At 46.4% G+C, this 57671-nt stretch carries 19 protein-coding genes and 1 pseudogene (1 of these 20 running past the window's edge); 16 read left to right on the top strand and 4 right to left on the bottom strand.

Going from position 1 to position 57671, the window contains the following annotated elements:
- The 3 genes in view from MKY16_RS25260 to MKY16_RS25250 are tightly spaced (at most 23 nt apart) and all read left to right on the top strand, a layout consistent with a single transcriptional unit that may run on beyond the window.
- Nucleotides 1-5450, top strand: partial view of an amino acid adenylation domain-containing protein gene (locus MKY16_RS25260; protein WP_445744875.1) — the 3' portion only. 3421 nt of this gene lie to the left of the window's left edge; the window shows 5450 of its 8871 coding nt (coding positions 3422-8871); its start codon lies beyond the left edge, outside the window; the stop codon is at nucleotides 5448-5450.
- Between the two features lie 23 nt (nucleotides 5451-5473).
- Nucleotides 5474-10099, top strand: a complete 4626-nt coding sequence (locus MKY16_RS25255) for an amino acid adenylation domain-containing protein (RefSeq protein ID WP_340957681.1) — start codon at nucleotides 5474-5476, stop codon at nucleotides 10097-10099.
- Nucleotides 10100-10113: 14 nt separating this feature from the next.
- Nucleotides 10114-31395, top strand: coding sequence for a non-ribosomal peptide synthase/polyketide synthase (locus MKY16_RS25250; protein ID WP_340957678.1), 21282 nt, complete (start codon nucleotides 10114-10116; stop codon nucleotides 31393-31395).
- 165 nt (nucleotides 31396-31560) lie between these two features.
- On the opposite strand, the gene MKY16_RS25245 is transcribed toward MKY16_RS25250, so the two are convergent.
- A complete protein-coding gene (locus tag MKY16_RS25245; RefSeq protein WP_029518470.1) occupies nucleotides 31561-32946 on the bottom strand; it encodes an MFS transporter in 1386 nt (461 codons plus the stop codon).
- Nucleotides 32947-33056: 110 nt separating this feature from the next.
- Here MKY16_RS25245 and MKY16_RS25240 point away from each other — a divergent pair, with 110 nt between their 5' ends.
- Entirely contained in the window at nucleotides 33057-33944 is an 888-nt protein-coding gene (locus MKY16_RS25240) for a LysR family transcriptional regulator (protein WP_029518469.1), read from the top strand.
- Between the two features lie 170 nt (nucleotides 33945-34114).
- On the opposite strand, the gene MKY16_RS25235 is transcribed toward MKY16_RS25240, so the two are convergent.
- On the bottom strand, nucleotides 34115-34957 hold the full coding sequence (locus tag MKY16_RS25235; RefSeq protein WP_209950340.1) for a helix-turn-helix transcriptional regulator: 843 nt from the start codon (nucleotides 34955-34957) through the stop codon (nucleotides 34115-34117).
- A 149-nt stretch (nucleotides 34958-35106) separates the two neighbouring features.
- Here MKY16_RS25235 and MKY16_RS25230 point away from each other — a divergent pair, with 149 nt between their 5' ends.
- Both MKY16_RS25230 and MKY16_RS25225 read left to right on the top strand, forming a co-directional pair.
- A complete protein-coding gene (locus MKY16_RS25230; protein ID WP_340957674.1) occupies nucleotides 35107-37167 on the top strand; it encodes a beta-galactosidase in 2061 nt (686 codons plus the stop codon).
- 217 nt (nucleotides 37168-37384) lie between these two features.
- A pseudogene (locus MKY16_RS25225) lies at nucleotides 37385-37965 on the top strand (glycoside hydrolase family 2 TIM barrel-domain containing protein); the annotation flags it as partial.
- A gap of 122 nt (nucleotides 37966-38087) precedes the next feature.
- On the opposite strand, the gene MKY16_RS25220 reads toward MKY16_RS25225, so the two are convergent.
- Complete coding sequence (locus MKY16_RS25220; protein WP_029518466.1) at nucleotides 38088-38429, bottom strand: winged helix-turn-helix transcriptional regulator; 342 nt, start codon at nucleotides 38427-38429, stop codon at nucleotides 38088-38090.
- 106 nt (nucleotides 38430-38535) lie between these two features.
- Between MKY16_RS25220 and MKY16_RS25215 the strand changes: the two genes are divergently transcribed.
- From MKY16_RS25215 to MKY16_RS25205, 3 genes are all read left to right on the top strand, one after another.
- The gene (locus tag MKY16_RS25215; RefSeq protein ID WP_069011336.1) at nucleotides 38536-39450 is read left to right on the top strand and encodes an arginase family protein; all 915 of its coding nucleotides are present in this window, start codon (nucleotides 38536-38538) and stop codon (nucleotides 39448-39450) included.
- Nucleotides 39451-40187: 737 nt separating this feature from the next.
- The gene (locus MKY16_RS25210) at nucleotides 40188-42578 is read left to right on the top strand and encodes a cellulase family glycosylhydrolase (RefSeq protein WP_340957672.1); all 2391 of its coding nucleotides are present in this window, start codon (nucleotides 40188-40190) and stop codon (nucleotides 42576-42578) included.
- Nucleotides 42579-42823: 245 nt separating this feature from the next.
- Entirely contained in the window at nucleotides 42824-42928 is a 105-nt protein-coding gene (locus MKY16_RS25205; RefSeq protein ID WP_023988604.1) for a DUF6254 family protein, read from the top strand.
- A gap of 459 nt (nucleotides 42929-43387) precedes the next feature.
- Here the strand turns inward: MKY16_RS25205 and dapA are convergent, their stop codons facing one another.
- Nucleotides 43388-44269, bottom strand: a complete 882-nt coding sequence (gene dapA, locus MKY16_RS25200; RefSeq protein WP_340957800.1) for a 4-hydroxy-tetrahydrodipicolinate synthase — start codon at nucleotides 44267-44269, stop codon at nucleotides 43388-43390.
- 111 nt (nucleotides 44270-44380) lie between these two features.
- Between dapA and MKY16_RS25195 the strand changes: the two genes are divergently transcribed.
- The 7 genes from MKY16_RS25195 to MKY16_RS25165 all read left to right on the top strand — a co-directional run.
- Nucleotides 44381-45253: a LysR family transcriptional regulator gene (locus tag MKY16_RS25195; protein ID WP_029518462.1), complete on the top strand. Its 873-nt coding sequence runs from the start codon at nucleotides 44381-44383 to the stop codon at nucleotides 45251-45253.
- A 379-nt stretch (nucleotides 45254-45632) separates the two neighbouring features.
- Nucleotides 45633-46655, top strand: a complete 1023-nt coding sequence (locus MKY16_RS25190; protein ID WP_340957670.1) for an NADH:flavin oxidoreductase/NADH oxidase — start codon at nucleotides 45633-45635, stop codon at nucleotides 46653-46655.
- Between the two features lie 574 nt (nucleotides 46656-47229).
- On the top strand, nucleotides 47230-47640 hold the full coding sequence (locus MKY16_RS25185; RefSeq protein ID WP_069011340.1) for a MarR family winged helix-turn-helix transcriptional regulator: 411 nt from the start codon (nucleotides 47230-47232) through the stop codon (nucleotides 47638-47640).
- 73 nt (nucleotides 47641-47713) lie between these two features.
- On the top strand, nucleotides 47714-49477 hold the full coding sequence (locus tag MKY16_RS25180; protein WP_340957667.1) for an ABC transporter ATP-binding protein: 1764 nt from the start codon (nucleotides 47714-47716) through the stop codon (nucleotides 49475-49477).
- Nucleotides 49470-51320 carry an ABC transporter ATP-binding protein gene (locus MKY16_RS25175; protein ID WP_340957665.1) on the top strand — a complete coding sequence of 617 codons (1851 nt, stop codon included), beginning with the start codon at nucleotides 49470-49472 and terminating at the stop codon, nucleotides 51318-51320. Before MKY16_RS25180 ends, MKY16_RS25175 begins: the two co-directional genes overlap by 8 nt.
- 121 nt (nucleotides 51321-51441) lie before the next feature.
- The gene (locus tag MKY16_RS25170) at nucleotides 51442-51750 is read left to right on the top strand and encodes a hypothetical protein (RefSeq protein ID WP_039275163.1); all 309 of its coding nucleotides are present in this window, start codon (nucleotides 51442-51444) and stop codon (nucleotides 51748-51750) included.
- A gap of 2015 nt (nucleotides 51751-53765) precedes the next feature.
- Nucleotides 53766-57671: non-ribosomal peptide synthetase (locus tag MKY16_RS25165; protein ID WP_340957663.1), on the top strand; the 3906-nt coding region annotated here is incomplete at its 3' end.

The following is a 57671-nucleotide window of genomic DNA, read 5'->3' as shown; positions in this document are numbered from 1 at the left end:
CTTTGCTTCGAAGTACGGAAAGGGAGCGGCTTTTGGAAGTGTGGGGGACATACGCGGATTCTAAAGGGAATTATCCTTGTGTCCTTGACAAATATAAACATCCGTCTCCTACGGGTACCATCGGACAAGTATATTTGGCCACATCCGCTGGTTTACTGGGAACGACGCTGGAATGGGCTTATATCGAGGTTGGAGGGAGAATTCGACATCTCGGTGCAGCCAACCGAGATGTTCTTATTCGCGGTCATCAAGTGAATCTTGAGCAGATAGAGAAACATCTTTTGCGAGCACTGGATTTGGATGCCTGTGTTTTGACGGCACGGAAAGACGGTGAGAGCAGTAACTCTTCGTATCTAGTGGCTTATATAGTGGACAATAATTCTAATTCGTGGGATATAGCGAAGCTGAAAGAGAGTGTTAGCTCAATACTTCCTGATTATGGGCAACCTCGCTTTTGGGTTCTGATGGATAGTATCCCTCTTTTGGCTGATGGGAAGCCGGATTTTCAATTATTGCCGAAACCAGAAGATATCAGGATAGAGGACTCGCAGAAGCAGGTTTCTGACAGCAATATGACTGAGGACAAACTGATATCCATATGTAAGGAAGTTTTGAATGTATCTGATATCAGATACAATGATAATTTTTTTCAAATGGGTGGAGACTCCTTAAAAGCGACTGTTCTTCTAAGCAGAATTAACAAGGAATTCGAAGTATATATTCCGCTGGTACAAATTTTACATTTGCAAACGATTGCACAACTGGCGGCACATGTAAAAGGAGGACAAAAGCGAAAGTTTGAGCCGCTTGTTCCGGCAGATTTACAGCCCTTTTATCCGGTATCTCCCGCTCAAAAAAGAATGTATGTGCTGGATCAACTGGGTGGAGGTGCAGCGTATCATGTATCGGGTCAACTGCATATAGAGGGAGAGTTACACGTTTCCAGGTTCATTGATGCAGTGAAGGAGGTTTTTTCACGGCATGAATCCTTTCGGACGTATTTTGAGATAGTAGACGGGGAAACCGTGCAGAAGGTACAGGATGTGCTTTTACTGGACATTCCTGTTACTCCAATTTCCGAAGAGGATGCTAATCACGCCCGTGAACTGTTTATTCAGCCATTTGACCTCAGTAAGGCTCCTTTAATTCGTGCTGAGCTGTTCGCAATCCATCGTGACCAATTTATGTTGCTGATCGATATGCACCATATCATTTCAGACGGCTTCTCAATGGCAGTATTAATGGATGAGATCAGTACGCGGTATCAGGGTATGCCACTTGCCCCCATTGACGTTCACTACAAAGACTATGTCGTTTGGCAAAAACAACATTATGCCGGAGACAGCCAAGCAAAGGATGAAGCATTTTGGTTAGACACGTTGGACGGCGAGCTCCCTGTATTAGACCTGCCAACTGACTTTGCTCGTCCGTCAAGTCAGAGCTTCGCAGGGGACAGCCTTACCTTCATTGTGCAATCCAAGCTGACGGATAGACTTAATCAATTGGCAAGAGACACGGGAGCAACGCTCTTTATGGTGCTTTTGGCAGCTTATAATGTGCTGTTAAGCAAATACTCCGGGCAAGAGGACTTCCTCGTAGGTACACCGGCAGCGGGTAGAGGGCATGCGGATACGGAAGCGATGATCGGCATGTTTGTGAATACTTTAGTTCTCCGTAATCGACCGCTGGCGTCTCAGCCATTCAGTGCTTTTCTGGAGGACGTAAAACATAACACTCTGCTTGCGTTGGAGCACCAGGAATATCCATTTGACCAACTGGTCGACAAACTGGATCGAGTACGCGATGTAAGCCGCAATCCCATCTTTGATACGATGTTCAGTCTGCAAAATAAGGGAACAGAGGTCATTGAACTCAGCGGACTTCGTTTGCAACCGAATGAGTTTAATGCAGGTGTATCGAAGTTCGATCTTTCATTACATGTAACGGAAACTCAAGACCAGTTAACTTTCACCTGGGAGTATGCTACCAGCCTGTTTAAGCTGGAGACAATTGAGCGATTTGCCCTCCATTATATAAAAGTGTTGGAAATCGTAACTCAAGATGTCGGAATTCGCTTGGCTGACATGGATATGCTGACAGAAGAAGATAAGCACTTATTACTATATGAGTTCAACAACACCTCCGCCTATTTTCCGCGGGATGCAACGATTCACGGAAGGTTTGAGCAGCAGGTTAGCAGGACTCCAAATGACATGGCAATCATATTTGGAGATAAGTGTATGACTTACCAAGAGTTGAATGAGCTGGCGAATCGTTTAGCGCGAACGTTGCGGGCGGAAGGAGTGGGACCGGATCAGCCGGTAGGGATTATCGCTCAGCGTTCACCTGAGATGATGATTGGCATCTATGCAATTCTAAAAGCAGGTGGAGCTTATGTACCCATTGACCCGGGATATCCACAGGAAAGAATTCAATATATGCTTGAAGATTCGAAAACACAACTGGTGCTGACACAACCACAGTTTGCAGAAGAGCTGGAGCAATATGCGGACTGCAAGGTAATGGTGTTGGATTATGCTTCCACGATCATGGCTTTGCAAGCATCCAGGTCGACGGAGCCTACGACCGACTGCATGAGTAGCTGGCATGAAGATGCCTCCAACCTTGAACCTATAGCAGAACCCAACCATGCGGCCTATATCATTTATACATCCGGTTCTACAGGGAAACCGAAAGGGGTTATTGTTGAACACCGCTCAGTCGTGAATCGGCTCTGCTGGATGCACAATAGATACGGCCTAAGCGCAGAAGATACGATTTTGCAAAAAACTGCCTTTACTTTTGACGTATCCGTATGGGAGTTGTTCTGGTGGTCGATGGTAGGCTCTAAAGTAAGCTTATTGCCAATCGGCGGAGAAAAGTCTCCCGAACAGATCTTGAACACGATTAATGAAGACAAGGTAAGCACCCTTCATTTTGTACCCGCGATGCTGCATATTTTTCTGGAATATCTGGAGCAGCAGCCAAGGGAAACAGTGCAAGCAAAATTGAAAACGTTAAAACATATATTTGCCAGCGGTGAAGCATTGCCTCCTCAGCAGGTGGCGCGTTTCTATCGAATTATGTCAGGGATTGGAAGCGCAAAACTAATTAACTTATATGGTCCAACAGAAGCTACTGTAGACGTTTCATTCTTTGAATGCGAGCCTGTGGAAGAGCACTCGGTGATCCCGATCGGTAAACCGATTGATAATATTCATTTGTATGTTGTACAGGAAGGTACAGTGCGATTGCAGCCGATTGGAGCGGTGGGAGAACTTTGTATCAGTGGTATAGGAGTAGCCCGTGGCTACCTTAATCGACCGGAATTGACAAAGGAGAAGTTCGCTACTAATCCGTTTAACAGCGCGGAGGGTTATGAGCGGATGTACCGCACAGGAGATTTGGTGCGTTGGATGCCTGACGGCAACATTGAATATCTAGGGCGGATCGATCAACAGGTTAAAGTAAGAGGATATCGCATTGAACTGGGTGAGATTGAAGCGCAGTTGCTGTCCGTAGACGGAATCCAGTCAGCAGTGGTCGTAGCGCGGGAAAACAAAGACGGCTACAAGGATTTGTGTGCATACTTTGTGGCTTCTGAGCCATTAAGTCCGCTGGACGTGCAGAATGCGCTCAAGCAGAAGCTACCGTTTTATATGATTCCAGCATATGTGGTGCCTCTACAGCAGCTTCCTCTTACGGCCAATGGAAAAACGGACCGAAAAGCTTTGCCTGAGCCGGACCGTCATGACTCTTTTCAAACGGATTATGTTGCTCCGAGAACTGATGTCGAAAGGGCGCTGGTCGTGGTATGGCAAGACGTTTTGGGATGTGATCATATAGGCGTTCGAGATCATTTTTTTCTGCTTGGCGGCGATTCTATTAAGGCCGTTCAGGTGGCCTCACGTCTGCGTCAGCATGGTTATTCCCTTGACATTTCTCTTTTGATGGAGCACCCGTTCATTGAGGATCTCAGCAAGCTTGTGACAACTTTGTTCCGCTACACAGATCAGAATTCGATAGATGGAGAGATTCCAATAACATCGATTCAGAGGCAGTTGAATGAACTGGGTACATTTTACACCTTGCGTACGACAACATCCATGCTATTTGCGGGTAACCCGGACTTCGATGAGGATCTGTTACGGTTTGTGCTGCAAACATTAACTACTCATCACGAGGGATTACGGCTTGGTCAGGCGTCGATCGACGAACCGTCAACCCTTGTATACCGAGATGAAAATGAAGAATGGTTCACACTTGATGTGTTCTCACTTGCAGATGATGACCATCAAGCTAGCAAGCAATTACAGAGCGAATGCTTCCGGATTCAAAACAGTTATGGAATGTTTGAGGGACCCAGAGTACGCGCAGGCTTGTTCCGGATGTCGGGCTCCGACCAGTTCTTTCTTTCTGTAGATCCGCTAGTGGCTGATCCCACATCTTGGCGTATCCTGCTTGAGGATTTCACAACTGCCTATGAACAAGCTCTTAACGGGGAACCGATAGTGCTTCCTGACAAAACAGATTCTTACCGCTCCTGGATGCGGTGGCTAGAAGACTATGCAGACAGCAAAAAGCTGGCCAAAGAGAAACTCTACTGGCTGGATAAGGTTAATTTCAATGGCGAATTTATACCGAAGGATCATAAGACACCTGTACATTCAGAAGCACTTCGTCCAGTAGAGCATTGCATCATACAGCTTTCGGACGAGAAAACAAGCCAGCTGTTAACACGGGCTAACCAAACCTATAATACGGTGACCGCTGAGTTACTGCTTGCTGCATTGGGACTGACTATAGTGGAATGGTCTGGACAGTCTAAGATTGCCATTGGATTTGAGCATTATGATCGGGATCAACAAACTGTGACTTCGGACAAACCGGGCCTTTCAAGAACCGTAGGTCAATTCGGTTCCATATATCCGCTTGTTCTGGATATGGAGCCTGGAGAAGACAGTTCTCTTTTGCTCAGAAACGTAAAGGAGACGGTCCGGCAAGTACCCAACCAGGGTTTAGGATATGGATTACTAAAATATGGAGCTGCATCCTCTGGCAGATCAGAATTTAATGCTCAGTATTACCCGGAAATTGGCTTCCGCTTGATTCATTCTGAACCGGTCAGTTCCTCTCACTTTCATACTTCGCCTATGGATGCTGAATTATGGTCCGGCAAGAATTGTAGCGTTTCTGATTTAGCCTATTCCCTCTATCTGGATGGGCGGATGAAATACGGTAAGCTTTCCATCTGCATGCTTTATAACCGTCACGCGTATGAAGAAGATACTATCCGAATGCTTCTGTTGCGTTTTGAGCATCATTTGTCGGGCATTATTCAGCATTGTCTGGACCAATCCGGACGGCAACTAACACCATCGGATGTGGGAGCACGTGGTTTGGATCTAGATGAGTTTGAAGAGATGAAGCAGTTTTATGAGAATCTATAACGATTCGTCCGAGGAGGATATCCATGATCGAAGGACTTGAAATTGAAAAAGTGGTCAACTTGACTCCCTTACAGGAAGGAATGCTCGTTCATGCGCTGATGGAACCAGAATCACAGGCTTATTACGAGCAATTACGTATTTCTATTCGGGGAGATCTGGATTGGAATGCCCTGCAAGAAAGCTTTCAGCTGTTGGTTCAGCGTCATGAAACACTGCGCTCGAACATTTATCATAAATCCGCTTCTCGTTCGCGGCTGATTGTCTTTAAGAAGCGAAACACGGCGATTACTTACGAAAATATGACAGAGCTGACCGGAAAGGAGCAAGCCGATGCTATTCGTAGATTTATGGATGTGGACCGTAACACCCATTACGATTTGAGCAGGGATATGCTCATCCGGATGGCTGTACTTCAAACGGATAAAGATGCTTATACGTTACTTGTAAGTTTTCACCATATTATTATGGACGGCTGGTGTCTTGGCATCATAATGGACGAGTTGTTAACGGCCTATGAGGCTTATCGTACAGGCCGTCCCGTTCAATTGCCTGAACCACGACCTTACACCGGGTATGCCGACTGGCTTGAAGAACAGGATCAGGAGGCGGCCAAGGGCTACTGGAGTTCTGAATTACAAGGTTACGAACAAACGGCTGGACTTCCGATGCTAAAAACTCCAGCTACAACTCCTGAAAAAGGCGGCTATCTGCTGCAGGAATATAGAACGACGCTGACGGAAACAGAGACCAGCACTTTGCGGGCGATTGCTGAATGCAATGGGACCACGCTCAGCAGTCTTTTTCTGGCCGCCTGGGGAATTGTACTTGGTCGTTACAACGGAAGCAAAGACGTAGTTTTTGGCACGGTGGTATCTGGCCGCCCGTCGGAATTGGATGAAGTAGAGCGAATTGTCGGATTGTTCATTAATACCATTCCATTACGAATTAGATTAAATGAAGAAAAGAGTTTTGTTGAATTATTGCGCGATGTCCAGAGAGCCTCTGTCCAAGGAAGGAGGAACGGATACTGTTCACTTGCTGAAATCCAGTCGCAATCTGCACTCAAGCAACGCTTGCTTGATCATATCGTTGTATTCGAGAACTATCCGCTGGAAAACATGATCGGGAGACGGGACTGGCAAGACAAACTCGGATTCATTATTGAGGACGCTCGGTTATTCGAAGAAATACCGTATGACTTTAATATTGAGGTTGAAGATAAGAAGGCAATGAGTTTCATATTGTCCTATAACGGCAAGGTCTATAGCAGTGAAGCGATGAAGCATCTGGCCCATCATTTGAAGCATGTCTTCCTGCAAATTGCCAGTAATGCAGATGTTTGCCTCCGTGACGTTCGGCTGTTAACAACCGAAGAAGAGGCTAATATGACGAAATTATGGAGCGGACCCGTTGTCCAGTTTCCTGCACTTACTTTTCACGGGATATTCGAAGCGCAGACGGAGCGTACACCAGAACAAGCGGCCGTCATATATGAAGATACGATGCTCACTTACAGACAACTTAATGATAGAGCAGACGCTCTTGCCCATCTTTTGCAGAAGCGTGGAATTACACGGGAGAGTCTGGTCGCTGTCATGGTTGACAGGTCTGTTGAAATGATAGTGGCGGTGCTGGGCATTATGAAAGCCGGAGCTGCCTATGTGCCAGTAGATCCCGTGTATCCAGAAGAACGTATTGAATATATGCTGCGTGACTGCGGAACGACGATTGTGCTTACGCAATCTCACCTGAAGGGCTGGCTGAAAACAATGGATTTTATGGGCGAGGTAGTCGATCTCGCTACCTTGCCACTCCAGTCCGAGATGGATTCGAACAAGCAGTATATCTCCACATATGAGCCCAGCTCTTTGGCGTATGTCATTTATACATCGGGTACCACAGGTAAGCCCAAAGGCGTTATGGTTGAACATCAACAATATGTCAACACCGCACTCGGTTACAGACACAGCCAAGGATTTAAAGATTTCCCTATTAAGCTACTGCAAATTGCCAGCATGTCGTTTGATGTGTTTGCATGCGATTTGGCCAAGGTATTTGTCAATGGAGGTACCTTGGTCATTTGTCCTGAAAACGTGAGAAATGATCCAGCTGCCTTGGCTACACTGTTGGAGCAGCAGGAGATTACTACGTTTGAGACGCCGCCTGTGCTTTTAGCTCTGCTATTGAATTACATCTATGAGCATGGTACAAATATCAGTTCTCTAAAGCTGCTTACTACTGGAGCAGATAGCTTGGCTGTTGCTGATTACCGTAAGATGTTGACCCGCTTTGGCAGCAAAATGCGGATTATTAATACGTATGGAGTTACCGAAGCCGCAATCGAATCTAGTTTTTATGAGGACGAGCTGGAAAAATTGCCTCTGTCCGGTATTGTCCCTATCGGCAGAGCTCTACCGAATCATAAGTTATATATTGTTGATGACAGGATGCGTCCGGTCCCTGTCGGTGTAACGGGCGAGCTGTGTATTGGTGGAGCTTCTGTAGCGCGGGGATATCTTAATAGACCGGAGCTTTCGGCTGAGAAATTCGTGTCTGATCCGTTCTCAACGGGTGGACGCTTGTATTGTACTGGGGATCTGGCACGCTGGCAGCCAGATGGGAATATTGATTTTATCGGGCGAGCTGACTACCAATATAAAATTCGCGGATACCGGATTGAGCCTGGAGAAATCGAATCTATTTTGCTCGAAACGGAAGGAGTACGCCAGGCAGTTGTTGTTGATCGACTGGATAAAGCGGGACAAAAGTACTTATGTGCCTATGTTGCAGGTGCAGCTGAGAAAGACATACTGCGAGATAAACTGGCTCAGCAGTTACCAGTCTACATGGTTCCAGCCCAGATCATTGTATTGGAACAGTTGCCATTGACCCATAACGGGAAAATAGACCGATCCAATCTGCCCGAACCGGATGAAATAGCACCGGTCGATAGCATATATGAGGCACCACAGGATGAATTGGAAAAAACAATCGCTTTGATCTGGGAAGAAGTGATTGGCGTTAAACCAATTGGATTACACAACAACTTTTTCGAGCTTGGCGGGGACTCGATTAAAGCATTGCAAATTGCAATCCGCTTAAATGCCAAAGGCCTGAAAATGGAAGTAAAGGACTTATTCCGTTACCCTGAAATTCACCTGATAGCGCCGTTTATAAAAAAAATCACCCGTATCATTCCCCAAGGGATTGTAGAGGGTGAGGTAGAATTGACACCCATTCAACTCGATTTTTTTCAGCATCATCGGAGAGATCGTCACCATTATAATCAGGCGGTCATGCTGCAAAATGATGAAGGATGGAGTGAATTATGGCTGAAAAACGCCATGGACAAGCTGGTAGCCCATCACGATGCATTACGGCTCATTTTTGTGGAAGAGGAAAAGGGAGCCTCCGCCTATAACAGGGGAGTGAACGAAGGTGAGTTCTTTACATTAACGAGCTATGATTTGACACAATCAAGCCAGCCTGAAGAAGAAATCCGACACATTGGTGATGAGCTGCAGAGCAGTTTGGATCTGCAACGAGGTCCTCTCATACGTTTAGCTTTATTCCATTTATCCGGTGAAGATCATCTGATGCTCGTTATCCACCATCTTATTGTAGACGGTGTGTCTTGGAGAATTTTGCTGGAAGATTTGGGCACCGCCTATGATCAGGTAGCTCGGGGTGAGATGCCGAATTTGCCTGCCAAGACTGATGCTTACAAAGAGTGGGCTTCAGGACTGACCACTTACGCCGAAAGTGTACAGGTACGCCAAGAAATCAGCTACTGGAACAATGTAGACTCACGCAGGATACGTCGATTGCCAAGGGATCATGAAATCGCGGTTAGCCTGATACAGGATCGACGCCTAGCGGAGGTGGTACTCAGCAGGGATGAGACGGAAAAGCTGTTGAAGCATGTACATCATGCCTATCATACGGAAATGAATGATCTGTTACTTACAGCCTTGGGTCTGGCTTTTTATGATTGGAGCGGTTATAACGAAATCCCGATTTTGCTGGAGGGGCACGGTAGGGAGGAGATCATTAAAGATTTGGACATCTCTCGTACAGTCGGCTGGTTTACCTCCCTGTATCCTTTTGTAATCGAGGTCAACAGACCCGAAAATTTGGCCTATCAGATCAAAATGGTTAAAGATAAGCTGCGGCGGGTGCCTAATAAGGGCATCGGTTATGGTATTTTACGTTATTTGACCAAAGACCAGACTAAATCCGCTTCTCTAGTCGCAGCACCATTCCCGGAAATTAGCTTCAATTATTTGGGGCAATTCGACGAAGAAAACAGCGCAGACATGCTTTGGCGTATTTCCAGATTAGCAGACTTAGCCAATGGTGAGAGAAGCCCGCGTGCGGAAAAGACGAATACATTTGACATTAACGGCATGATAACGAACGGAATCCTTCGGTTTGGATTTGAATATAACGGGCTTGAATATGGTGCAGCGACGGTAGAGCGATTAACGATCGGCTTTAAAAAACATCTATTAAATCTTATCCATCATTGTTGCACTAAGGATCAGGCGGAGCGGAGCCCTACGGATTTTACATATAATCAATTGTCTATGGGGCAATTTGAACACATATCGAGCCAATTATCAGATAAGCTGGGAAATCTGTTGAAATAAAGGATATCCGCAAGTTGAAATTCAAATTCTGCATGGATAAAGGAAAGGTGAATGATTTGGCACAGGTAAATATTAAAGATATCTATCCGCTGTCCCCGATGCAGGAGGGAATGTTGTTTCATTCCATCCTCGATGCAAAATCAGAAGCTTACTTTGAGCAGACCGTTATTACATTTAATGAAGTGCTGGACGTTCATCTGGTTCAGCAAAGCTTGCAGCAGCTCATGAATCGATATGATATATTCCGTACCATTTTTATGTATAAAGAAACTGAACGTCCGCTTCAAATTGTCCTGGAGGAACGTGATGCGTTGCCTGTTCATTTCGAGAATATCAGTGCTTTTCCCGCAGCTGAGAAAAGGGAGCATTTTACGGCCTTTTTAAAGGCAGAGCGCCAAGCTGGTTTCGATTTGGAAAAAGATGTTCCGATTCGGCTTGCCCTGTTTGAATGGGATGATGAGTCTTCCAGACTTGTCTGGAGTGTTCATCACATTATAATGGATGGTTGGTGCATGGGAACGGTAGCCCAGGAACTTTTTACTATGTATACTTCCCTTCGGTCTGGAGTGCCTGCGCAATTGGATACGGTATATCCGTACAGCAGTTTTATTCAGTGGCTGGAGCAACAGGACAAGGAAGAAGCGACAGCCTATTGGCAGGGGTATTTAAATGGGCTGGAAAATGAAACGATTTTACCGGGCTATAACCGTCCATTGAATCCAATCTTCGAGGCAGACCGTTACACATGCAAGCTGGGAAAAGAACTAACTCAAGGAATGGAGAGAATATCTAAACACTACCACACGACAGTCAGCACTGTATTTCAAACGGTATGGGGATTATTGCTTCAAATGTACAACAACAGCCGGGATGTTGTGTTCGGGTCCGTAGTATCCGGCAGACCAGATGAAGTTCCGGGAATTGAAAATATGGTTGGATTGTTCATTAACACAATACCAACACGCATAACCAGTTATGCGGACCAGAGTTTTTCGGATCTGCTTATATCTGTGCAGAACTCCCACATCGAGTCTACTCAGTACTCTTATTCTTCCCTAGCAGATATTCAGAATCACACGGATTTGAAACAAAATTTAGTCCGTCATATTGTTGTTTTTGAGAACTATCCTTACTCAGAGGAGCTTATTCATGCGGAAAAAGGGCCTGATACACTTCAGGTCACCGACGTGGAGGATATTGTACAGACCAACTATGATTTTAATGTGATTGTCGTTCCTGGATCACAGTATGAAGTTACTTTTAGTTATAATCGGCTGGTTTACGATGAAAATTGGATTAAGCTAATTGCAGCTCATCTTAAACGGGGACTGGAGCAGATTGTTAAACAGCCGGATCTACCGATCACCGAATTGGAATTTCTGACAACGGAAGAGAAAAGTCAGGTTTTATCCGAATTTAGCGGAGTACAGATCTCGTATCCTTCTAGTGATACCATCCATCTTTGTTTTGAAAAACAAGCAGAAAAGACACCGAAGACAACAGCAGTTGTCTGTGAGAACTCCAGTCTGACTTATGCTGAGCTGAATGAACGTGCTAACCGATTGGCTCGTACCCTGCGTAGTTACGGCACAACAACTGATCGGCTGGTTGGGCTCATGACTGATCGTTCTATAGATATGGTGGTCGGCATCCTCGCTATTCTTAAAGCAGGAGGGGCATATGTCCCCATCGATCCGTCATATCCAGAGGAACGTATCCGTTATATATTTGACGATTCCGGTGTAGACCTGCTTTTGACGCAAAGCCATCTTGTGGAAAAGGTCAAAGAGGCCGCCTTTGGAGGAAAAGTCCTAGTATTGGATGAAGATCCAACTGTGTATCACATGGAAGGATCAAATCTGGAGGCCGTATCAGGAGCAAATGATTTAGCCTACGTCATATATACTTCAGGTACGACAGGACAGCCTAAAGGTGTAATGCTGGAGCACCATGGATTGTGTAACCTGAAAACGTATTTTGATGAAACATTGCAGATAAGTCCGTCAGATCATGCCCTACTGTTTGCGAGCTACGCATTCGATGCTGCTTGCTGGGAAATATTTCAGGCGCTATTTTGTGGCGCGACACTTTACGTGCCTACTTCGGAAATCATACTGAACTACAACCAGTTTGAACAGTATATGGCAGATCATAAAATTACGGTGGCGGCATTACCTCCTACCTATGCCGTGTATCTAAATCCAGAACGAATGCCGGATCTGCGTATTCTGTTCACCGCTGGTTCGGCTTCCTCGATGGAGCTCGTAACCAAATGGAAGGATCAGGTCACCTATTTTAATGGCTATGGACCGACAGAAAACTCGGTAGCAACGTCCATTTGGCCAGTGTCGGAACACCCCGGAGCAATCGATACCGTTTCCATAGGACGTCCCGTGCCCAACCACCGGGTGTACATGATCGATGCTTTTGGTCATCTTTTACCTGCTGGAATAGCAGGAGAGTTATGTGTATCCGGCCCAGGATTGGCTCGCGGTTATCTGCACCGCCCGGATTTAACGGCTGAACAATTTGTGACTAATCCGTTTGCAGGCGGGGAAGCGGGCTATGAACGCATGTATCGGACAGGCGACCTGGCAAGATGGATGCCGGACGGCAACATTGAGTACCTAGGCCGGATCGACCAGCAGGTCAAAATTCGCGGTTACCGGATTGAACTGGGCGAAGTTGAGGCGGCTATGCTGAAGGCAGATCGCATGCAAGAGGTCATCGTACTGGCACATGCAAACCGCCAAAACCAATACGAGCTGGTTGCCTACTACGTGGCGGAACGCGAAGTGACGGGGAGCGAGCTTCGCAAGCAGCTGAGTGAAGAACTCCCGAATTATATGGTTCCCTCTCACTTTGTTCAGATGGAGCAAATGCCGCTCACACCCAACGGCAAAATCGACCGTAAGGCATTGCCTGCACCAGAACAGATTTCCCGTTCCACGCAGGAATATAGGGCTCCGCGGACAGCAGCGGAGCAGGCTCTGGCTAGTGTATGGGAGGCTGTGCTGGGCGGCGGACCAGTCGGACTGACGGATCAATTTTTTGATCGGGGCGGGGATTCGATCAAGGCAATTCAGGTATCCTCACGCCTGCTGCAGGCAGGGTATAAGCTGGATATTAAAGACTTGTTTAAGTACCCTGAGGTTGCCGAGCTAGCTACGCACCTGCGTGTGTCGGATACCCAATTAGCTGATCAGGAAGAGGTTAGCGGAGCTGTGCTGCTGACGCCGATTCAGCAGTGGTTTGTGGAGCAAGGACAGCCTGTGCCGGACCACTTTAATCAGGCGGTTATGCTTCACCGGGAGCAGGGATTCGAGGAAGAGCCGCTACGTCAGGCACTGACGCAGTTGGTGGTGCATCATGATGCGTTGCGGATGGTGTTCCGCAAGGCGGAGCAAGGATGGGAAGCGTGGAACCGTAGAGTGAAGGAAGGGAAGCTGTATGATCTGGAAGTGGCCGATTTCAAAGACGTGCCGATCGGTCCCACATTGGGTCAAGCTATAGAAGCCCAAGCCAGCTCTATTCAGAGTAGCATCCGACTGGATGAAGGACCTCTGCTGAAAGTGGGCCTGTTCCACTGCGCTGATGGGGACCATCTGCTACTGGCTATTCATCATATGGTGGTAGACGGCGTATCGTGGCGGATACTGTTGGAGGATTTGTCGAATGCCTATGAGCAGGCTGTACGTGGAGAAGTCATACAGCTCCCGGCCAAAACAGACTCCTTCCGGGTCTGGTCGGAGCGGTTGTCAGCCTATGCCGACAGTCCTGAGATGGAAAGTGAGTACGCATACTGGGAGCAATTGAATGAATTGGAAGTATACGAGTCTTTAAGGCTTACAGAATTGCTGGATTCTAAAAAACCATTGACCATAAATAACACAGCTACTTTGAGCTTGAAATTCACGAAAGAAGAGACTGATCAACTGCTAAAGCAGGCCCATCGCGCGTACAACACAGAAGTGAACGATCTGCTGCTGACGGCGCTCGGCATGACGTTAAGCACTTGGACTGGCAGTGAGCAGGTTGCAATTCTTCTGGAAGGCCATGGCCGTGAAGATATCATGAAGGATACGGATATTTCACGAACAGTTGGCTGGTTCACGAGCCAATATCCGGTACTGCTGCGGATTAAAGGGAAAGATCATATATCCGGACACATCAAACGGATGAAGGAGATGTTGCGCAGCATTCCACATAAAGGAATTGGGTACGGCATCTGGAGGTATCTCAGCCAGAACGTAGTATCTAGAGGGGCATACGCCGAGCCACAGATTAGCTTTAATTATTTGGGCGAATTTGATCAGACGCTGCGGCACAGCGAAACGCGCATGTCACCGTACTCCAGTGGAGCAGATGTTAACGAACAGACGAGAATGCCGTGTTCCCTGGATGTGGGGGGCATTGTAACAGATGAAATGCTTGAGCTGGATATTCGTTATAACACAAAAGTATTACAGGGAGATAATGTAATAAAACTAGCCAGGGAACTCAAGCAGAATGTGCTGGAAGTGATCCGCCACTGTATATCACGGGAGCGTTCTGAATTGACGCCGAGTGATGTGCTGCTTCCGGGTCTAAGCCTGGAAGCATTGGACCGGATGGTGGAGCAGATTCAGCCTGACGGAGAGCTTGAGAATATATACCCCATGACGCCGATGCAAAAAGGCATGCTGTTCCACAATATGCTGGATTCCCGGTCCAGCGCGTATGTGGAGCAGTCCACCTTTGAACTGAAGGGAACGCTGGATCTTGCTGCATTCTCCGCCAGTCTGGACTTGCTGGTGCAACGTCACTCAGCACTGCGGACCAACTTCCGGAGCGATTTGCAGGATGAGCCCTTGCAAGTGGTGTACCGGAATAAACGCGGAGAGCTGTACGTGGAGGATATACGTGAGAAGGAGAGGGTGGCGCAGGAGCAATATATCGAGGAGTTCGCGCGTCGGGATCAGCAGAGGGGCTTTGATCTGGCCAAGGATACACTGATGCGGGTATCTATCTTGCGTACATCAGACGATTCATACCATTTTGTATGGAGCTTCCATCACATCATTATGGATGGTTGGTGTTTGTCACTGGTCACCAATGAGGTCTTTGAAGGATATACCGCCCTTACAGAAGGGAAGCCACCGCAATTACCTGTGGTAACACCATACAGCCGATACATCGAATGGCTGGAGGGGCAGAATCGTCAGGAAGCAGCGGAGTATTGGAGCGGTTACCTGCGGGGCTATGAGGAGACGGCGGTCTTGCCTCAGGCCCAAACAGGGAAGGTGAAGGGATATGAGGCCGAATATCTGGAATTTGATTTAGGTATAGATTTGACGGCGGAACTTCTGCGGCTGGCAAAGCAAGAACAGGTAACGATAAATACGCTGATGCAAACGGCCTGGGGTGTTTTGCTGCAAAAATATAACCGCACAGAGGATGTCGTTTTCGGTAGTGTGGTGTCGGGCCGTCCAACGAACATTGCGGGAGTAGAGCAAATGATCGGACTTTTCATTAATACCATCCCAGTCCGTGTTCAAGGTAAACCAACAACTGCATTTACTGAATTAATGAAGGAAACTCAGCGACAGGCGCTTTCTGCCAATGTCTATGACACGTTCCCGCTGTATGAAATTCAGGCACTGACCGAGCAGAAGCAGGATCTAATCAAGCACATTATGATATTCGAAAATTATCCGGTGGAGCAGCAGGTAGAGCAGCTGGGAAGTGATGGGCAGAATGCATTCACAATTTTAAACGCGGTGGCTACAGAGCAAACCAACTACGATCTGAACGTCGTCGTGATGCCGGGAGAAGGCATAAATATTCGTTTTATGTATAACGCATTGAGCTTTGATCAAACCGGCATTGAGCGTCTGCATGGTCATTTTGCTCGTCTGCTGGAGCAAATTTCGTTCAACCCGCATGTTCGCGTTGAAGAACTGGAATTGGTGACAACGGCGGAAAGACAACAGATTACAGGCGAGTTTAACGACACGGCTTCTGTATATCCGCGCAATCAGACGATCCAAAAGCTGTTTGAGGAGCAGGCTGCGCGTACGCCTGATCATATTGCTGTAGCTTTGGGGCATCAATCTCTAACCTATCGGGAACTGAATGAGCAGGCTAACCGCATAGCGCATACACTACAGACTGCTGGAGTGAAGGCCAATGAGCCTGTCGGCATTCTAACGGAGCGTTCGTTGGATATGATTAGCGGAACGTTGGCTATTTTGAAGGCTGGAGGCGCGTATGTGCCGATAGATCCTCAATATCCGGAGGAACGTATCCGCTATATGCTGGAGGACTCGGGAGCTAAACTGCTGCTGACTCAACAAGATTTACTGGAACGTTGCTATTTTGATGGACAGATTGTCAATCTGAATGAGAATACGTCCCACAGTCCGGATACTTCCAATTTAGGAATAGATGGATCAGGCGAACATGCTGCTTATGTCATCTATACCTCGGGATCAACAGGCAAGCCTAAGGGCGTCGTTGTTGAGCATCAAAGTGTCGTGCGCTTGGTGCGTAATACGGATTATGTGCCGTTCGATGAATCGATCCGAATGTTGCAGACTGGCGCGTTTGTATTTGATGTGTCTACGTTTGAAATTTGGGGGGCGCTACTGAACGGCGGTGAGCTTGTACTCGTGCATAAGGATGATCTTTTGGACGTAGCTAAGCTCAAGGAGACTATACGGGACCATCGCATTACTATGATGTGGCTGACTACACCGCTATTTAATCAGCTTTCGCAGCAGGACAGTAAATTGTTCGGAGATGTGAAGTATTTGCTGGTCGGAGGCGATGTGCTGTCTGCACCGCATATCAATCGGGTGCTGCGTGATAATCCGGACATGAATATCATTAACGGCTATGGACCAACGGAAAATACTACTTTTTCGACGACTTATCATATTAAGGAAGAACAGCTTGATTCTGTGCCGATCGGGCGCCCTATCCGCAACTCGACGGCGTATGTGGTCGATTCGGCGTTTAACCTGCAGCCGATTGGAGCATGGGGTGAGCTGGTTGTTGGCGGAGACGGAGTCGCACGCGGTTACCTGAACCGTCCTGATTTGACGGCTGAGAGATTCCTTGCCAATCCGTGGGTGGACGGAGATCGCCTGTACTGCACGGGAGACCTTGTTCGCTGGCGTGAAGACGGTACATTAGAATACGCTGGACGGATGGATCAACAAGTTAAAATTCGCGGCTACCGAATTGAGCTGGGCGAGGTCGAGTCGGCTATGCTGAAGGCAGATCGCATGCAAGAGGTCATCGTACTGGCACATGCAAACAGCCAAAACCAACACGAACTGGTTGCCTATTATGTGGCAGAACGGGAAGTGACGGGGAGTGAGCTTCGCAAGCTGCTGAGTGAAGAACTCCCGAATTATATGGTTCCCTCGTACTTTGTTCAGATGCAGCAAATGCCGCTCACACCCAACGGCAAAATCGACCGTAAGGCTTTGCCGGCACCGGAGCAGATTTCCCGCTCCACGCAGGAATATAGTGCTCCGCAGACAGCAGCGGAGCAGGCTCTGGCCAGTGTATGGGAGGCTGTGCTGGGCGGCGGTCCGGTCGGACTGACGGATCAATTTTTTGATCGGGGCGGGGACTCGATCAAGGCGATTCAGGTATCCTCACGCCTACTGCAGGCAGGATACAAGTTGGATATCAAAGACTTGTTTAAGTATCCTGAGGTTGCTGAGCTAGCGACGCATCTGCGTGTGTCGGATAGCCAATTAGCTGATCAGGAAGAGGTCAGCGGAGCCGTGGTGCTGACACCGATTCAGGAGTGGTTTGTGGAACAAGGGCAGCCTGTGCCGGACCACTTTAATCAGGCAGTTATGCTTCAGCGGGAGCAAGGATTCGAGGAAGAGTCGCTACGCCAAGCATTGACGCAGTTGGTGGTGCACCATGATGCGTTGCGGATGGTGTTCCGCCAGACGGATCAAGGCTGGAAAGCGTGGAACCGCGGAGTGAAGGAAGGGAAGCTGTATGATCTAGAAGTGGTCGAGTTCAAAGACGTGCCAATCGGTCCCACATTGGGTCAAGCTATAGAAGCCAGTGCCAACACTATTCAGAGTAGCATCCGACTGGATGAAGGACCTTTGCTGAAAGTGGGTCTGTTCCACTGCGCTGATGGGGACCATCTGCTACTGGCTATTCATCATATGGTGGTAGATGGCGTATCGTGGCGGGTACTGTTGGAAGATTTGTCGAATGCCTATGAGCAGGCTGTACGTGGAGAAGTCATACAGCTCCCGGCCAAAACAGACTCCTTCCGGGTGTGGTCGGAGCGGTTGTCAGCCTATGCCGACAGCCCTGAGATGGAAAGTGAGCACGCATACTGGAAGCAAGTGAACGAATCGGCGGCATACGATTCGTCCCAACTTCCAGCGTCCCAAGAGCATAGTGGTAGGTCTATGCAGCAAGACATGGGTATCGTAAATGTGAGGCTTACGAAGGAAGAGACTGATCAACTACTGAAGCAAGCCCACCGCGCGTACAACACAGAAGTGAATGATCTGTTGTTGACGGCACTCGGCAAGACGCTAAGCGCTTGGACTGGCAGTGAGCAGGTTGCGATTCTTCTCGAAGGCCATGGCCGGGAAGATATCATGAAGGATACGGATATATCACGAACGGTCGGCTGGTTTACAAGCCAATACCCAGTGCTACTGCGGATTAACCAGGAAGAAGATATCTCCGGGCACATTAAACGGATGAAGGAGATGCTGCGCAACATTCCACATAAAGGAATTGGATACGGCATCTGGAGATATCTCAGCCAGAATGGACCGTCCCGGGCAACATATGCCGAGCCACAGATCAGCTTTAATTATTTAGGCGAATTTGATCAGACATTGCAGCATAGCGGCATGCATTTTTCTCCATATTCCAGCGGAGCTAATACTCATGAACTGACCCAAATGTCCTGTATTATGGACGTGGGAGGACTCGTTACAGATGGCATGCTGGAACTAAGCATTCAATACAACAATAAGGCACTCCAACAAAATGCTGCTGAGCAACTAGCAGAGCAATTCAAGCAGAACGTGCTGGAAGTAGTTCAGCATTGTGCATCTCGGGAGCAATCCGAATTGACACCAAGTGATGTGCTGCTTTCAGACTTAAGCCTTGAAGAACTGAACCGGATGGTGGAGCAGATTCAGTCTGACGAAGAGCTTGAGAATATGTACCCCATGACGCCGATGCAAAAAGGCATGCTGTTTCACAACATGCTGGATTTCCAATCGAGCGCCTATGTGGAGCAGTCCACCTTTGAACTAAAGGGAACGCTGGATCTCACTGCATTCGCTGCCAGTCTGGACTTGCTGGTAAAGCGTCATTCAGCACTGCGGACCAACTTCCGGAGCGATTTGCAGGACCAGCCGTTGCAAGTGGTGTACCGGAATAAACGCGGAGAACTGTACGTAGAGGATATACGTGAGAAGGAGAAGACGGCGCAAGAGCAGTATATTGAGGAGTTCACGCGTCGAGATCAGCAGAGAGGCTTTGATCTGGCAAAGGATGCACTGATGCGTGTATCTATCTTGCGTACATCAGACGATTCATACCATTTTGTATGGAGTTTCCACCACATCATCATGGACGGCTGGTGCTTGTCACTGGTCACCAATGAGGTCTTTGGAGGATATACCGCTCTTACAGAGGGGAAGCCACCGCAATTGCCGGTGGTAACACCATACAGTCGATACATCGAATGGCTGGAGGGGCAGAACCGTCAGGAAGCAGCGGAGTATTGGAGCGGTTACCTGTGGGGCTATGAGGAAACGGCGGTCTTGCCGCAGGCCAAAACAGGGAAGACCCAGGGATATGAGGCCGAATATCTGGAATTTGATTTAGGTATAGACCTGACAAGGGCCTTGCTGCAACTAGCAAAGCAAGAACAGGTAACGATAAATACGCTGCTGCAAACGGCCTGGGGTGTTTTATTACAAAAGTATAATCGCACAGAGGATGTTGTTTTCGGGAGCGTGGTTTCTGGACGCCCAGCGGACATTGCCGGAGTAGAGCAGATGATTGGACTATTCATTAACACGGTCCCCGTCCGTATTCAAGGCGGACAAGCAACTGCATTTACAGAGCTGATGAAGCAAACTCAGCGACAGGCGCTTGCTTCAGGAACATACGAAACGTTCCCACTCTATGAGATTCAGGCACAGGCTGAGCAAAAAGTGGAACTGATTAATCATATTATGGTATTTGAGAACTATCCGATAGATGAACAAATTGAGCAATTAGGTGAAAGGGAAGAAGCTGATTTTAAAATAACCGGAGTAGATGCAGTTGAGCAGACGAATTATGATTTTAACATCGTGGTGTTACCGGGAGAGACGCTACGGGTTCATTTCGGTTACAATGCCCAGGTATATGATTACGAAAGGGTAGAACAGATTCAGGGGCATCTGCTGCAACTGCTGGAGCAAATCAAGGTAAATCCAGCTGGCCGGATTTGCGAGCTGGATATATTAACCGCGCAAGAACGCGAGCAAATGCTGGGTGCTTGGTGTGACACGACAGCAGCATATCCACGTGAGCAGACGATTCACGGATTGTTTGAGGAGCAGGTCATGCAGACACCGGAGCAGGCAGCAGTATATTTTGAAGGAGCGCAAGTGACCTACCGTGAATTAAATGAGCGGGCGAACCGTTTGGCGCGTACTTTACGCAGCAACGGTGTGATGGCAGACGGTCTGGTCGGCCTGATGACAGAGCGATCGATTGACATGATTGTCGGCATCTTGGGTATTTTTAAGGCAGGGGGCGCCTACATTCCGGTCGATCCGACTTATCCGGAGAACCGCATCCGCTATATGCTGGACGATTCAGGCACGGAACTGCTGTTAACGCAGCAGCATTTGGTGGAAAAAGTGGAATTTAGGGGCAAGGTACTGCTGTTGGACGCAGAAATGGACGAAGCCACTGTGGATGCAAGTTCGGCTGAAGCAAAAGGGAACCCTGTGTCCGTATATCACAGGGATGGTACGAATTTGGAGGCCATATCCGGTCCTCATAACCTAGCGTATGTGATTTATACGTCCGGAACGACAGGCCAGCCTAAGGGAGTAATGCTTGAGCATCGTGGACTCTGCAATCTGCATACGTACTTCAGGGAGACGCTGCGGATCAGCGGCTCGGATCGTGTCGTATCATTTGCCAGCTATTCCTTTGATGCTTCGATCTGGGAAATGCTTCAGGCGCTCTTCAACGGGGCCACTTTATGCATTCCGACATCAGAAACCATTCTCAGCTATGACAAGTTTGAGCAGTATATGGCGGATCATCGAATTACAATTACGATATTGCCGCCGACCTATGCTGTATACTTGAATCCGGAACGAATGCCGGATCTGCGCATCCTGTTTACAGGCGGTTCGGCTGCCTCACCAGAATTGGTATCCAAATGGAAGGATCATGTGACATACTACAATGCTTACGGTCCAACGGAAAATTCCATAACAACGTCTATTTGGCTCTCACCGGAAGTTCCCGAAGCAGGAATGTGTATCTCAATCGGACGTCCTGTACCGAATCACCGTGTGTATATGGTCGATGCACATGGACAGCTTTCACCGTCAGGAATCCCTGGTGAACTGTGCGTATCCGGCCCAGGACTGGCACGCGGTTATCTGCACCGTCCGGAATTAACGGCAGACCAATTTGTGACCAATCCGTTTGCAGATGGGGAAGCGGGCTATGAACGCATGTATCGGACAGGCGACCTGGCGAGATGGATGCCGGACGGTAACATTGAGTACCTGGGACGGATCGACCAGCAGGTCAAAATTCGTGGTTACCGGATTGAGCTGGGCGAAGTTGAGGCGGCTATGCTGAAGGCAGATCGCATGCAAGAGGTCATCGTACTGGCACATGCAAATAGCCAAAACCAACATGAACTCGTTGCTTATTATGTAGCGGAACGGGAAGTGACGGGGAGCGAGCTTCGCAAGATGTTAAATGAAGAACTCCCGAATTATATGGTCCCTTCACATTTCATTCAATTGCAGAACGTACCTCTTACACCAAACGGTAAAATTGATCGTAAGGCGCTGCCGATGCCAGAAGGTCGTTTGACCGATCATGTTGCACCGCGAACATGGATGGAAATAAAATTGGCAGACATCTGGCAGGATGTACTGGGACTACCACAAATAGGCATCGACGAAAATTTCTTTGAAATTGGCGGTCATTCGCTGAGGGCAACGACACTGACTTCTAGAGTTCGCAAAGATTTAAACAAACCGATGGATCTGCAAAACATATTTGATGCACCGACGATCGAGCAATTGGCGGCCTTGCTTGAAGAACAGGATCAAATCACATATGCATCCATACCGGTGGCAGAAGAACGTGACACTTACCCGCTTTCTTTCGCACAGACACGGATGTATGTGCTTCACCAGCTGGATCCGGATGGAATAAGCTATAACACCACATCAGCACTGAGAATAATCGGTCCGATAGATGTGAAGCAGGTGGAAGAGGCATTCCATCAATTAATTTCACGTCACGTAGCCCTCCGGACAAGCTTTGAACTGGTAAATGGTGTGCCGATGCAGCGGGTTCACGAAACGATTCACTTTGAGTTGGAATATGACACAATATCAGAACTGCGGACAGAATCCAATGAACTTATGCTTGAGAATTTAGCAGAAGAACATGCCCGTTCCTTTGTTCGTCCATTTGACTTGAAGATCGCTCCGTTACTACGTGTAAAGCTGGTCAAATTGGGATTGGACGAAGAAGGACAGGAGCCGCAGCACTTATTGATGCTTGATATGCACCACATCGTTTCAGACGGGGTATCCATTGAAATATTGGCTGGTGATTTTGCCCGCTTATATAGCGGTGAAGTATTATCTCCGCTGCGTATTCAATATACAGACTATGCTGTGTGGCAGCATAGCAAAACTCAGCAGGAGCGAATAAAGAGTCAGGGAGAGTACTGGCTGAATAGATTTAGTGGCGATTTGCCTCAACTGGATTTGCCAACTGATTTTGAGCGTCCGGCAATACGATGTACGGAAGGTGACGCTGTTGAATTTGAAATGGGACAGGAATTGACTCAGTGTTTAAAAGAACTGGCGGTGCATACGGATTCTACGCTGTACATGGTACTTATGGCTGCATACACAGCATTGCTGCATTATTACACAGGGCAGGAAGACATCATTGTGGGTACTCCGATTGCAGGTAGACCACATGCTGACCTGGAGCCTATACTCGGTATGTTTGTCGGCACGCTCGCATTACGTAATCATCCTCACGCTGAACAAACGTTTTATAACTGTATTGAGGACGCCAAGACGTGTGCACTGCAAGCATATGCGCATCAGGATTATCCGTTTGAGGAGCTGGTGGAAAAGCTCGACCTGAAACGAGATATGAGCCGTAATCCGTTGTTCGACACGATGTTTGTATTGCAGAATGTGGAGAAAAAGGAAATGAAGTTGGACAAGTTGTTCTTCCGCTCTTTTGGGATAGATCAGGTTTCTGCGAAATTCGACCTGACGCTTGAAGTCAGTGAGGAGGAAGCATCTATCCAGCTCCAATTTCTGTACGCTACATCTTTGTTTAAACGGGAAACGGTAGAAAGCATGGCAAGGCATTTTGTACAGTTGGTCAAAACCGTTGTAGCCGATCCCAATGCTAAGCTGGGCGAATTGACGCTGATTTCGGAAGAAGACAAAGGGATTCTAAAAAAACATAGGGACACCCTAAAGACTTCTCGCTACTGGAGTACTCTGCTCGAAGGTTATGAAGAAGCACCTCAATTGCCATATGCCAATCTGATGGGGCGCAGTCCATATCAGACAGAGCATCTGGAGATTAATTTGGATGTTGAACGTACGGTGGCACTGCAGCGAATTGCACTGAATGAGCAGGTGACGACAAATACGCTGCTGCAGACAGCCTGGGGAATTTTATTGCAAAAGTATAACGGTACAGATGATGTGGCGTTCGCTTGCTCCATATCAAGTCCTTTGACAGATATGTTGGAACCGAGGCATTCATCTGGACTGGGTAACCACACCTTGCCAGTTCGCATTCGAACTGAAGCAGGAGCGAACTTTAGCGGGTTGATGAGAAAAGTGCAGCAGCAAACCGATGAATCTGCGGTATATGGACATTTGCCAATGTCCGAAATAGTTACAACGAAAGTGAAACAGCTGGCACTTTTTGGTCACAGAATGGTTTTTGAGACTACTTTGGAGGATGCCAATACTGAGCAAGAAAGCTACGATTTAAGCATCATAGTATTTCAGGGAGATACACTACGAATTGATTTTGCCTACAATGCCCAGGCATATGATCTTCAGAGTGTGTCGCAGATTCAAGGACATCTACTGCGGTTGCTGGATCAAATTATAGCGAATCCGGATAGTTTAATTAGGGAAATGGATCTGCTGACTAAGCAGGAGCGGGAGCACATCATCCATGTGTGGGGAAATACCGCGGCAGAGTACCAGCGTGAACAAACAATTCACGGACTGTTCGAGGAACAGGTTTTGCAGACTTCGGATCAGACAGCTGTATATTTTGAAGGCCAACAATTGACCTACCATGAATTGAACGAGCGCGCTAACCGGTTGGCCCGTACTTTACGCAGCTATGGCGTTAAAGCCGATAGTCTGGTTAGTCTGATGACAGAGCGTTCCGTAGATATGATTGTGGGCATATTAGGAATTTTGAAGGCGGGAGGAGCATATATCCCGATAGACCCAACCTATCCGGAGGAACGCATCCGCTACATGCTGGACGACTCAGGTACGGAACTGTTGTTAACGCAACAGCACTTGACGGAAAAGGTGCTGTTTGGAGGCAAGGTGTTGGTGCTTGACGGTGAACAGGACGGAGTCGCTTCCGATACAAGAAAAGCGGATGAACGCGGGGAAATGCTGTCCGTATATCATCAGAACGGTTCGAATCTGGAGGCTGTATCGGGTCCAAACGATCTGGCATATGTCATCTATACGTCCGGAACGACGGGTCAGCCTAAGGGAGTAATGCTTGAGCATCACGGTCTTAGTAATCTTAAAACCTACTTCGAGCAAAAATTGAGTATTGGCTTGTCCGATCGGGTTGTCATGTTTGCCAGTTATTCGTTTGATACATCATGCTCGGAAATAATCCAGTCTTTACTATGCGGAGCGACATTGTATATACCTTCCTCCGAGACTATTTTAAATTATGAACGTTTTGAGCAATACATGGCTGCCTGCAGAATTACAATTGCAACGCTGCCGCCAAACTATGCTGTATACCTGAACCCGGATCGCATGCCTGATTTGCGTGTTCTGCTTACAGCAGGATCGGCCTCTACCGCAGAACTGGTGTCCGAATGGAAGGATCGGGTGGTTTATTACAATGCGTATGGTCCTACCGAAAATTCCGTTGCAACGTCTCTTTGGCCGGTATCGGAAGGAAATTCTGAGTTAGGTGGAATCATATCCATTGGACGGCCAGTATCTAATCACCGCGTGTATATAGTGGATACACACGGAAATCTTTCACCTGGAGGAGTCCCTGGTGAGCTGTGTGTATCCGGTCCGGGGCTGGCACGCGGCTATCTGCACCGTCCAGAGCTGACAAAAGAAAAATTCGTAGCCAATCTGTTTGCAGCAGAGGAAGTTGGCTATGAGCGAATGTACCGTACAGGTGACTTGGCACGATGGTTGCCAGATGGGAACATTGAATATTTGGGTAGGATTGACCATCAGGTCAAAATCCGCGGGTATCGGATTGAACTCGGTGAGATTGAAGCGCAAATTATCAAGGTGGACGGTGTTAAGGAATCTATTGTCATGGCTCGTGCAGATCAGCAGGGAGACTATCATTTGGCCGCTTACTACGTAGCTGAAAAAGAAATCAGCGGCAGTATGATATTGAATTTGCTGAATGAGAAATTGCCGAACTATATGGTACCGTCGTATTTTATACAACTGCAGAACATGCCGCTGACACCGAACGGAAAAATTGATCGCAAGGCACTGCCGGCACCGGAAGACAGTCTGCAAAGCAGAGCTGATTATGTCGCACCGCGGACATGGGTGGAAGTGAAGCTGGCACAAATTTGGCAGGATGTGCTGGGTCTGGAGCAGGTCGGTGTGAAGGAAAACTTTTTTGAGATTGGCGGACACTCGCTGCGGGCGACGACGCTGGCCTCAAAAATTCACAAGGAGCTGAACAAGCTGCTCCCACTACGCAGTATTTTTGAAGCGCCAACGATTGAACAACTGGCAGTGATCATAGAAGGTCTGGATCAAGTAGCGTATGCGTCCATTCCGGTGACGGAAGAACGCAGCTTCTACCCGCTTTCCTCGGCGCAAAAACGACTGTATGTGCTGCATCAGTTCGACCCGAATGATGTGAACTACAACATGCCGTCGGTGCTGCAAATGAGCGGACCGCTGGATGTGAAACAGGTAGAAGACGCGTTCCGTCAATTAATCACCCGTCATGCGACGTTGCGTACCCGCTTTGAGCTGGTGGACAATGAGCCGATGCAATGGGTTGAGGATACGGTGTCGTTTGAGGTGGAATATACGAAGGTACAGGCAGAGCGTGCGACTACGGATACAGATCAGGACACAGCTACGGACACGACAGTCAGCCAGGAAGCACAAGAGCTTGTGCAGCAGTTTGTCCGTCCGTTTGATCTAAAAGCTGTGCCACTGCTGCGGGTAGGCTTGGTGGACTTGGGCGTACAAGGAGTAGAGCAGGAATCTCAGCATCTGCTCATGCTCGACATGCACCATATCGTTTCGGATGGTGTGTCGATGGAGGTACTGACCGATGAATTTGTCCGGTTGTATAGCGGTGAAGAGCTATTACCATTGCGGATTCAGTACAAAGACTATGCGGTATGGCAGCAAAGCGAAGCCCATCAGGAGTGGATGCAGCGTCAGGAAGCGTACTGGCTCGACACCTTCCGGGGCGGAGTACCTGCGCTGGATCTGTCAACCGACTTTGCCCGTCCGGCAGTGCAGAGTACGGCAGGGGATACGATCGAATTCGGACTGGAGCGTGAAGTTAGCGAACGCCTGAAAGAACTGGCGGCACAAACAGGCGCAACCCTGTATATAGTGCTCCTGGCGGCATACACCACGCTCTTGCATAAATACACAGGCCAAGAAGATATCGTAGTCGGAACGCCGATTGCTGGAAGACCGCATGCGGAACTGGAGAGCCTCGTAGGTGTTTTCATCAACACGCTGGCGATCCGCAATTATCCGTCTGGCGACAAAACGTTCCTTGATTATCTGCAAGAGGTTAAAGAGCATGCGCTTAGTGCTTATGAGCATCAGGACTATCCTTTTGAAGAGCTGGTTGAAAAGCTGAATTTAACGCGGGATACGAGCCGAAATGCGTTGTTTGACACGATGTTTGAGTTGAAAACATTGGAGCAACAGGAGTTCCGTCTGGAAGGTCTGACCTTACATTCATATCCGGTGGAAAATAATACGGCCAAATTTGATCTGACTCTGGATGCAGTGGAGCAGCCGGATGGTATAGTTTGCAGTCTGGAATACAGCACGGCGCTGTACAAGCCTGAGACCATCACGCGCTTGGCACAGCATTTTACCGAACTTGTACGTGCAATTACCCTTCATCCGCAGCAGCCACTGGCAGCTTTGGAGATGGTACCTGCCGAGGAAAAAGCACAAATCATCCATGGATTTGGAAATGTGGGGGTATCGGATGTTGCTGTAGTTGAAGTAGAAGCCTTCTTCCATACCTTTGTGGAAGAACAGGCACAGCTTGTGCCGGATCACGTGGCGGTGGTGTACGAGGAGCAGCAGCTTACGTACCGGAAACTGAACGAGCGTGCGAACCAATTGGCGCGTAGATTGCGGAATGAAGGCATTGGACGCGAGTCGATTGTCGGCATTTTAAGTGAACGTTCGGTGGACATGCTGGTCGGCGTTTTGGCGGTGTGGAAAGCTGGAGGCGCATATGTGCCGCTGGATGCAGACTATCCATCAGAACGTATTCATTTCATGCTGGAGGACAGCGGTGCGACGGTACTGTTGACCCAGACGGGCTTGCAGGACCGTGCGCAGGCATGGCTGGAGGAAAGCCGACAGGCCTTGGCCGGAGGGCAATCTGAAGCCGAGTTAGAAACAGCGGCTGGCGCTGAAACGATGGAATCAGGTACTCTCCATGGAACCCTGAATGGAACAGCAACTTCGTCACCTGATAGCGAAGTAGCATCCGAACTGGCAACGAGACTACGTCTGCAGACTATGCTGGCGTTGGATGATGAGTCGCTGTACATCGGAGATACCACAGACGTCGATCACATCAACGAACCACACGATCTGGCGTATGTGATCTACACGTCCGGTACAACGGGACGTCCAAAAGGGGTCGTGATTGAGCATCGCAGCTTAGTGAATACGGCTGCGGCGTATCGCCGAGATTACCGTCTGAGCGAGTTCCCGGTACGACTGCTGCAGCTGGCGAGCTTCTCGTTCGACGTATTCGTCGGAGATATCGCGCGGACGCTCTATAACGGGGGAACGATGGTCATTTGTCCGAAAGACGACCGGATTGATTTTAGCCGTTTGTATGGCTGGATTCGCGATTACCAGATTACCGTATTCGAATCGACCCCGGCCCTGATCGTACCGTTTATGCAACATGTGCATGAACAGGGACTGGACATGAGCAGTCTGGAATTGCTGATCACCAGCTCGGATAGCTGTAGCGTGACAGATTACCGGGTGCTGCAAGAATGGTTTGGCGCGGATATCCGCATTATGAACAGCTATGGTGTCACAGAAGCGGCAATCGACTCTAGCTTCTACGACGAAGAGCTGTCGAAGCTACCAAGCAGCGGCAATGTGCCGATTGGTCAGGCGTGGCTGAACGCACGTTTCTATATCGTGGACAGCCAGCTGAATCCGGTGCCGATCGGCGTACTGGGTGAGCTGTGCATTGGCGGAGCCGGGGTGGCACGAGGCTACCTGAATCGTGCAGACCTGACAGCCGAGAAATTCGTAGCGAACCCATATGTACCGGGTGAACGATTGTACCGCACAGGCGATTTGGCGCGGTGGATGCCGGATGGCAATGTGGACTTTATCGGCCGGATGGATGATCAGGTCAAAATCCGGGGCTTCCGGATTGAATTGGGCGAGGTGGAAGCACAGCTGCTGACCGTGGACGGCATTCAGAAAGCCATCGTCACCGCCTGGGAAGACGAAGACGGAGACAAGGATTTGTGTGCGTATGTCGTAGCCTCGGAGGCGCTGAATTTGCCAGAGCTGCGCAACCTGCTGCAGCCCAAGCTGCCGGGTTATATGATCCCGACTTATGTCGTACAACTGGATCATTTCCCGCTGACACCAAACGGGAAAATTGACCGCAAAGCGTTGCCTGCGCCGGATGGAGACATTCAAACAGGTGTTGAATATGCAGCCCCGCGAACCGACATGGAACGACATATGGTAGATATTTGGAAGCAGAATTTGGGTGTCAGTATTGTTGGCATTGATGATAACTATTTTAATTTAGGCGGACACTCCCTAAAAGCCATTCAATTGGTTTCACAGGCTAAGGCTGTTGGCATTGAAATAGGAATTAATCAGGTGTTTCAATATCAGACTATTCGCCAAATGTCAGAGTATATGCGAGCAGACACTTCGATGCCGGATATACTAACACGTGATATTGCCGAGGCAATAGACATCATCGAAAAGGCTTATGACGTATATGCTCATTTCCAATCAACAACCGTTGAAGGACGAGATCAATTAACTTTGCACATAGATCCTTTCGATTCTGTACAAGCAGAGGCCCTGAAAAAAGTCATTTTGTCACGCCTTCATCCTGACCTTCATCCACATCATTTGCTTCCTTTTGAAGAAGCTGTCCAAGTACTTGGCTGTGAAAAGCTGTACACAGATACGATGGTAGACGATGAAGCAGTGAAGCTGCATGCTGAGGAATGGCTGGAACATCTGCTGCGGATGAATGACCAATGGAACAGCACTATGCTAGCAGGAGAGCCTTTACAACGCTATGCGCTTGCTCCCGCTCAACATTATCATTTGGAGCATCCGCAACCCTCAGGAGGTGTCGTTCCTTTTGATAGTTACCTGCTGGATGTAGAACGGTTATCTGCAGTCATGCAACGCCTGATAGAGCGCCATGAACTCTTTAGAAGTGTGTTGGTCCAAACGGATATCGGATGTGAATGGGAAACGTTGTCCATGAAGGAGCGCATGGACATTCCAATGATAGATTTATCGAACTACGATGCAGAGATGCAAAATCGTATACTCTCACATATATTGCCTGCATTCTTTATGAACCCTTATGAAACAACCGGAGACTTGTTATATCGTATTGCGCTTGTTCGCCTCAATTTACGGGATCATTTGCTGCTGCTCCCTTGTTCACATCTCATCTATGATAACATGAGCGGAGAGGTCGTTAAGAGTGAGCTGTACCGTGCATTTGATGACATAAGCAATGTAAAAGGGCAGCTAGCAGGAAGCTACCGTGATTATGTGAGTCAGGTCCGCAAAGGACCTCAGGGCATGGGCGATCAAGAGATTGTCGACAAATTTCGCTTGTCCGCATTCGCTACTGCTTCGGATGCTATATTCCTCGCAGTCGATGGGCGCAGCTACACAACGGGCACAGATGTGACAGTTGAACTTGCGAATTGGAATGATTCCGACGCGGTCGAATACATGTGGGACTTGGCTATACGACTGGCCAATCGCTTTTTCCGCAGATATTTGCAAGTGAACGAAGTTCCTGTTCTTCTCGTCAATTATGGCCGGGCATATGAGGACAAGCAATATTTTGATATTATAGGTGAATTTATTGACCAAATTCCAGTACTGCTTACAGATGCGGATGAACAGGGGGATGAGATCAGGAAAACTATACAGTTGGCCGTGTCCCATAATCTGAATTTTTTAAATCTCATATACAATGGCGAAATGACATCGTTGTATCCGCAGTCCAATCGGTATCTAAAGCATAGCCTGAATAAACTGCCTATTGTCTTCAATTACCTTGGCGAAGCGTCGGAAACATATCAACTGTTTAAAAATGTGCTGCCAGAAGAGAGGGACTTTCATCGGGATTCGATCATTTTCTTCACTGTTCAGCATCTAGAGAACGTACTGCAAATATCACTTGAACTTCCTTTTGAAGAAAATCCAGAAACCGTTAAAGCGATGTTGGAAACTGAGCTAGCGAACTTACTAGTAACAGACGGAAGTGGAATAATGTTCACCTGATTCTCACTGTAGGCATTAAAAACAAGCTCCGAGTTCAAAATAGGGAAACTGCCCCGAAGCTTTCAAATGGCTTTGGGGCAATCTAAACAAACCACAAAAGCCGCAAGTCTCCAATAACCCAGGAGATTTACGGCTTTTGTGGTTTGAATTATGAACTTGGTGAACCTATGACTCATGCAATTGCGCTGACTTCTGGTGCCGCCGACTTATGAATACCAAAGACAATGCAATTACCGTGAGGATAATCCCAAGCATTTGAAATCCCTTGAAGCTAAATGTACCTCCCATTACGATACCTATCAATAATGAAGAGATAATAGTTCCCAGATATCTTGATGTGCTAAATAATCCGGATGCTACACCGATTATTTCTTTTGGAGAACTTTGAAACAGGGCTGCTTGCATACCTACATTGTTCAAACCGTTGCTAATACCGAATGCAGCTAAAGCCAAACACACGCTGATAACCGGTGAATTTGGATTCAATGTCACCAGCCACACTGACCCCAATGTCATCAGAATTGCGGACACCAGCAATGCCGGTCTGGGTCCTGATTTATCGATCCATTGTCCTGCAATGGGAGAAGTAATTAGCGAGCACAAGCCTAAGCTTAGCATGAGAATGCCTGTTTGGAATTCGCTGACATGACGTACCATTTGCAAGTAGGACGGAAGCCCGAAAAAGAGCGAGTAATATAGTACGTTAACGAGCATGAATTCGACATTAATCCAAATCATCGCAGGGTAACTGGCGAATGTGCGTAAAGGAATGAAGGGTGATGTCGCTTTTAACTCATGTCGTACGAATGCCCCCAGCGCAACGAAGCCTATCAGCCCGACAATGACATTTCCTAATGAGATATGCCCAGATGATTTTGCCGAGAGTAACCCAACGAGCAGGGCAACCAGACCCAATGTGAAGAGCAGAATCCCTGTTGCATCAATCAAATCAAACCATTTACGAAAAGACATGTTGCGTGCTACGGATGTTGGCAGTTCGTCCTTAGGAATATTCCTCCAAGCCAATACAAAGCTGGCCACCACAAACGGAATATTGATGAAAAAGATAGCAGGCCAATTCCACCAATGAATCAACACCCCGCCAATAAAGGGGCCAATTGCTGCTGCTCCAGATAGGAATATGGACAAAACAGACAACGCAGTTGCTTGTTTCTCTGTAATATGAATTCGAACAATAGCCATTCCAACTCCAACCATCATGCTTGTTCCGATGGATTGCACAATGCGGAACATGATGAGCCACCCGAAATTTAGTGATAATGGAGCTAATAATGATGCAATGAAGGCTACAACAAGCCCGGTAAGGAATATCTTCCTACGACCAAATAAATCGCTGGCCTTACCCATGACAGGTTGAGCGATGCTACTTGCAATGTAGAAAGAAAAAATAATCCAGGAAACACCTGTAAAGTCAAGATGGAACACATTTTGTAGACTTGGAATAGCAACTGAAACCATCGAAGAATTTAATGGGTTCAATAGTATCCCTAGACCAACTGAAATCATTAACCACCAGCTGCGAACGCTCATTTCTGGTCCCCCCATAGCGAATTAATGTCATCGTACTTGTAATCGATTATTTATTCCAACGCATTTGATGTTATAATCTCATTGACTTGAGGGAATGAATGGAGGGCATAATGGAACTTCTTCAACTGCAATATTTTCTGACGGTAGCTCGTTTGGAACATGTGACCGAAGCTGCACGAAGTCTGCACGTTACTCAATCGTCGCTGAGCAAAACGATTCAGCGTCTGGAGGAAGATCTGGGGGTTCCTCTATTCGATCGAACAGGGAGGAAACTGCGATTGAATGAGTTCGGAAGCAGATTCCTTCACCGTGCAGAGAGGGCTTTATTTGAATTGGAGCAGGGGAAGCAGGAGCTTAGTGATTTATCCAGCCCGGAACATGGCACTCTCGAATTGGCGGTGACCACCGCTAGCACATTACCCAATATCCTGCGAGAGTTTCGGAAAAAGCGACCCTATATTCAATTTCATGTGCAAATGCTGACTACGCAGGAAATGGTAACGCTTCTTCATAGAGGCGAGGTCGATTTTTGCTTGTCCTCACCTCCAATAGAGGGAGATGACATCGAATGCCAAATCGTGTTTATCGACCCAATCCTTGTAGCTGTTCCAAAGGGGCATCGGTTGGCAGATCGAAGCAGTGTAACGTTGAAAGATCTAAGGGATGAATGGTTTGTCGGTGTAAAGAGAGGCTACGGTACTCGCGATTTAGTGGACTCTGTATGCAAATCGGAAGGTTTCGTACCTAAATATGTGTATGAGGGGGATGAACCTGCAAGGCTTAGTACGCTTGTGGAAGCTGAAATTGGCATAGCCTTCATACCAAGCACGGCAAGGAATTCACGGGAACATCTTAAATATCTCCAAGTAGAAAATCACGAATTGGTACGGGAGATCGCTTTATTATGGCACAGAAGTCGGTATATTTCGCGGGCTGCTCTGGAATTCCGTGAGGTAGTTGTAGAATATTTCGGAGCGATATCCAAACAGACAATATAATCCCATAATATAAGCGAAATAAAAAATACATTAACAGAAGCGGTAGCGTAGGACATGTTAATCAAACGTCCTAAGCGGCCGCTTATTCTTTATTCAACTACAAAATTTGTGTTTTCGATTTGTACGCTGCCTACACACCTGCCTAGCTATTAAAGGAGTTCTTGCATTGACTAACCCATCCTTCTTAGCTGACGAAACTGCTCCGGTGTGATACCTGTTTGCTCCCGAAACCTCTTGATAAAATAGCTGCTTTGATGAAAACCAGATTCCAGTGCAATCTGCTTTACAGTGAGTGCCGTGGATACAAGGAGCTGTTTAGCCAGCGTTATTCGGCATTGGAGTAAATATTGAGCTGGGGTACTGCCCATGATCTGATGGAAGAGCCGGCTAAAATGAAAGGAGCTATAACCTGACGTCGCAGCCATTGTCTTCAAATCGAGCATGTTCTGACATTGCATACGAATATATTCCGCCGTATGACGAATCCTCTCATGGACGGTGCCGCCGGGAGAGGTCCCGAAAATTTGGTTGGAATGGTGGACGATCTCCAGAAGAATTTCATAAAGCAGGGAAGAGATCCGTACATCATAGTCGTGACGGTAAGCTTGGGCAAGTTGCAACATTTCTTCCATCAGCGGTTTTAAACGTTCTGGCCGGTGGAGCGAGAACAGATACGGTTCGTGCATGCTTCGGCCTTGTAATAGCGAATCTACATCTTGCCCGTCAAAATGAATCCATCGGACATCCCAGGGATCCTCGGGTTTAGTTCGATATTGCTGTGTCGTATGCTTGCCGAAAAGAAAGCCCATGCCAGGAGTAAGCTCGATTTCCTTCCCATCATGCACAATAGCGCCTTTGCCTGCAAAAATGATATGTAAATTGTATTCTATCAGTAATCCTGCATTCCTTCGCTCCCCATGATTGGGGAAATTCTTGTAATGCCCTAACGATTCGGGAAACAGTATACCTTTATTTAGAATGGGTGAAGGAAGATAACAATCTATTTTAATCATGTATCCATCTCCTTGAGTAAGTTAGCAAAAAAGTAATTCATTTAGCAAAATCGAGTTATTCTAATCCTTTTATTCCTATATTACAATAGATACAATTATAAGAGAATCACATTTTTGTACTATCACTTCTACTGAAGGAGAATTGGAGCATGCCGAAATCCTTATCTTTAGATCGCTTTCATTTGGGAGCTTGTTATTATCCTGAACACTGGGACGAATCGTTGTGGTCGGACGATCTCATAAGAATGAAGGAACTGGGCTTCAGCATCATTCGGATTGGAGAATTTGCTTGGTCGATCTTCGAGCCGGAGGAAGGAAAGTTCGAATTCACGCTGTTTGACCGTTTCTTGGAGCAGGCAGACGCGAACGGGATTCAAGTGATCATGGGCACACCAACAGCTACGCCACCAGCATGGCTTACTTATAAGTATCCCGAGGTGCTGAACGTATCCATGGAGGGGGTCACGTTCCAACATGGTCAGCGTCGGCATTATAACTACAGTAGTCCCATTTATTTAGAGCTTTGCGCACGTATTACAAGAGCGATGGCACAACATTACAAAGATCATCCGGCCATCATTGGGTGGCAAATTGATAATGAGCTGAACTGCGAGATAAACGTCTTCTATGCCGAGGCAGATCATCAGGCTTTCCGGCGCTGGCTAGAGGCAAAATACGGTACATTGGAGCAGCTCAACAAGGCCTGGGGTGCTGTATTCTGGAATCAAACTTATGACAGCTGGAAGCAGGTTCATCTAACTCGTCCAACCGTATCCGGGTCAACAAATCCTCATCAGGCTTTGGACGAGAAACGATTTATATCCGATAACACCATTTCGTTTGCCAAGCTACAAGTGGACATACTTCGGTCAGTGGCGCCTAATCAGTGGGTGACAACCAACGGTGTGTTCGGGCATTTGGATAGCCATAGGATGACGGATCAACTACTTGATTTTTTCTCGTACGATTCTTACCCTCAATTCAGTACCATTTATCCGGACCAAGGGGAGAAGCCATTGCTGGATCGCAAGTGGGGGCTTTCTTTAAGTAACGTCAGAGGGATGTCACCAAATTTCTGCGTGATGGAGCAGCAATCCGGTCCGGGAGGATGGGTGAACAGGATGGAGATGCCATCCCCGCGTCCGGGGCAGATGCGATTGTGGACCTACCAAAGCATTGCTCACGGGGCAGACATGATTTTGTATTTCCGCTGGAGAACGGCAACGTTTGGTACAGAAATGTACTGGCATGGAATTAATGATTATCACAATCAGCCGAATCGTCGGGTCGCAGAAGCAGGCCGCGTCGGAAAGGAGCTGCAAAAGGTTGGAGGACGGATTCTTGGCAAACGCTACGTGGCAGAAGTTGCTCTACTTCGCGATTATGATAACGAGTGGGATGGCGAGTTGGATAAATGGTATGGTCCCTTGACAAAGCAAAGTGAGCTCGGCTGGTACAAGGCACTGCAGTATGGACATATACCTTCGGATATGGTTACAATCCGTCCGGGTATGGAATCAGAGCAGCTGCGGGAACTGGGAAATTACAAGGTGTTGGTATACACGCATCCGGCGATCCTAAGAGACAGTACAGCAGCTATGTTGCAGAAGTATGTAGAGGATGGGGGCATCCTGATCTTCGGTTGCCGCACCGGTTATAAGAACGAGTTTGGTCACTGCCGTATGCAGCTACTCCCAGGGCCTGCAGCCGAAATGAGTGGCGTTCATGTAGAGGACTTTACGATGGTAAATGGGACGGCATCACCTGTATCGGTGCGGTTTAAGGAACAAGCCCTTGATTTTTGGGCTCCAGACTTCAACGACATTTTGAATGTTCATGCTGATACGGTAGAAGTACTTGCAGAGTACGCATCAAGCTACTATGAAGGAAAACCGGCCTTGACCGTCAATCGTGTTGGCGAGGGACTGGTCTACTATTGGGGCGCAGCTTTTGACTTACCGATAGCGGCTGAGCTTCTAAGACAGCTGCCGGTGGCATCTCCGCTTGCGGGGTGGTGCCAAGCTCCTTCGACGGTAGAAGTTGCTATTCGTGCGGATGTACAAGAAGAGCTGGTATTTCTATTGAATTACAGCGGAGAAACGGCTCAGGTTAAACTGAGTGTGGAGACGGAAGATCTCCTTTCCGGTAGCAAGCTTACGGGTACCGTACCATTGGAACCGTATGGAGTATGGGTATTAAAGAAAGTTTAAAATAAAAAGAGCATCAGCCGCTGATCTTAATCCGAAGATCAGTGGCTTTTTATTGTATTAAGCAAGGGAATAACATGTTGTTTTTGTGTACAAGGTTCGGCTCAATAATCGCTGTCTTTCCTATGGGTTCTTGAACCAGAGAAATCGAACATGATCGGTATTTAATACAAAATTAATATTTTAATACAAAATTAATAATTTAATACAATATTATTGACGCTTTTTATATTGGTGTGATGTGAAAGGCATGCTCGTCTGGTCGGAAATGGCGTCGACCTTTGAGTTCAATGATCAGGCGGTTAGCCGCTTTACGAAGGAATGGCTGGAAATCGTACCGCAGCAGTACAATCATCCAAGTATCATAACTTGGGCCCGTTCAATGAATCGTGTGGCATATCGACCATTGAACATGATGTAAGGCAGCAGTAGTTCACGCAAACCATTTATCATCTGACGAAGACTATTGATCCGTATCGTCCGGTGGTTACCAATGACGGATGGGAGCATAGGGTCTCGGATATTTTTAACTCTTCATGATTATGTGGAAACGGGCGAAGAGTTTTTGGGGCGATATCAGGAAAAGGAAAGCATCGTAAACAACAGCATTTCCTTTATTCAGTCGAAGCTTCTATCGAACGTTTCCGTGCAATCACCGGAGCAATTAAAGCGACCCCCTATCTCTCGGGCTATTGCTATACACAGGTGACCGATGTACAGCAGGAAGTCAACGGGTTGTTGACGGAAGACCGAAAACCGAAGGTTCCGCTTGAAGTGATTCGGGAGATAAATCTGGCTTGAAGCGATAATTAAGATAATAGTATTTGCAGAACGGCTGTATGCTGTCTCTTCCGTTGGAGAATAAGGAATGCGGCATCTTCAGCATACTTTTCGCATATAGGCTTTTTAGTAGAAAACTGGATTTAACTATTTTGATTTTTTGTTCCCCACTCACATAACCCTTCCAAAACAGGTAATAGCGTTTCTGCTTTATCTGTGAGACTGTACTCGACTTTAGGAGGAATTTGAGGATATTCTTTTCGATTTACCAGACCATCCGCTTCCAATTCTTTTAGTTGTGAACTCAATGTTTTATAAGTAATAGCCCCTATCTGTCTTTTCAGATCATTAAAGCGAACGGTCCGGTTTTCGGCTAGGAGATAAATAATAACCATTTTCCATTTACCACCAATCAATGAAACTGTATAACCAAAAGGTGTATCTTGAATATTTTTAACTTTACCTTTAAATTCAGCCATACTCATGGTTACAATATCCTTTCGGGTAGTACCTATCAAAATAGTGCGTACTACGTTTTTATTTGTGTTCAGTTTATACTAACCTTACTTTTGAAGTAAAGGAGAGAATAACATGACTAAAAAAACAATACGCCTGTTAATGCCACAATGGCAAGGGGGAAACAATCCTAATTACTCTTTTGGAGCCGAACTGCTTGCTTGGCTAGCTCCGGATAATGATCAACCCCTTATTCATGTTCCAGTTCAAGCTTATGATGGAACTCCACTTGAAAACGAAAACGGTATGAATGGGAGAACACAGCTACTTGAACAATTAGAGGCTGCTCAGCATATCATTGATGCTCATAAGCCAGATCGCATTGTAATGTTTGGTGGTGACTGCTTAGTGGAACAAGCTCCATTTGCCTATTTAAACGAACGATATGGTGGGGAATTAGGTTTAATTTGGATCGATGCTCACAGTGATTTAGTTAGATATGTAGGCTATGATAACGGACATACATTACCGCTCGGAAATCTGTTGGGAGAAGGAGATGAGGAATTCGCAAAGCATGTGAAAATCCCTCTAAAACCAGAAAATGTTTTTATCGCAGGATTAGCAACTCCTACAGAGCAAGAAATAGAAGTGATTTCAGAAGCGTTTCAAAGACTAGGTATAGCACCAACAGAACCAGATACAGAAGTGATTCAAAGACTAGGGATTAAAACTGCAGAAGCTCAAGAGTTAACAAACAGTACTGAATCTATAAAAGAGTGGATTAAAGAAAGTGGCATTAAGCATCTGGCTATTCACCTTGATTTAGATGTGCTTGACCCAAAAGCATTTCGTTCTTTATTATTCGCCAACCCTGAAGCACCTTATAATTATTCTCCTGCGGGAACAATGCAAATGCCCCAACTACTTAATCTGATTAGAGAACTATCTGAAGAAACAGATGTAGTTGGCTTAGGTATAACGGAGCATATGCCGTGGGATTCTATTAATTTAAAAAATCTGCTTGGAGAGATACCTATATTAAATAACTAAGTTCATACACGGATTATAAGAGAACAATGATCTGCTTACAGTTTGTCTGGTTCTACTCCGCTTGTACTTTTCGGAAGCTGCACATTAGGCGAATATCCCCTATAATGGATCTTAAAACTAATTACAGACGTCTTATTATGTAAAAGTACGTTGAAATCGGTTACCCAATAAAGTCGCCATTTTGGCGGCTTTTTTGTTTTGGATAAAATTTATAGTAAGCCTTCAAAGGTGCCTATAATCTTTATAATGATGGTTTGACACTGAATTAGTGGGAAATGTGGGAAGGCGGTTCACTTGCTTCATTTGCTGAATAATTGATCATTAGCTCATAGTCTCTTTAAAAAACGTTTCTTTTAGGGAGTTACAATAACAGCTATTAAATAATTTGCATGATTCAGGCGCATTGTTATGAGTTTTTCAAATAGATTTTAAAACTTTTTATTAATCAAGGAATAGTGCTGGAGGACAAAAATATATATGCTTTAGGTCGCTTTGATGAATTTTATCTCTGGAGGACGATATAGAAAATCAATCGAAGCGAAATAAGTGATGTAACTCTAAATGAAAGCGGTTAAAGGAGGAGCCTTTATTAAGCCTTTGGGATGAAGATTTGAATAGAAAACTATGAAGGGAGGGTCGACCTAGAAAAGACAATTTAGGTAAATTAGTGAACTTCAAGATGAATAATACAGGACTAATCAAGCAGTTGTTTATTTATATGAATTGGAGGTTTTGAGATGAAAAAAACCATAACATGTTTGATTTTGTTTGGTCTGCTTATTAGTCTGTTGCCGATCAAAAATGTGAGCGCTTCCGAAAGCCTTGTTCTCACCAAATCGGCAACTGCAAGCTCCGTCGAAGATTCGAGTAAGGCGGCTGATTTTGCGATTGACGGGAATTCACTAACTAGATGGTCTTCACAATATTCAGATCCACAGTGGATAAGTGTAGATCTCGGCAATACTACCGAAATCAATGGGGTTACGCTTAACTGGGAAGCCGCTTATGCGAAGTCCTTCCAAGTTCAAACATCAACGGATAATGATCATTGGACTACCGTCTATTCCACTACGACTGGAGAGGGAGGAATCGAGAAGATATCTTTCGAAGCAACAAACGCAAGGTATGTAAGAATGAACGGCATCGAAAGGGCTACTAGCTACGGATATTCTCTCTGGGAATTCGAAGTGCATTCAGCCGACGAACCGGAGGATAACACACCTCCAACAGCGCCCTCCGGTCTGACTAGTTCCTCTATATCTGATACGACGGTAAGCTTAGAGTGGACGGAATCTACAGACAATGTAGGGGTTTCCGAATACGACATCTACAACGGATCAAAGCTAATAGGCTCCAGTGCGTCAACGTCCTTTATCGTTACTGGCTTAACAGCTAACATGGCGTACAGCTTTTATGTGAAAGCCAGAGATGCTGCTGGGAACGCGTCGGCTGCAAGCAATGTGATTGATGTGAACACTAGCGCGTCCGACACAATTGTTTCAGGTGAAATTTATAAACTAAAAGCACAGCATAGCGGAAAAAACCTAGAGGTAGCAGGAAACTCCACTGCCGATGGAGCCAAGGTGCAGCAGTGGACGGACAGCGGCAGACCCCAGCAGAAATGGAAAGTGATCGACGTTGGCGACGGATACTACAAACTGATTGTGCAATCCAGCGGTAAAGCACTAACAGTAGCTGGAGGTTCTCTCGAAGATGGTGCTAATGTGCAGCAATGGACAGACAACGACTTATCTAATCAAAAGTGGAAGATTATTAGCGTCGGCGGCGGATATTATAAGTTGCTCGTTAAATCTAGCAGTAAAGCGCTGGATGTAATCGGGGGTTATACTAATGATGGGGCAAATGTACAGCAATGGGTGGATAACGGAAATGATCAGCAGAAATGGAAGTTTACGCTTGTCGAATCAACCGCTGATATGACAGCACCAACGGCACCAGCGAACCTGAAAAGTTTTTCCAAAACAAACACTTCGGTAAGTCTTGTATGGGATGCTTCAACAGACGATGTAGGGGTTACCAGCTACGATGTGTATAATGGAACAACCTTGGTCGATTCAACCGACACGACAAGTTATACCGTGACAGGACTTACCGCCAATACAACGTATAGCTTCACAGTAAAAGCCAGGGATGCAGCAGGGAATGTTTCAACAGCAAGCAATATCATAAATGTGACGATAAATGCTACCTCTGAGAATACAGGCTTTTATATTAACGGAACAACGCTGTACGATGCCAACGGAAATCCGTTCGTAATGAGAGGAATCAATCACGCTTATACATGGTATAAGGGTCAAGAGTCAGCAGCGATCCCTGCCATTGCGAGAACGGGAGCGAACACCATCAGAATCGTACTGTCGGATGGTCAGCAATGGACAAAAAACAATCTGTCTGAGTTACAGAATTTAATCACTTTGTCAGAGCAAAACAAATTGGTTGTTGTCCTTGAAGTACATGATGGTACAGGGTCTGATAGCGCTACTGTATTGAATAATATTGCGAATTACTGGATTGAAATGAAAGGTGCACTCATTGGAAAAGAAAGCACCGTTATCCTCAATATTGCGAACGAATGGTATGGAACATGGGATGGCGGAGGCTGGGCGCAAGGCTATAAGTCTGTTATACCCAAGCTTAGAAATGCCGGCATCAAAAACACAATCATGGTTGACGGAGCAGGATGGGGACAGTATCCGCAATCTATTTTTGACTACGGAACAGAAGTCTTTAATGCAGATCCGCTTAAAAATACGATGTTCTCTATTCATATGTATGAATATGCCGGTGGAAATGCTGCTACAGTAAAAAGCAACATGGATAATGTACTGAATAAAAACCTGGCTCTTGTGATTGGCGAATTCGGCATCAAGCATACGAGCGGTGATGTTGATGAGGCTACCATTATGAGTTACGCTGAGCAAAAGGGGGTAGGTTATCTAGCATGGTCTTGGAAAGGAAACAGCGCGGGTCTCGATTATTTGGATATGGCTACTGACTGGGAAGGAACAAGTTTTACGGAACAAGGTCGTATTATTATTGAAGGTCCCAATGGTATTAGGGCGACATCGAAATTAAGCACAGTTTATAGTGGTTCAGCCGACAAATAGCCTTCTACTGCTCCTTCCAATCTTGCGGGCGCAGTTATATGTACTAAATCCTCTTATCGCAAGGTAAAGGCCGATTCCACATGCAGCTACATTTCTCGCCTCCAAGAAGGCTAGTTGGCTTATCCAGATTGCACCCTGAGTTATTACAAAAATCCAACGAATTTAGTTTTATGAATGAACAGAGCTGAGAAATGACAACTTAAGAAAGTAGTATACATCACAATTTCCAAAGGAGGATATCTGTTATGGCTCACCAGAAGAAAAGGAAAGAAGCAGCCTGGAAGTCACGAAAGCAAGAACAGCATCCCCATGGTAAAGTCAAATCGCTCAAGGAGTTGTCCAGCGAATAGGATTGAGGAGTATACTGCGTAAAAGAGAAGAGCTGTCGATGAAATTCATCGGCAGCTTCTTTTTGCAATAATTTCGCTTACACAAAGAATTCCCTTAATGCTGCAACTCGATTTACTAGCAACCATCCAGCTATTGCTTGTAAGCTTTTCAGATTGAGGGACTTGCAAAAAATGTATCTTGATGACAGACAGTTAGGGTTGGGTGGGGATCAAGCAACGCAATGATCTTTCGGACATTTTAAGCTCGATAGAAGACATGTCTTCATACATCAAATTGCTATGTGCTACATTCATCTTCACCAATTTTAGACCAGTAACTTATAGTGTTCTAGTATAGAAGGTATCTTCTTAAATTCGTTTTTCAGAAGGGTGCCTGTTCCAGCTAAAAATTGAAGCATCTCCTGACTAGGAGATGCTTCTTCTACGTTATGATTGGGTAGTCTGAGATAAGCTGATTTATCAGGATACGATTGAATTCAGGAGACCCTGCTTCACCTGATCCGACAGTGGCATAAGTGGCAGGCGCAATTGCTCGGCGGCAATAATCTCTTGCTGGGTAAGCCACCACTTGATCGCGGCCGGGGCTGGCTCTGCAAATACATGCTGGATCAGCGGTTCCAGTAGCTTAAAACTGTCTCGCGATCCGTTCATGTCGCCAGCTACAAAACGTTGGTACGTATCCACATACTTCTGGATATTGAGATGAGCGGATGCAAGCATACCGCCAGCAGCGCCTTGGCATAGCATGGCATGGAAATAGGCATCCTCTCCGCAGAGGACAGGCTTGGTCTCGTACTGGGTCAATTTTAAGAGCAGATCAAGACCGCCCGTGCTGTCCTTGAGCCCAATTACACCATCTAGGTCCAGCACCTTGCGTACTGTATCTATTGTCATGCGACTGCCCGTGCGAACCGGAATCTCATATACAAGCACAGGCAGGCCTACACGAGATACGACACGGAAATGCTCCAAGATTCCTTCCTGCGTCGGTCGGTTGTAATACGGAGTGACCACCATGGCTGCATCCGCTCCTAATTCAACCGCCATTTCCGTCCGATGCACCGTTGAATAGGTATCGTTCGTTCCCGTGCCAATGACGATCGGAATGGTTTTGTTCATGCTCTTCAGAACATCCTGCGTCACCTGTACCATTTGCTTTACTTCATCCCAGGATACGGTTGGCGACTCTCCTGTCGTACCGTTAACAACCAGACCCTGAATGTCATGGCCTGCAAGATAGGTAACATACTTCCGGTACGAATTGATGTCCAACTTATAGTCACGCGTAAAAGGTGTAATCAGCGGTATGAAAATCCCATGAATATGTTGTTCGTTCATCATCATCAGTTATCCCTTCCCGTTGAATTAAATCTAATGTAACATAGGAGACAGCATCGGAGTTATCTATAATAAGCGATGATTCTAATCAAAATTTTCGATGGGGTGGCCAGAATGGATTTCATTTATCTTCAGACATTTCGGGAAGTTGCTATTCGTGAAAGCTTTACGAGAGCAGCAGAAGTGCTCGGTTACGCACAATCCAGCGTCACGACCCAGATTCAGAAGCTGGAGAAAACGTATCAAGTCAAATTGTTCGAACGCTACAGCAACAACAAGATTCGTCTTACCTCTGCCGGGGAAGAACTGTTCAAGCTTGCTGGACAAATGCTGGAGCTTTTCGAGCAATCGAAAGAAAAATTGGCCAAGCAGGGCGGCGGCTCTATGACGATCGGTACTATGGATTCCATCGCTTCGTATTTTCTGCCGCCGTTTATGCAGGCGACTCGCAAAGAATACCCTGATCTGAACATACGATTGCATACGGATCGCGAAGAGATGATTTTGCACCAGGTCAGGGAAGGGGAGGCCGATGTTGGACTGATCCTCGCGGACGATTCAAGCAATCCGGCCTTGCAGTGGATTACGATTCGAGAAGAACCGCTTGTGCTGATTGTCCATCCGAACCATCCGCTTATCGCTAAAGAGCGAATCGGCCTGGATGATCTGGTGGATGCGGAGTGGATTATGCCCGAGCATACGTGCAACTACAGACAACTGCTGGAGAGAGTGCTTCGAGCAAATGGAATCACCTATCGCGTAAGCCTAGAGCTGGGTAATCCGGAAGCGATCAAACGGAGCATCAAGACTGGAGAGGGTATATCCATTCTACCTCTAATGGCTGCGCTGGAGGAGATTGAACGGGAAGAGCTGAAGGTGTTACCCTTTGAGCATGCCGAGTTCAAGCTGGAAATTCAGCTTGTTCTTCATCCCAAGAAGTGGGTGTCCAACGCATTGAGCTTTTTTATGGAGAGCATGAGAATGTAGATTTTCCTCCACATCAAAAATTAATATACAGTACGAGCGCTTCCTAGTGGAAACCAGAAGCGCTCACAGTTTATTCAAATCATCCACGTATTTTTTTGAAAAATAAGCAATCAAAATGTGCATTAATTAATTTGAAAAGCGGGATCACTATGAAGAATAGCGTATGGCTCCGATGACTACGTGGTCAGGCAATGCCGGTTTTACGATATAGACGAAGAAGTAGCTTACTATAACAAACGAGTAAATGACGTAATCTTACTTTGAAGTTTTGAAATCATGCTTAGAGTTGACAAATGAAACAAACATGTTAGTATATATGCTTGTGCATGCATTTTGTTGTTGTACTTCCTAATATAACTCAGAGAGGAGTCTTTCTCACATGAAAGATTTATTTAGTCCCTATACAATTAAAGGTTTGGAATTGAAAAATCGCGTAGTTATGCCTCCAATGTGCCAATACTCGGTTGACCAAAAGGACGGGGTTGCCACAGATTGGCATTATATGCACTACGTTAGCCGTGCAGTAGGCGGAGCTGGTTTTATCATAATTGAAATGACAGATGTAGAGCCGGATGGTCGTATCTCCGATTTTGATCTTGGTTTATGGTCAGATGAGCAGATTCCTGCTCTCAAACGGATTGTAGATGCTTGTCATAGCTACGGTGCCAAAGTGGGAATCCAGATCGCGCATGCCGGACGCAAGGCGGAAGATGCTGAAGTTCCTGTAGCACCATCTGCTATTGCATTTGATGAAAATTCAAAACAACCTCGCGCGCTTACAACAGGAGAGGTTAAAGGCCTGGTTGAGAAATTTCGTGCTGCTGTAGCTCGCGCTGTCAAGGCTGGATTCGACAGCATTGAAATTCATGGTGCACATGGCTATTTGATTCATCAATTTCATTCGCCGCTTACGAACAAACGGGAAGATGAATATGGTAAAGAACTTACCCTTTTTGGTCGGGAAATCATCCAGGCAGCGAAGGGTGAAATGCCAGAAGATATGCCGCTCTTGATGCGTATTTCTGCCAAAGAATACGTAGAAGGTGGATATGGTATTAAGGAAACCATTGCTTTTGCCAAGGAATATCAAAAGGCAGGAGTAGATATGTTTGATATTTCATCTGGTGGTGAGGGACCTATAGCTGCATGGGGCAGACCAGGAACTCACGCAGCGTATCAAGTCCCCTTAGCAAAAGAGATCAAAGAAGCTTTGGATATTCCGGTGATGGCCGTTGGAAGACTAGAAGATCCAATATTGGCGAATGCAGTTATCGGAAATGAAGAGGCCGATCTGGTTGCTGTGGGTAGAGGGATGTTGAGAAATCCTTATTGGTCACTGGAAGCCGCATCAAAATTGAAAAAAGAAACTGCAATCCCTACACAGTATACTACAGGGTTCTAAGACTGAGCTCTTGCTAATCATAATTGGCCTGTCAAAGTTAAAATGGTGGTGAACCGCTAGCTATATTTGACCAGGAAAAGATTTTAAGACCGAATGCAACGATAAAAGACTTTGAAATGGAAATGGTCGATTAAGCGAAAAAAGTACGTCCTTTAGACCTTTTGTAAAGTACTCTATCAAGGTACTCTACAGAAGGTCTAATTCAATGAACTATGCGACCACAGAGAGCATGTCAGAGGAAGATACATAAGATGAGATTCGGTTTTAGCTCTTAGGTGTTGTGATATGTGGCACTATAAGATGGTTATTCATACCATGGACGTTACAATGCAATGTAGCTTCCAATGTTAGAAGTGAAGGTTGGTAAAAGCCTTGCAAACCACTCCTCGAGTTTTTGGCATTTCCATTGAACTTTTTGTGTGGAAAATTTGGTGAAAATACAAGCTGGTTACGGAGGATTTTTTGTATTCCATATTTTCTCTAATTGACTTTGTAACCCAACATTATTATTATCTTATACTATAAGATTAATTATCTCATACTATAAGGTATTAGCGAGAAGGTGTTGTGACCATTGGATTATAAAGCATTAGCGACAGAACTATTCGAGTATATCGTCAAATCGCGGAAACCAGCATTAGAGGAACGAGGGCACTTCTCACGTGGCGAAATGGGGATTCTCATTTGTCTGAATTTCAATAAGGACGGGGTTACCTCTGGCCACTTGAGCGAATACTTGTCCGTCAGTACGGGACGAGTAGCAACGGCACTGAAGAGCCTTGAGAAGAAAGGACTAGTTGTACGGCGTACTGATGTCAATGACAAACGTAAGGTGATTGTATTCATTACGGATTCAGGTAAGCAATTTATGATTGATAGGCATAAGGAAGGAATCACATGGACCGAGAATGTTCTTCGAAAGTTAGACGAACAGGATGCCAAAGAACTGATCCGGCTCATTAAGCTTATTGTCTCTAGAAGCTGAATTTCTATGCAGACGCAGGAGCACCATACTTCACCAGACATCAAAGACTATCAGATAAAAGGAGAGCAACGGAATGCTAAAGATATTCAAATATCTCAAAAAAAATGAATGGATGCTCGTGCTTTGCAGCCTGGCTTTCATCGTTGTGCAGGTATGGCTTGATCTGAAGCTACCTGATTATATGGCGGAAATTACGACCAAGCTGCAAACAGAAGGAACACCTATGTCCGAACTGCTGATTCCCGGCAGTTACATGTTGTTTTGTGCCGTCGGCAGTATGATTGCATCTATTATTGTCGGCTATTTTGCGGCAAAGGTCGCGGCAGGGCTGGCCATGCGTCTGCGTGCGATGATCTTTGACAAGGCCTTATCTTTTTCCATGGAAGAGATGAACAACTTTTCAACAGCCAGCCTTATCACCCGCTCCACGAACGATGTTACCCAAATTCAAACGGTGGTTGCGCTGGGGCTGCAGGTGATCATCAAGGCGCCGATTCTGGCCGTGTGGGCCATTGCAAAAATTGCGGATAAAAACTGGCAGTGGACCGCCTCTACAGGAGTGGCTGTGGCTGTCCTGATCCTGATGCTGAGTGTCATTGTTATTTTCGCTCTTCCGAGTTTCCAAAAAATCCAACGTCTCACCGATAATCTGAACAGAGTAACACGTGAGCATCTGACCGGGCTTCGGGTGGTGCGCGCTTATAATGCAGATCAGTATCAGGAGGAGAAGTTCGGGCAGGCTAATGCCGAATTGACGAATACAAACCTGTTTGCGAACCGGTTAATGGCAATGGTTGGCCCGGGTATGACCTTTATTATGTCGGGTCTGAGTGTCTCGATCTATTGGGTTGGCACTTACCTGATTAACGGAGCGGCCGTGCCGGACCGCATTACGCTATTCTCTAATATGGTCGTATTCTCCTCTTATGCGGTGCAGGTGGTCATGGCCTTTATGATGGTAAGTATGATTTTCTTCCTGATGCCTCGAGCTTCGATTTCTGCCAAACGGATCATGGAGGTTTTGAATACCGAATCCAGTATCGTTAACGGGCATGAGACGACTGGAGAAGAAAGCGTTATGGGGCAAGTGGAATTCCGTAATGTCAGCTTCAAATATCCGGACGCGGAGGAGGCCGTGCTTCGCAATATTAGCTTTACGGCGAAACGAGGCGAGACGGTTGCCTTTATTGGCGCTACAGGCAGCGGCAAAACCAGCGTGATCAATCTAATTCCCCGCTTCTATGATGTGACCGAGGGAGAGGTACTCGTGGACGGTGTGAATGTCAGGAACTATAATCAGCAGGCACTCCATAACAAAATCGGATATGTTCCCCAGAGAGCTGTACTGTTCAACGGTACGGTGGTATCCAACGTTTCGTATGGTGTTAACGGAAGAGCAGGAGCTTCAGAGAAACTCGTCAAAGAAGCCGTTGGTATTGCTCAAGGAACGGAGTTTGTTGAAAAAATGGATGGTCAGTATCAGGGTAGAATTTCGCAAGGTGGAGCGAACGTGTCCGGTGGTCAAAAGCAACGGCTGTCGATTGCGCGTGCCATCTACCGACAGCCGGAAATTTATATTTTCGATGATTCCTTCTCGGCACTAGATTACAGAACAGATCGGATTCTGCGCTCCGCTCTCAAAAAAGAAACCGGCCACGCTACGACACTTATTGTTGGTCAGCGCATAGGCACTATCAAAGACGCTGACCGAATTATCGTGCTGGACCAGGGGGAGATTGTAGGGAGTGGCACGCATGAAGAGCTGATGACGAACTGCAGCACCTATCAGGAGATCGCATATTCGCAGCTTTCGAAGGAGGAACTCATACATGGATAAGAATGAACACACCGTCGACAGCCAGCAAATGAAAATGAATCAGCCAGGTCCCATGGGCAAAGGTCCCGCGGGGGGCAGGGGTGGTGGTGAAAAAGCAAATAATTTTAAAAAGACCATCAGCCAGCTTGCATCCTACAGCAAGGCCTATGTGCCTATGATTATACTCGCTATGGTACTGGCCCTGGTCGGCTCTACCCTCAACGTGATTGGCCCAGATAAGCTCAGTGATATTGCCAACCTGATTCAGGAAGGAATCGTAACCGGGATTGATGTAAGTGCTGTTCAGAAGATTGTTTTTGTATTAGCGCTTTTATATGGATTTGGTCTTATTTTTAACTATTTTCAGGGCTTCATTACAGCAACCGTCTCACAGCGTCTTACAAAGAAGATGCGAACAGAGCTGTCTCGAAAAATCGATCATATGCCTTTGAAGTATTTTGACTCTACGAGTTACGGTAATGTGCTTAGCCGCGTAACCAACGATGTCGATACCATCGGACAAACGCTAAACAACAGTCTCGGCACGCTTGTTAGTGCGCTGGCCACTTTCGTGGGAGCCTTGATTATGATGCTTTATACGAACTGGATCATGACCGTTACCGGAATTGTAGCTACGCTGATCGGCTTTAGCCTGATGAGCGTGATTATGAAGCATTCACAGAAATACTTTGTAGCACAGCAAGCGGAGCTTGGCCAGATCAACGGTCATATCGAAGAAACCTATGCTGGTCATAACGTAGTCAAGGTCTATAACGGGGAACAAGCAGCCAAGGAGGTGTTTCATGGCATTAACACCCGCTTATATACAAATGCATGGAAGTCCCAGTTCATGTCTGGTCTGATGATGCCAGTCATGATGTTCATTGGAAATTTTGGTTATGTCGCGGTCTGTGTTGTGGGAGCTTTGCTGGTCAACCAACAGACTATAACCATCGGAACTATTGTCGCCTTCATGGTGTATATTCGTCTATTTACACAGCCCTTGTCACAGTTGGCGCAGGCAGCAACCAATTTGCAATCGGCTGCTGCTGCCAGTGAACGTGTATTCGAATTTTTGGGTGAAGAAGAATTGGCGGATGAAAGTGACAAGACTATGAAGCTGGATAACGCCAAAGGGGATGTTGAATTCAAACATGTTCGTTTCGGTTATAACGAAGACCATATGATTATCAAAGACTTCTCTATGAAAGCTGAAGCTGGTCAGAAAGTCGCCATTGTCGGTCCGACAGGCGCTGGTAAGACCACGCTCGTGAATTTACTCATGCGGTTTTATGAGCTGAACGATGGAGAAATCTACATTGACGGAACCCCGATCAGCCAATTAACGCGTGAGAATATTCATGAATTATTCTGTATGGTGCTTCAGGATACCTGGCTGTTCGAAGGAACGATTCGTGACAATATCGTCTTTTCCAAAGATCATGTTACTGATGAGCAGGTAGAAGCTGCATGTAGAGCGGTGGGACTGCACAGTTTCATTAAAACACTGCCGCAGGGATATGATACAGTTCTGGATGACAAAGCCAATCTCTCTGCGGGTCAAAAGCAATTGATTACCATTGCAAGGGCGATGATTGAAGATTCACCTATGCTCATTCTGGATGAGGCCACAAGCTCGGTCGATACGCGTACGGAATTGCTGATTCAACAAGCGATGGATCAGCTGACTGTGGGGAAAACCTCCTTTGTGATTGCTCACCGACTTTCGACGATCAAGAATGCGGATCTGATTCTGGTCATGAAGGACGGTGACATTATCGAAATGGGTAACCATGAGGAATTGCTAGCAAAAGGCGGCTTCTATGCCGATCTATACAACAGTCAGTTTGAACATGCGTCCTAAAAAGTAACTGCTTGAAAGTATAATGAATATCCATATAGTTCCAACTTAATTAACATCATCATGTGGACATTATAAGGTATAAGAGCCAGAATTTCTTAATCATAATTGTGGAGGCAGATCAATGAACCAGCGTTTTCGAATCACCCGTTCCATGCAGGAAAATCCTGTGGAGCAATCCATTTCCCTGGAGGAGTGCAAAGATTACTTTGCATCCCAGCCAGACTTTTCGTATTCACGGGAGCTTATCATACAAGGTGCTGAGAGCACCATGTCGATCGAGGGAGATTTTTTCATGTGGAAGTATGCTGACGTAGAAATACCTTTTCGTCATTACATGGGGGATGTGTACGTGGCTATTTCCAATGAGGCTGTCGTGCCTAAGATGATTGAAATTGCAACAGATTTACAAGCAGATGTAGTGGATGGGTGAAGAACGATTCTTATTGCAGCAAAGTAGGCGTAGAAGCCAATATCCGGTTCAGTTCTCGCACCAGTTTGAATCGGTTAATGTGGACAGCCGCGGGAATCCCTTGTCATCTAAAAGACGTGATATACGATTGCTTGTCTGGATATCTGGTGAGTGGTTGCAAAGGATTTGTTCCATGTCTGATCACAGGGCAGAAGCTCAATCGGTTGTGATGTGCTCGGCAACAAAAACGATTCGATTCGTACACAGTATACATCACACAACAAATGTTTCTGGTACGTTCGCTGTGGCAGTATTCACTTCATTCTTAAGGGTCAAGTCGCCAAAACATAAAAATAGCAAGTCTCTTGCAACATGGAGACTTGCTATTTTGTGTTTTCGGTTCATTGAATTTTGCGAAAAAAATAGTTCCAAAGTTATGAGTTTTCTAAAAATTTATACTTTTAAAGGAAGATCAAAACGTTTCTATTAAATAAAAAGCAAAGTTTCTAGCTAAAATTAGAGAAAAATTTAATCTGAACTGAAATTTCAGAAGAAAATTAAAGAAAATTTCGCATGTGAATTAGTTCAAAAGAGCTATGAAAAGTCACTATCTATTTAAAAAATGAAGAGTTATTAATTTTGAATCACTTCAGCTTGATGTGAATAAATTCCATTATATAGGTGATTAAAGAATATTGCTGAAAAAGTTGAAATTTGTCGGATGATGTCAGAATTGATTTGTTACATTTGTGTTAATGATGTGTAACGTAAAATTTGTTTTGATACAAGGGTTTTGGACTTTTTTGCAAGTCTACGTCATTTTGATTTTATCAATTTATAAAATCAAAAATTTTGTCTTAAATCACGTTAACAGGTCATGATCGGTATTCAATTTAATAAAAAAGTGAAATTCTTGTATTTGAAGATATAAAAATAATAGAATAATATGGGTTATTTATGGATTTCATGAAATCTATCAATTTGGAACTTTTGTCCCATGCTAATCGGTTTTAAAGTTTGTATATTTAAAATAGCTAGAAAGTATTGGGAGGAAAAAAGGGATATAAGGATTTATTGTGAAATTTTGGGCAATAAGAGGATTTGAGAAATTTATATGGCGACTCCGATCATGTCTTAGTTTTTAAAAATCGTGATCTATCTGACTGAGAAGATCCAGTTATTTTCGCCCGATATGAGGACTTTGCTTAATGGCTTGCAGAACATAGAAGTTGTTCAACAGAAGCTCCATGGACATCAAGCAGGACAACATGCCCTCACTGCTTCCCGAAATGGCTTCATAAGTACATAAGCTGTTCTCTTTTTTAGACAATGTATGGGGGCACTGATTGTAATTGAAACAGCATGGCAGTTGTATAGGCCAAACTGTAAGATTCCCTGTCCATAGCATCATATCCAGTAAATCCGTCCCACATCTCCCGTATTGCAAAAGACAACTTCATTATTTTTAAGGTATGTGAAACGTATCCTTAGCAGCCTGGGAACCCCGTTGGCCCGTCCGATGACCATCATTTTTCATCCATGTACAAAATCAGGAAGTCATAAGCGCAGTCGTGAATCACGCTCCTAACCACGCTGCAGCAGCTCATGTATCTCACAGCATCGATACCCTCCAGCCAAGATTCGACAGCACACATCATGATACACTACGTTGTTAATATTGTGGCAACCATTCTACAACCCACCACCAAGATGTACTCTCAGCATAATTCAAAAATATTCTCATTCCATGCACATTTTCATACATCCAGATCAGAGTTATTTGCTATGTCCGCACAACTAAAAAAGCTTGCACTGCGAAAGTGTGAGCGATGAAAAAGAAGATGCGCTTGTTTCGATTCAAATTCAGCTCTTTGAAGGCACCCATATCTCAATGGTATATCAGGAGTGATCGCTTTTGCCGACTACCATTGGCAATTTAATGCCGGAGAAAAGACACGCATGACTAGTTCCTTGACAAGGGCGGTCATTTATGAGGAGTTACTTTACCTCTATCTATTTCGCGAGGAGAGATACGTATGACTCAGCACAATGTTCAACTGTTTGCATTAAGCCAACCACAGCAACGTATTTGGTACACGGAGCTTGTGTATCCCAATCGCAACACGTCCACGATTATTACCACTGTTAAAATCAAGGGAACGGTTCGAATAAATGCATTGCAGCAGGCAATGAACCGGGTGATTGCACAAAACGATTCTTTTCGTATCAAAATCACGGCTCGGGATGGCATCCCCTATCAATATGTGGAACCGTTTGCTGCTCAAAGCATAGAAACGCTTCAGGTTACCCCGGAGGAAGCTGAGCTATGGGTCAGCCATCACAACGCACAGCCGTTCCCCTTACTGGATTCGCAGCTGTATCGGTTTACTATTTTGCAGCTGGGGGCAGAAGACACCTGGTTTAGTTTCAAGATGCATCATATTATTTCGGATGGCGTTACCATGGAGCAGGCCATTAATGAAATTACGGGGAATTATATGAATATTGTGCATGGTACAGGTTCAGATGCGCCGGCCCCAGCGAACTCATATCTCGATTTTATTCAGACGGAGCAAAGCTATGAGCAATCGGACCGCTATCAAAAGGATAAGATGTACTGGACGGAGAAATTTGCCAATTTGCCGGAGGTTACAGGTTTAAAATCGTACAATCCGCTCACAGTAAGCACGGCTGCACGCCGGGAGACCTATACACTGGAGCACGAATTATATCGTGGTGTCACGGCTTTTTGCGAGGCGCATAACATCAGTATTTTTACATTTTTCCTGGCTGCTCTGTATATTTATTTACATAAAACGACAGGTGAACAAGATTTAACGGTTGGTACATTGTATGCTAACCGTACGTTGAAGAAGGAAAAAAATACAATGGGCATGTTCGTCAGCACTGTGGCTACACGTTTGCAAGTTGAGCCGGAATCCGAGCTGCTTACTTTCCTACAGGGTGTTGGCAAGGAGCAGTCGTCCATTTTGCGGCATCAGCGTTATCCGTATAACAAAATCATACAGGATTTGCGTGAACAACAAAGCGGCACGGATATTGGCCGCCTGTTTGGCGTCACCATTCAGTACCGTACGCTGAGCTTCTCTCGTTTTGATGAAGCTGTTCAGCAGGTGCATACCGATTTCTGCGGAGATACAGTGAGTGACTTTGATATTGCCATGATTGATATGCTGGATGAGGATAAACTTGTATTGCAACTAGATTATCGGACCGAGCTGTTCAGCGAGCAGGAAATCGCTCGAATTATTCGTCAATTCTTGAGTGTGGTAGAGCATATGGTGAAAGGGCCACAGCAGCGGATTCAGGAGTTGTCACTGATGAGTGACAAAGAGCGGGCACAAATTATGAATGTATTTAATGCGACCACAGTTCCCTTTCCAGACGATGTGGGGATTCATGAGTTATTCGAGAAACAGGCAGAATGCACACCAGATCAGACAGCGGTTATGTTTGGAAGTCAGAGTCTGACTTATCGGGAACTGAATGAACGGTCGAACTCATTGGCACGAATGCTTCAAGCACAGGGAGTAGGACCTGACAAGCTGGTCGGCCTGATGATGCAGCGCTCCGTGGAAATGATCGTAGGCCTGCTGGCTGTTCTAAAAGCAGGCGGTGCTTATGTGCCGATCGATCCTGAATTTCCGTCATCTCGTATTCAATACATGCTGGAAGACAGCAAGGCTGCAGTGCTTCTGACCAGTCGTGATCTGTTGGAAGAGCATCATTGCAATGCCAATGCAATATTTCTTGAGGATTCAGCATTGTATCAGGGAGAAAGCAACAATCTGGAGACGATTGCTCGCCCAGAGCATTTGGCTTACGTCATCTATACCTCTGGATCGACCGGAAATCCAAAAGGAGTTATGCTCCAGCATCGTTCGGTACTGAACTTTATTACCGGGATGCATGAAATCATTGACTTTGAAGCTGGCAAAACCATTTTGTCACTCACGACCATTTCATTCGATATTTTCGTCTTGGAAACCATCTTGCCACTGTTGGCTGGAATGACGGTTGTGCTTGGCGACCATCAGCATCAGGTGGACCCTCAGGCGCTGGGTGAGTTGATTGCTCATCATTCTATAGACATGTTGCAAATGACACCATCCCGGCTACAGATGCTGTTGGATCATGAAGCTGGTTCCCACGCGCTGCGAGGCGTGAAGGAAATCATGGTGGGGGGTGAAGCTCTTCCGTCCAAGCTGCTCGCAGCACTGCAAGAGATAAACGGTCCCCGTATTTATAACATGTACGGACCTACAGAAACGACGGTGTGGTCGGCCGTGCAGGAACTGACCCATGCTCAAGAAATTAATATAGGACGTCCGATCGCGAATACCCAAATCTATATCATGAATGCGAGCGGGGAATTGCAGCCAGTCGGTATGCCGGGCGAGTTATGTATTGCGGGGGAAGGATTGGCCCGTGGGTATTGGAATCTCGAAGATCTGACGGCAGAGAAATTTGTGGAAAATCCGTTTGCCGGAGGCAAAGAGGGCTATGAACGGATGTACCGTACAGGCGATTTGGCGAGATGGACACTGGATGGCAATATTGAATATTTGGGACGAATGGATCACCAGGTTAAAATCCGTGGCTACCGGATCGAACTGGGCGAGATCGAATCGCAGCTATTGCAGGTGGAGTCGGTACGAGAAGCGGCTGTCGTGGCCCGTGCGGACGAAACAACGGGTCAAAAACAAATGGTGGCGTACTATGTGGCCAGTCAAGAAATGGAAGCCAGTGAACTGAGAAGTGAGCTGGGGCGGGAGCTACCAAGCTATATGGTGCCGTCGTATTTCATTCAGTTAGAGCAGATGCCGTTGACACCGAACGGTAAAATCGACCGCAAGTCCCTGCCAGCACCGGAAGGCAGTCAGCAAAGCGGAGCGGATTATGAAGCGCCCCATACCGCGCCGGAACGGGCACTCGTGGCGATCTGGCAGTCTGCCTTGGGCGTGCCAACTGTAGGTATTTTGGACAATTTCTTTGATCTGGGCGGCGATTCCATCAAGGCGATTCAAATCGTATCCCGTGCGTTCCAGGCAGGCTACAAGCTGGATATGAAGGATCTGCTTCGCTGTCCAACCATCGCAGCATTGGCACCGTTTATGGTAAGTCGTATGGCAGATCAGGGAGAAGTGAGCGGGGAAACGGCATTGCTTCCGATCCATCATTGGTTCTTTGAACAGGAGCATGTAGACGCGCATCACTTTAATCAGGCGGTTATGCTGCACCGGGAGCAGGGCTTTGACGAAGCTGCTTTGCATCAGGCGCTAATCCAGTTGACCGAGCATCACGATGCACTACGGATGGTATTCAGGAAGACCGAGCAAGGCTACCAAGCGTGGAACCGCGGAATACAGGAAGGCGAGCTGTATCATCTGGACGTGCTAGACTTTAGGGCTTTGACGGATGAAGCCATGCTGAGCGCGACGATTGAGGCGAAAGCAACTGAAATTCAAAACAAAATGAATCTATCCGAAGGACCGCTGGTAAAGCTGGGTCTGTTCCGTTGCAACGATGGAGACCATTTGCTGGTGGCGATCCACCATTTGGTGGTCGACAGCGTATCATGGCGTATTTTGCTGGAGGATCTGGCATCCGGCTATGAGCAGGCTTTACGGGGCGAGTCTGTCCGCTTGCCGAATAAGACGGATTCTTTCCGCCTGTGGGCAGATCAGCTGTCAGCTTATGCGAACAGCGCCGCGTTGGAGAAGGAACGTGCGTATTGGGGACAGGTGGAGGAAGCAGGGAAGAGTCTGGCATCCTTGCCTATGGATTACACTCATAAATCTCAGGCCAAGCCACAGCTTCGCGATGATCGGACACTGACCGTAGCGTGGACGGTAGAAGAAACAGAACAATTCTTGAAACAAGCTCATCGGGCCTACAATACGGAAGCAAACGATCTGCTG

This window comes from Paenibacillus sp. FSL L8-0641 (assembly GCF_038006265.1).
Taxonomy (GTDB): Bacteria; Bacillota; Bacilli; order Paenibacillales; family Paenibacillaceae; genus Paenibacillus; species Paenibacillus polymyxa_D.
The sequence above is the reverse complement of the archived record's forward strand: the minus strand, read 5'-3'. Positions and strand labels throughout refer to the sequence as shown.

What these genes read in the sequence shown, in the direction of transcription:
- MKY16_RS25255 (WP_340957681.1), top strand. Translation starts at nt 5,474, where the DNA reads ATGATCGAAGGACTTGAAATTGAAAAAGTGGTCAACTTGACTCCCTTA.
- MKY16_RS25245 (WP_029518470.1), bottom strand. Translation starts at nt 32,946, where the DNA reads ATGAGCGTTCGCAGCTGGTGGTTAATGATTTCAGTTGGTCTAGGGATA.
- MKY16_RS25240 (WP_029518469.1), top strand. Translation starts at nt 33,057, where the DNA reads ATGGAACTTCTTCAACTGCAATATTTTCTGACGGTAGCTCGTTTGGAA.
- MKY16_RS25235 (WP_209950340.1), bottom strand. Translation starts at nt 34,957, where the DNA reads ATGATTAAAATAGATTGTTATCTTCCTTCACCCATTCTAAATAAAGGT.
- MKY16_RS25230 (WP_340957674.1), top strand. Translation starts at nt 35,107, where the DNA reads ATGCCGAAATCCTTATCTTTAGATCGCTTTCATTTGGGAGCTTGTTAT.
- MKY16_RS25220 (WP_029518466.1), bottom strand. Translation starts at nt 38,429, where the DNA reads ATGAGTATGGCTGAATTTAAAGGTAAAGTTAAAAATATTCAAGATACA.
- MKY16_RS25215 (WP_069011336.1), top strand. Translation starts at nt 38,536, where the DNA reads ATGACTAAAAAAACAATACGCCTGTTAATGCCACAATGGCAAGGGGGA.
- MKY16_RS25210 (WP_340957672.1), top strand. Translation starts at nt 40,188, where the DNA reads ATGAAAAAAACCATAACATGTTTGATTTTGTTTGGTCTGCTTATTAGT.
- MKY16_RS25205 (WP_023988604.1), top strand. Translation starts at nt 42,824, where the DNA reads ATGGCTCACCAGAAGAAAAGGAAAGAAGCAGCCTGGAAGTCACGAAAG.
- dapA (WP_340957800.1), bottom strand. Translation starts at nt 44,269, where the DNA reads ATGATGAACGAACAACATATTCATGGGATTTTCATACCGCTGATTACA.
- MKY16_RS25195 (WP_029518462.1), top strand. Translation starts at nt 44,381, where the DNA reads ATGGATTTCATTTATCTTCAGACATTTCGGGAAGTTGCTATTCGTGAA.
- MKY16_RS25190 (WP_340957670.1), top strand. Translation starts at nt 45,633, where the DNA reads ATGAAAGATTTATTTAGTCCCTATACAATTAAAGGTTTGGAATTGAAA.
- MKY16_RS25180 (WP_340957667.1), top strand. Translation starts at nt 47,714, where the DNA reads ATGCTAAAGATATTCAAATATCTCAAAAAAAATGAATGGATGCTCGTG.
- MKY16_RS25175 (WP_340957665.1), top strand. Translation starts at nt 49,470, where the DNA reads ATGGATAAGAATGAACACACCGTCGACAGCCAGCAAATGAAAATGAAT.
- MKY16_RS25170 (WP_039275163.1), top strand. Translation starts at nt 51,442, where the DNA reads ATGAACCAGCGTTTTCGAATCACCCGTTCCATGCAGGAAAATCCTGTG.